This is a genomic window from Comamonas sp. MYb21 (genome assembly GCF_037479395.1).
Classification (GTDB): domain Bacteria; phylum Pseudomonadota; class Gammaproteobacteria; order Burkholderiales; family Burkholderiaceae_C; genus Comamonas.
Map to the genome: position 1 here is coordinate 1 of NZ_JBBGZC010000004.1, position 57671 is coordinate 57671.

The following is a 57671-nucleotide window of genomic DNA, read 5'->3' on the forward strand; positions in this document are numbered from 1 at the left end:
CAGGGCTATCGCCCATCGAGTTTGAACAGCGCCATTCCCAACGGCTCAAGAGTGTCTAGCCAAGTCGGGGCGATTCACTGACAAGTGGTGCACCTAACTTTTTCCGGCTCGTCCCACGCTATCGTTGAGCCATCCCAACGTAGCTTTGCAACATCACTGAAGGAAAAAGCATGAACAAGAACCAAGTCGCAGGTGCCGTCAAAGATGCGGCTGGCAAGGTCCAGCAGAAAGTCGGCGAGGCGGTCAACAGCCCCGAGCAGCAGGCCAAGGGCATTGCCAAGCAGGTGGAAGGCAAGACCCAGAAGGCAGCAGGCAATGTGCAAGAAGCCGCCAAAGACGCTGCGAAGAAGTAAGGAGATGACAATGAAATCCAAGTCTATTTTGATGCTGGGCGCTTTTGCCGTGACGGTGGCTGCGGGCTCCGCCTTTGCGCAGACGCAAGTGCCCGTCGCCGGTGGCGTTAGGCTGGGTGTGGAGCAGACCGAAATCCAGGCCGTTGCCACGGGTTGGAGCATCAAGAAGTCGGTTCTCGGCAAGAGCGTCTACAACGAAGAGGGCAAGTCCGTGGGCAAGATCGACGACGTGATCGTTGCGCCCGACAAGGCCGTCTCTTATGCCATCATCGGTGCAGGTGGCTTCCTGGGCGTTGGCACGCATGATGTGGCGATCCCTGTGGGCCAGTTCCGCGTGCAAAATGACAAGATCACATTGCCGGGTGCGACCAAGGATGCGCTCAAGGCATTGCCTAAGTTTGAGTACAACAAGAAATAATTGCTGCGTCGATGATCAGACATGAAAAGCCCCGAAAGGGGCTTTTTTGCATTGCATGACTCTTGCCATCTGACAGCTGCCATTGCCTGACCCATCGCTCCAGCCTTATCAGCGTTTGGGGATGCGATTTTTGGGATTGCGACTGCAGCCTGCCATAGGAGAATATGGCCTGCCCGACTGGGATCGAACCAGTGACCCACAGCTTAGAAGGCTGTTGCTCTATCCAACTGAGCTACGGGCAGATGCTTGATTGATGGAGGTGCCTGCCTTGATGGGCTTTACCTCAACCGAAGATTTGCGGAGCGGTCCGCACTGGTCATCTTTGCTTTTATGACTGGGCGTCATTATGCACTGAATCAACCTCTCCAGACTCGCCACAGAGGCGGTCAAGCCAAAAGAGGGAGAGGGCTTGGATGACTATGCTTGTTGCAGCCAGCGGCCAGCTCGCCAACTGGAAAAGCAATGCCCGCAGTTCCAAAATACTGCGGGCATTTTCTATTCTGGAGGCAGCCATGCACCGGTCAATGCATAGCGCCCAGGGTCGAGTAGCGCTTATTCGGTCTCTTCGTAGACCAGCGAGGGGTTGTTCATCGACCGGGCCACATCGTTGAGGCTGGAGATGATGTGGTTGGCAAAAAAGCTGCTTTGCGTGTCGGGCTCCAGCGCCGCAATCGCCACATTGGCCAGCGACTGGTTCAGCGGCACGTAGTAGCTGCCTTCGGGCACATCGATGGCGACGCGCTCCAGGCCGACCTTGACGCGCTCCACGCTTTGCTGCCCTGGGCCCAATACATCGCTCTTGGCGCTGCTGCTGCGTTCTTGCTCCTGGTAGGTGTCGGCCAGCAGATTGCCGGGCTCGGCCACGCGCAGCACCTGCAGGCCCAGCGCGCGCAGTTTGTCGACAGCGTCGGTGGCATTGCCCGCCAGCCAGTAACCGCAAGGGCGTGCGCGCTTGGGGCCGGGGTTGAGCTTGACGGAGGAGTGCCAGTCCACTTCCTGCTGCATCTCCTCACCCGTTTGCGGGTCGAGGAAGACCACGCGGCGCTTCTCCGTGGTTTGTTGCGACTCCAGCGTGAACTCGCCCCGGCAGGCCTGGGAGGCGATGTCGCGGTTCGCGTAGTTGCGTACCTGTTCGAGCTCCTTGGTGCGCTGGGCGGTGGTCTGCAGTGCAGAGGCGAGCGCCACATACTGGCTGTGTACGCGGCGCTGGATATGCGCGCGGCCAATGCCGACACCCCGGGTCTCGACCAGCATCGTCGCGGCGTTCTTGAGCGCGTTCACATTGCGGCCCGTATCGGGGCGCACTCCGCCCATGGACAGCGACAGGTCTTGCGGGTCGCGGGTGGTGGTGTAGTACCAGTTGGTGCTCTGTCCTTGCTCGGTCAGCGCCTTTTGCATGGGCAGCAAATACCATTCGGTCGACGCCTTGGCGATGAACTCATGCACATTGGCGGTGGTCGGCGTTTGCAGCAGCGCGTCATAGCGCTGCACGCCCTTGAATTTCTCCAGATAGCGGCCGGCCACGGTGAACTCATGGGCATCAAATACCGCAATGGGGCGGTAGATGCGGCTGAGCTTGGCCAGCGCCTGGGCTTCGGGCGTCTGCAGCAGCAGGTGGTCGCGGTTCATGTCCAGGCCGTTGGCGGTGCTGCGCCGGCCAGCCGCCGCGCCATCGGGGTTGGCGCGGGGCACCAGCAGCACATTGATCTTGTCGAGCACCGATGCCAGCGGGCCCTGCTTGAGGTCCTGGGCCAGGGCCAGCAGCGCTTCGCTGCCGGCGGGCTCATCACCATGCTGCTGGCCAACCAGCAGCACGGTAGGGCGCTGGCTTTGGTCCAGGTCATGCAAGCTGGTGCTGGCAGCGCGGGTCAGCAGCAGCGCCAAAATGGGCTGGCCATCCTGCGAGGTGCCGGCCGTGACCAGCTCGGCCTTGGTGCCGGACTGGCCTGGCGTGGCCAGTTGGCGCAGCCACTGGCCCAGCTCGGCATTGCTGGTGTAGGTGGTGCGGCCTGCGCTCAGTCCTGGCGTGGCGTAGCTGCGCTCGGGATCGGGAAATCGGGCAGCGACTTCGTCGCTCTCCTTCCATCCGCCCAGAGGGCTGCCTTGCAGCGGAACCGTCTCGACCGGGGTGGAGACCACGCCGGCGCTGCCGATGCCCGGGATCTGCACGGGGCTGGGGCCGCTGGCCGGTTTGGTGGTCACCGTCCCGGGCGCTGGCTGGCCGCCCGCGATGGGCGTGCTGTTCCAGGCTGGCAGCGGCGTGCTTGAGCAGGCCGACAGCGCGAGCGCTGCGGCGATGACAGTCAGGCTGGTCCAGCCTGGTATCGCGCGCTGGGTGGATGGGGATACTGCGTCGGGTTTCATCATCGTTGTTGTGCGTGACGAATCACGCCCCTCCTGAAAAATACGTTGCCATTATGCAAAGCCGCGTGGGGCTTTCACGTAGGATGGGTGCGAAACAATAAGTTTCCGTGCGTATCTTGAAACACACTGTGTCGGCGGCATTATCAGCCGCTGCGGTGCCGCCTGGCGGGCGGGTTCCTCGGAGGCCCCCAAGGGTTCAGCTCCGCGTTGCAGCGAGCTAGGCGCCGTCGTTCGACCGCTCGAATGTACCAGCCGAATCCAGGTCGGGCGATAAATCCCCGGCACTTGCGCCGGGTGTCGGTGCCCGCATTCGCAGCAGCGCGCGCACAAAACCGTGGTCCGAGCGGCTGCGGTCGCGCCCTTCATGCAGGTGGTCGTTGAAGTAATCCACGCGGCGCACATCGCCCACGGCATGGCGGCTGCGCGGGTCGAATTCCTCGCTGACCAGAATCTGGTCGAGCACTGCGGGCGCCCCTTGGTGGATGTGGGAATAGGCCACATCTTTTTTCAGCGCGGCATCGCCCAGCAGATCAAAGGCGTTGAACAGCGCGCGATCGCGGGCCTTGCGGTCATAGGCCACTTCGGAGCTGGCAGAGATCATCTGCGTGGTGACGCTGTCGGGCGTGTCATTGAAGTCGCCCAGCACCACCAAAGGCATGCGCGTGTGGCGCAGCAGGTCGATCACCAGGCAGCGCAGCGCTGTGGCCTCCACGCCGCGCATCACCAGTGAGCGCAGGGAGGCCAGCGCGGCGATCTTGGGGTTGTCGCGGTCTTCGAGCGGATTGCCGTTGACATCGAGCAGGAACTTGGGGCGCTTGGATTTGAGGTGGCAGGTCAGCACCGTGAGGATCTGGCCGCGCTTCATCTGCAAGGTGGTCACGAGCGGCGGGCGCTCAAAGCGGGTATGGACGCCCAGGCCCGGAATGGGCTGGCCCAGCCCGGCGGGAAAATCGGTGAATGAGCGCGTGGCCAGTACCTTCAGCCGCGTAGCCAGCCCCACGCGCGGGGTGCCGCTGGCGCCAGACCGGCCCTCGCTGTTTTCTGCACCGGGCACGGCCGCATAGTGGTAGTGCAGGCCGCTGGCGGCCAGCGCCTCGCTGAAAGCCGCTTCGTCCCACACCTCCTGTACGGCCAGAATATCGGCGTTCAGCGTCTGAAAGCGGCCGCCCAACCACTGCACTTTGCGCTCGTACTGCGCTCTTGTGTAGGGCGCCTGGTTGGCGTAGAACTCCCGCTCGGGCAGCGCCAGATTGAGCACATTGCAGGTGGCGACCGTCAAGGTATCGGGGGCCAGGGCGGGTGCTGCAGGGTTGGCAGCAGAAGAGGGCATAGAAAAAGGCCGCATGAAACTCGCTTTCGAATGCGGCCTAACCCTAGCGGAATTGGGCGTCCAAATCAACTGCCATCAGCGATGGCGACAGAAATGCGACGACCCAGAACGCTGTTGACGCGATTTATCGCGAGAAGGAGTGGTTGCGGCCACCTCGGCCGCCACCACCGCCGCCGCCATTGCGGTTTCCACCGCCAAAGCCGCCGCGACGGCCGCGCTCGGCCATGCTGTCCACGCTGGTGCGCATGGGATCGGGCTGGGCCGCGCCGCTGCGGCGGTGGTCACGGCCATCGACCGTGCCGCCAAACTGCGTGCCCAGGTGGGCATCAGCGCGTGGCTGGCGTTCGTTGTCCTGGCGCGGGCCGCGACCTGCACCGGCGCCTGCTGGGCGTGGGCCTTGCGATTGGCGTTGTGGGCCGCGTGCCTCAGCCGATGGGTGGCGTGGGCCTTGGCGGCCGTCGCGGCGTGGTGGGCGCTGCTCGCGGCGTGCCTGGTCCATGCCTTCGCCGCCAAACTCTGCACCGCCTTCGGCGCGCTCAGCGCGTGGGCCGGGGCTGCGCTTGGCGTTGCCGCCGCGCTGGCCGCCGCCCGCGTTGCCGCCAGGGCCGCGAGCGACCTTGTTGGTACGCACGCGTTCCATCATTTCCTGGCGCGCAGCCTTGGCTGCTGCCTGCATCACATCACGGCCAGGGGCCTTGCCTGCGCCGCCCCAGATGGTCTGGCGGCCCATGGCGATGGGCTCGGCCTTCTCGCCTTCTTCGGGGCCAAAGCCTTCGAGCACCTGCACAGGAATGTCCTGCTTGGTAAAGCGCTCGATGTCCATCATGAAGCCTTCTTCATCCATGCACACCAGGCTCACGGCATTGCCTTCGCGGCCGGCGCGGCCGGTGCGGCCAATGCGGTGCACATAGTCTTCCGAGACATTGGGGATCTCGTAGTTAACCACGTTGGGCAGCTCGTCGATGTCGATACCGCGCGCGGCAATATCGGTGGCCACCAGTGCGCGCAGGTCGCCGGACTTGAAGCCTTCGAGGGCCTGGGTGCGGGCGCTTTGGCTCTTGTTGCCGTGCAAGGCCATGGCAGAGACGCCATTCTTGCTGAGGTATTCGGCCACATTGTTGGCGCCGAACTTGGTGCGGGTGAAGACCAGCACCTGGCTCCAGTTGTTCTCCTGCACGATGTGCAGCAGCACCTGCTTTTTCTTGCCGCGGCCCACGGGGTGGATCACCTGCTTGATGCGCTGCACCGTGGTGTTGCGCGGCGTCACCTGGATGGACTGGGGGTTCTTCAAGAGGCCATTGGCCAGTTCGCGGATTTCATCGCTGAAGGTGGCCGAGAACAGCAGGCTTTGTTTGTCCTTGGGCACCAGGGCCAGCACCTTCTTGACATCGTGGATGAAGCCCATGTCGAGCATGCGGTCGGCTTCGTCGAGCACCAGGATCTCGACCGTGGACAGGTCCAGAAAGCCTTGCTGCTGCAGGTCGAGCAGGCGGCCAGGAGTGGCCACCAGCACATCGACGCCCTTTTTGATGCGGTCGATCTGCGGGTTCATGCCCACGCCACCAAAGATGACGGTGGACTTGATGTCCAGGTGCGTCGCGTAGAGGCGCACGTTTTCTTCAACCTGGGCCGCCAGCTCGCGGGTGGGGGCCAGAATCAGTGCGCGGATGGCCTTGTTGCCCCATTTGTTGCGGCTGCCCTCGGATTGGGTCAGGCGCTGGAGCATGGGCAGCGTGAAAGCGGCCGTCTTGCCAGTGCCCGTCTGTGCGCCGGCCAGCAAATCGCAGCCTTGTAGCACGAGCGGGATAGCCTGGGCTTGGATAGGGGTAGGCGTGTCGTAGCCTTGTTCGCGCACAGCCTGCACAATGGCAGGTGCCAGATTCAGTTCTTCAAAGTTCATTGGATCAGATGCGTCCAACCTGGACGCTGGGTATCGGCCTCGTCTAAGCAATTTTTTGGAATAATTGCAGCCAGTCAGGTAGGCAGATGGGTTCAAAGAGGGAGCCCGGAACTGTGTCCATCGTCCCCAGCATTAGCGCTGAAGTCCTAGGCAACTGGAGCCTTTGACTGCGGGTATTGTCGCATGCACCGATAATCCCAGGGTGGCCGCGATCAAAAATCGCATATTTTTTTACTGATTTACCAAAAGAACACATGGCTCAATACGTTTTTTCGATGAACAACGTCACCAAGACGGTTCCTCCGAAGCGACAGATTCTGAAGGGTATTTCTCTGAGCTTTTTCCCGGGCGCCAAGATCGGCGTGCTGGGTCTGAACGGTTCGGGAAAGTCCAGCTTGCTCAAGATCATGGCGGGCGTCGACAAGGAGTTCGAAGGCGAAGCCATCCCGATGGCGGGACTGTCGATTGGCTACCTGCCGCAAGAGCCCCAGCTCAATCCCGAGCACACCGTGCGCCAGGCGGTTGAAGAGGCGATGGCCGAAGTTAACAATGCCAAGGCACGCCTCGAAGAGGTCTATGCCGCTTATGCCGAAGAAGACGCCGACTTCGATGCGCTCGCTGCCGAGCAAGGCCAGCTGGAAGCCGTGATTGCCGCTGCTGGCACCGACTCCGAGCACCAGCTCGAAATCGCGGCCGATGCGCTGCGCCTGCCCGCCTGGGATGCCATCGTCGGCCAGCTGTCTGGTGGTGAAAAGCGCCGCGTGGCGCTGTGCAAGCTGCTGTTGTCCAAGCCCGACATGCTGCTGCTCGACGAGCCGACCAACCACTTGGACGCTGAATCGGTGGACTGGCTCGAACAGTTCCTGCACCGCTTTACCGGCACCGTGGTGGCCATCACCCACGATCGCTACTTCCTGGACAACGCGGCCGAATGGATTCTGGAACTGGACCGTGGCCACGGCATTCCGTACAAGGGCAACTACTCCGACTGGCTGCTGCAAAAGGGCAACCGTCTGGAGCAGGAACAAAAGGGCGAGGAAGCCCGCGCCAAGGCCCTGAAGAAGGAGCTGGAGTGGGTGCGCCAGAACGCCAAGGGCCGCCAGGCCAAGTCCAAGGCCCGTATTGCCCGCTTTGAAGAGCTGAGCGATTACGAATACCAGCAACGCAATGAAACCCAGGAAATCTTCATTCCTGTGGCCGAGCGTCTGGGCAGCCGCGTGATCGAGTTCAAGAATGTCTCCAAGGCCTTCGGCGACCGTCTGCTGATCGACAACCTGAGCATGAACATTCCGGCTGGCGCCATCGTCGGCATCATCGGCCCCAACGGCGCGGGCAAGTCCACGCTGTTCAAGCTGATCGCCGGCAAGGAGCAGCCTGATTCGGGTGAGGTCGAAATCGGCCAGACCGTGAAGATGGCCTTTGTGGACCAGCACCGTGATGCGCTGGCCAATGAAAAGACCGTGTGGGAGGACATCTCCGGCGGTCTGGACATCATCAACGTGGGCAAGTTCCAGATGGCCTCGCGTGCCTATGCGGGCCGCTTCAACTTCAACGGCCAGGACCAGCAAAAGAAGGTGGGTAACCTCTCCGGTGGTGAGCGCGGTCGCCTGCACCTGGCCAAGACCCTGATCCAGGGCGGCAATGTGCTGCTGCTGGACGAACCCTCGAACGACCTGGACGTGGAAACCCTGCGTGCACTGGAAGACGCCTTGCTGGAATATGCGGGTACAGTATTGGTCATTTCCCACGACCGCTGGTTCCTGGACCGCATTGCGACCCACATCCTGGCGGCGGAAGGGGATAGCCAATGGGTATTTTTTGATGGAAACTATCAGGAATACGAGGCAGATAAGAAGAAGCGGTTGGGAGAAGAAGGGGCAGCGCCCAAGCGGATGCGCTACAAAGCCCTGAAGTAAACCCACACCGTACGCCCGTCGCTTTCGCCAAGCGCCGGGCGTTTCAACTGGGAGAGGTGAAGCGTGGAGCAACGGGCCGTATCGGTATTTGACACCTGTCTGGAGCAGGCATTGCATGAGGCCGAGCCTTTGATGGCCGCCATGGGCAATGCAGCTTTGGCGTCTCTGGCTGCGCAGTTGTCGTCTTACAGCAACGCACAAGATCAACAATTGTTGCTGTACGCGCAATCCCAGTTGGCCAGCAAGAAGGCGCAGCTGCCGCTCGCCTATGCACTGCGCCTGCGCCAGGCCGTGTTTGCGATTGCGGAGGGCAAGCGCGAGGACTACCACGCGCAGATGAGCGGCCAGAGCCAGGCCGGTGGCTTGCAGGAAGACCGCAATGCGCTGCGTGCCCAGATTGAATGGGGCCGCATGCAGATCAACCTGCTGCAGCAGACCGAGCAGAGCCTGACGGGCCTGGAGCGCGTCTACCGGCCCTTGCGCAAGATCACCCGCTACTGGCGCAATGGCAACCCCTTGCACCACACCGTCTACCTCGACAGCCTGCAGGCCACCCTGAGCGACGTGGAGATTTCTGCCGATGCAACTGCGCTGTTTCTGCCCGACATGGTGGGCGTCATGGCCGACCACCTGCAGACCAGCTACCAGCGCATCATGACCTTGGCGATGAACAGCTATGCCGAGCTGCTGGCCAAGGCTGAGCTCAAGCGCCGCGTCGCCAAAGACAACACCCGCAGCTTTGTGCAGCGGACCAAGACCTTGTTCGACATCCCCGCGCATTGCCCCGTGGGCGCCGTCCGGGCCTACAAAACGCTGATCCCGGTGATGGAGCGCATGGCTGCGCAGGACAGCTCGTTCTGGACTGATGCCGATCATCCCGCCCGCATGCTGGTGCAGACCATTGTCGACAAGGCCACCGTGCTCAAGGAAGAGGGCCGTGCGCTGTCCGATCCGCAGTTCCCGCAGCTGGTGACCGAGACGGTCGAGACGCTGTCGGCCCTGGCCCAGCCCAGTGCGGCAGATTTCGCCCAGGCGCTCAGCCGCTTTGGCGTGCGGCTCAAGCCCCGGCTGTCATCGGCGCTGCAGGATGTCGATGATTCGGGCTACTCCAGCAGCATGCTGCTGGAGAGCCAGTGGGGCGCGTCGGGCCTGATCAGCATCAGCCCTGAATCCGACTGGGCGCAACTGGCCCAGATGCAGGCAGAGCGCGAGGTGCTCGCGCAGCCCGCACCCAAGCCCGGGTATCAACCCGAGCCTGCGCTGCAGCCAGCCCCAGCGCCGCTGGCAGCCAGCGCCGCCACGCCAGGCCCTGGCGCGTCTGCCAACCTGGAGCAGATCGAGGCCGAAGTGATGCTGCGCCTGGCCACCAGCTTGCACAGCTTTGATGTGGACCCGGCGCTGCTGGCGGCCTTGACGGGCGCCTGGCCCAAGGTGCTGCTGCAGGCGGCCGAGCGCTCAGGCCAGGACTCATCACATTACCGCGCCTACCAAGAGGCGGTGGACGACGTGTTGGCGCTGGCAGGGGCCAATGCCAGTGCCAGCATGCACAGCGATGCGGACATGCTGATCCCCTCGCTGCTCACGCGCCTGAAGGCCGGCCTGACCAGCATTGGCTGGATGCCCGAGCGCATTGCGCCGGTGCTCACGGCCGTGGCCCAGATGGCGCCCAGCGCGCTGGTGGAGCTGCAAATGGTGCAGGAAGAGGGCCGCCATGCGGTGCCGGCCGTGGCCGCGCCATTGCCCGCTGCGGCGGCGGCCACGGCCTTGTCGCCTGCGCCAACCCCATCGGCCTGGGCGCAGCTGCCCGAGGCCGTGGACGCCATGGGTGAGGATGAGCCCGCCATCATCGTGACGGGCTCGATGCTCGATGCCCCCAAGCCCGACAGCGTGGGGCTGTGGATTGGCGGCAAGCGCCTGGAGGCCGGTGTCTGGCTCGAGTTCCTGGGCCAAGGCGGTGGCTGGGTGCCCAAGCAGCTGAGTTGGACCAATGCGCGCTCGACGATGTTCCTGTTTGTGGCCAGCGGCGGCGCGAGCCAATCGATCACGCGCCGCATGCTCGAGAAACTGGCCCAGGAGCGGGCGGTACGGCCGGTTTGAGGGCTCGCGGGCAGAGCTCGCAACTGCCCAGTCGCCAACCGCTCATCGCCTAAAGGGTATCTGGGTTTCAGGCCTTTTGGCCGTGGCACAATCTCCGCTTTCGGGGCACCAAGCCCCAGGGGCATGCAGCCGCACCCGGCCGCAGCCACCATAAGCCAATAAGCCAATCGCCTGGATGTGCTCAGCGTCCAGGTGCCAAGGAGACACCATGAGCCCATTCTCGCGCAGCCGCATTGCGGCCGCATGCCTGCCCTCGCGCCGCAACGTTCTGGCCGCCACCTTGCTGGGCGCCGCAGCCCTGCTGCCCCTGGCCTCGCAGGCCGCCGATCCCAAGAAATACCCCGAGCGTGCCGTGCGTGTCGTGGTGGGCTTTTCTGCTGGCGGCACCACCGATGTGGTCGCGCGCATCATGGCCAAGGAGCTGACGGCCGAGCTGGGCCAGTCCTTCGTCGTGGACAACAAGCCGGGCGCCGGCAGCAACATCGCCACCGAGCAGGTGGCCCGCGCCGAGAACGATGGCTACACCCTGCTGTTTGTCGCGGTGACCAGCGCGATCAACCAGACCCTCTACCCCAAGGTGCGCTTTGACCTGGAAAAGGACTTTGCGCCGGTGGCACTGGGCGCCAAGGTGCCCAATGTGCTGGTGGTCAACCCCAGCGTGCCCGCCAACAATGTGCAAGAGCTGATCGCCTTTGCCAAGGCCAACCCCGACAAGGTCTCCTACGCGTCCTCGGGCAGCGGCACCTCGATCCACATGGCAGGGGAGCTGTTCAAGCTGCGCACGGGACTCAAGACCCAGCACATCCCCTACAAGGGCAGCTCGCCGGCGCTCACCGACCTGATGGCCGGCCAGGTGCAGTTCATGTTCGACAACATGCCGTCGGCCTGGCCGCATGTGAAGGCCGGCAAGCTCAAGGCCCTGGCCGTGACCACCACCAAGCGCTCGCCCACCGCGCCCGATCTGCCGACGATGGAAGAAAGCGGCATCAAGCCTTTTGATGTCTCGTCCTGGTTTGGTCTGATCGCCCCGGCCGGCACGCCGCCTGAAGTGGTGGCAAAGCTCAATGCCGCGATGAACCGCGCCTTTGACAAGCCCCAGGTCAAGGAAGCCTATGAAAAGCTCGGCGCCGTGGCCGAGAAGAACACGCCCGAGCAGTTTGGCGCCTTTATCAAGTCCGAAGTGGCGGCCTGGGCGCCGGTAGTCAAGTCCTCGGGCGCGACGGTGGACTGAGGCGGGCCCCACACCACTTCGCACAGGCAGCTTCGGCTGCCTTTTTTCTTGCCCGCGCCGCGCTGGGAGACGCCAGCAGGCGGTGGCCTGCGTTACAGTCCCCAACTGGCACATCCTGACTGATCTTCCTCCTCTGATGCAATCCTCCCCCGTCCATGCGATGACCCCCGGCCTGATGGTGATACACAGCAACCATCCGGAGGCTTTGCGGGACCTGGTCGTGGCCTGGATGCAGCGCTACCCGCTCCGGCCCCTGGAGAGCGAGACGATTCTGGTGCAAAGCAATGGCATTGCGCAGTGGCTCAAGCTGTCGATGGCCCAGCCGGTGGCGGAGGGCGGCTGCGGCATCACCGCAGCGGTCGATGTGCAGCTGCCGGCGCAGTTTCTGTGGCAGGCCTACCGGGCGGTGCTGGGCAAGCACGAGGTGCCCGAGATATCGCCTTTGGACAAGCAGCCGCTCACCTGGCGGCTGATGCGCCTCTTGCCCGATCTGCTGGCCCAGCCCGCGTTTGCCGCGCTGCAACGCTTTTTGGCCGAGGACCATGACCAGCGCCGGCGCTACCAACTGGCCGAGCGCATTGCCGATCTGTTTGACCAGTACCAGGTCTACCGCGCCGACTGGCTGCGCGACTGGGCCGAGGGCCGCGACCAGCTGCGCAGCGCGCGCGGCGATGTCCAGCCGCTCGATGAAGAGCAGCGCTGGCAGGCGCAGCTATGGCGCGCGCTGCTGGACGATGTGGGCGCGGCCGGCATGGAGACCAGCCGCGCCGCCGTGCACCAGCGCTTTGTGCAGTACCTGCAGTCGCCGCAAGCGCCGCAAATGCTGCCTGTGCCTCAGGCGCGCAACCCCGGCCTGCCGCGCCGCGTGGTGGTGTTTGGCATCTCGTCGATGCCGGCGCAGACCTTGCAGGCGCTCGCTGCCATCTCGCGCAGCTGCCAGGTGCTGCTGTGCGTGCACAACCCCTGCCGCCACCACTGGTCGGACATTGTTGCCGACAAGGATTTGCTGCGCCACCAGTACCGGCGGCAGCAGCGCAAGGGCAGCATGCAGGGGCTCATCGATGACGTCGACCTGCACCAGCATGCCCACCCGCTGCTGGCCGCCTGGGGCAAGCAGGGGCGCGACTACATCCACCTGATTGACGAGTTTGACCAGCCGGACCAGTACGCCTCGCTGCTGGGCCCCGTCAATGGCGGGCGCATTGACCTGTTTGGCGAGGCCGAGCCCAGCCACATGCTGGCCCAGTTGCAGGACGACATCCTGGACCTGCGGCCGCTGGCCGAAAGCCGCGCGCTGTGGCCGGCGCTGGACCCGGCGGAGGACGGCTCCATCCGCTTTCAGACCGCGCACAGCCCGCAGCGCGAGGTCGAAGTGCTGCACGACCAGCTGCTCGCCCGCCTGGGGGCCGATGCCAGCCTGCGGCCGCGCGACATCATCGTCATGGTGCCTGATATCCAGATCTATGCACCGCATATCGATGCGGTGTTTGGCCGCATCGCCCGCAGCGATGCGCGTTACATCCCCTATTCGCTGGCCGACCAGAGCCAGCGCGGGCGCGAGCCCATGCTGGTGGCGCTCGAGCATGTGCTGGCGATGCCCGAGAGCCGCTTTGCGGTGAGCGAAGTGCTGGATCTCCTGGCCGTCGATGCCCTGCGCCAACGCTTTGGCATTGACCCGGACGATCTGGCGCTGCTGCACCGCTGGATCGAGGGCGCCGGTGTGCGCTGGGGGCTTGATGCAACCCAGCGCGCCCGCATTGGCCTGGCGCAGGCGGGAGAGACCAACAGCTGGCGCTTTGGCCTGCGCCGCATGATGCTCGGCTTTGCGGTAGGCCGTGGCGAGGCGCTCGGAGATATCCAGCCCTACGACGAGATCGGTGGCCTCGATGCCGCTGCGCTGGGCGGCCTGGCCGCCTTGCTGCGCGCGTTGGAGCAGGCCTGCGATCTGCTGGCCGAGGACCTGCCGCCCAGCACCTGGGTAGAGCGCGCCCGCGAGGTGCTGGCACTGCTGTTTGACCCTCAGCAAGAGCATGAAAAGCTGCTGCAGATGCAGCTGATCCAGGGCCTGGAGCGCTGGCTGGGCCAGTGCGAGGCGGCAGCGTTTGATGAGGCCCTGCCGCTGTCGGTCGCGCGTGAGGCCTGGCTGGCCGGCATGGATGCCAGCAGCCTGAACCAGCGCTTTATGGCGGGATCGGTGAGCTTTTGCAGCCTGATGCCCATGCGCGCGATTCCGTTTCGCATGGTCTGCCTGTTGGGCATGAATGACGGCGCCTACCCGCGCCCGGTGTCGGTGCTGGATTTTGACCTGATGCGCCAGCAGTACCGGCCCGGCGACCGCTCGCGCCGCGATGATGACCGCTACCTGCTGCTGGAGGCCGTGCTGTCCGCCCGCGAGCAGCTCTACATCAGCTGGGTGGGGCGTAGCATCCGCGACAGCACAGCCAGGCCGCCTTCGGTGCTGATCGGCCAGATGCGCGACCATCTGGCCCAGGGCTGGCAACTGGCCAATGCTCCCGCTGGCCTGGCAGGCCCTGCCGCTGGCGAAGCGCTGCTGCGCGCGCTCACGCAGGAGCACCCGCTGCAGCCCTTCAGCCCACGTTACTTCGCGCAGCCGCCCTCACAGGCCGGCAGCGATGGCCTCTACACCTATGCGCAGGAATGGCATGGTGTGCACGGCGATGGCCTGCAGACCGAGTCGGCCGAAGACGCGCTGGAGGCCTTGCCCGAGATGGGGCTGGAGGCCGCGCTGAACCTGCGCCAGCTGCAGGACTTTGCGCAAAAGCCGGTGACTGCCTTCTTCCGCCAGCGCCTGCGTGTGTATTTTGAGGACGAGGACCTGACCGGCCAGGACGAGGAGATGTTTGCGCCCGATGGCCTGCAGGCCTGGGCCTTGCAGGCCAGCTTGCTGAGCGCCTTGGAGCCCTGGGTGCGTGACAACCCCGAAGCGGCGGGCGATGCGCCCCGCCTGCGTGCGCAGCTCGATGCCGCCGCCCAGCGGCTGCGGCTGGAGGGGCGCTTGCCGCTGCGCGCCTTTGCCGATTGCGCATTGGAGCCCGCTTGCGATGCCGCCCAGCGTGCCTTGCAGGTTTATGCGGCAGCGCTGCGCTACTGGCCGCAGGCGAGCAGTGCAGCGCTGGAGCTGCGCTACAGCGATGGCGCAGAGGGCCCAGCCGTGGCCGACTGGTTGCGCGGCCTGCGCTGGGCCGATGCCGGCCAGCAGCATGCCGCCAAGATCAGCCTGTCTGCCGGCCGCTTGCATGCTGGCGAGCAGCTGCGCTATGACCGCCTGGTGCGCGCCTGGGTCGAGCACTTGGCCTGGCACAACGCGGGCCAGGCGCTGACGACGGTGGTTTGTACCGAATCGGGCATTGCGGTGTTTCCCGCGCAGGCCGCTGGCGCTGCGCAAGCGGCCTGGCGCCAGTTGCTGGTACTGTGGCAGCAAGGCATGCGCGCGCCCTTGCCGGCCGCTGTGCGCACCTCCATCGCCAGCCTGGCGCCCACGGCATCGGCCGGCCAGCTCGCGGCGCTCTATGACGACAGCTACCGGGGCACCGGTGAGCTGCAGCGCTCGGCCGAACTGGCCCGGGTGTTTCCGGATTTTGATGCGCTGCTGGCCGCCGGTCTGCTGGATGTCGCCCAGCAGCTCTATGGCGACATGCTGAACCATGTGCAATTGGTCAATGGCCAGCATCCGCAGGCGCTGGCGCGCTTTGCGGAGGGTGATGCGGGCGATGCGGGTGATGGGGAGGGGCCGCAATGAGCGCGATGCCAAGCGATACCACCTTGCCACTCGAGCCGCTGCGCTTTCCGCTCTGGGGCAGCCGCTTGATCGAGGCCAGCGCCGGCACCGGCAAGACCTATACGATCGCCGCGCTCTACCTGCGGTTGGTGCTGCAGCATGGCGGCGAGCAGGCCTTTGGCCGGCCGTTGGCGCCCCCCGATATCCTGGTGGTGACCTTTACCGATGCCGCCACGCAAGAGCTGCGCGACCGCATTCGCCAGCGCCTGTCCGAAGCCGCCCAGCTGTTTGCGCAGAAGCCGGAAGAGACCGGTAGCGAAGCGTCAGCAGACCCCTTGCTGCTGGCGCTGCGCGCCGATTACCCCGCCAGCCGCTGGCCCGCCTGCGCCCGTTTGCTGCACGAGGCAGCGAACTGGATGGACGAGGCGGCGGTGTCGACCATCCACAGCTGGTGCTACCGCATGCTGCGTGAGCATGCATTTGACAGCGGCAGCCTGTTCCAGCAAAGCCTCATCACCGACCAGAGCGAGCTGCTGACCCAGGTGGTGCAGGACTACTGGCGCCGCCAGTTTTATGACCTGCCCGCCACGTCGCTGCGCAGCCTGCTGCAGGTTGTTGCCACGCCGCAGGCCTTGCAAGAGGCCATCCAGCCCATGCTCAGCCGCCAGGATGCCGACTGGCGCTACGATGGCGCGGCGCTGGCGCCTGCCGACCAGGTCGATCTGGCCGCTTTGCTGGCCCAGGCCAGCGAGGCAGCCGCACGCCACACCGCGCTGGAGAACAGCGCACGCCTGCTGTGGCAGCAGCACCGGGCCGAGCTGGAGCAGCTGCTGATCGCGCTGCTGCCGGGTCTCAACGGCGTCACCTATCCGAAGAAGGACGAACCGGGCGTGTTCGAGGCCTGGTTGGCTGCGATGGCGGCCTGGAGCGATGGCGAGCCGGCGCCCGCCAAGATTCGGGCCTTTGGCCAATCGGGTATCAAGGCCAAAAAGGGCGTGACCGTGCCCGCGCATGCGGCCTTTGTCGCCATCGATGCCTGGCTGGAGGCCGTAGCGCAAGACGCAGAGTTAGCCACGCCACTCCAACCGCTGCTGCTGCGCCATGCGATTGCCCATGTGCAGCGCGCACTGGAGGCAGAAAAGCAGCGCCGCGCCGAGCTGGGCTTTGACGACCTGCTGCAGCGCCTCGATAGCGCCTTGCATGCGGCCGGCGGCGAGGCGCTGGCGCAGCGCATCCGCAGCCAGTTCCCGGTGGCGATGATCGACGAGTTCCAGGATACGGACCCGCTGCAGTACCGCATTTTTGAGTGCATCTACCGCATCGCGGACAACGACCCGGCGCAGGGCCTGTTCATGATTGGCGACCCCAAGCAGGCCATTTACGCGTTTCGCGGTGCCGATATCTACACCTACCTGCGGGCCCGTGCTGCCACCCAAGGGCGCCATTACTCGCTGGGCACCAACTACCGCTCCACCCAGGCCGTGGTGCAGGCCATCAACCACTGCTTTGTGCATGCCGAGGGCCATCCCCGCGCGGCCTTCCGCTTCCGCCAGGATGCGCAGCACAATCCCGTGCCCTTCGTCGCAGTCGATGCCAACGGCCGCCGCGACGCACTCTTTTTGCAGGGCCAGGCCACGCCGGCGATGACCTTGTGGACCCTGGATGCCGGCACGCCGACGCAGGCCGATGGCGCCGACGAGCAGGGCGATGCTGCGGTATCCGGCAAGAGCGTGCGCACCGGCGTGGCCGAGTCGGCCTACCGCCAGCGCATGGCGCAGGCGGCGGCCAGCCAGATCACGGCCTGGCTCAATGCCGCCCGGGCGGGCCAAGCCGGTTTTGGCCCAGCGGCGGATGCGCTGGCCCGGCCGCTGCGCCCAGCCGATATCGCCATCCTGGTGCGGGGCCGGGCCGAGGCCGAGCTGGTGCGCAATGCGCTCAAGGAGCGGGGTCTGGCCAGCGTCTACCTGTCGGACCGCGATTCGGTGTTCCAGACTGCCGAGGCGGCCGACATGCTGCGCTGGCTGCGCGCCGTCAATGCGCCCGGCCATGACGGACTGCTGCGCGTGGCGCTGGCCACTGCATCGATGGATTGGTCCTGGCAGGACCTGGAGCGGCTCAACCACGATGAGCAGCATTGGGAGCAGCTGGCGCTGCGCAGCCGCGTGTTGCAGCAGCTGTGGCAGAAAAAGGGCGTGCTGCCGATGCTGCGCCAGTGGCTGCTCGATTTTGACCTGCCCGCGCGCTGGCTGGCCCAGCCGGGCGGCGAGCGGCGCCTGACCAATGTGCTGCACTTGGCCGAATGGCTGCAGCGCGCATCGACCGAGGTGGAGGGCGCGCAGGCGCTGATCCGACGCCTGGCCGAGCAGATGGACAGCCCCGAGGGCGAGGAAGAAATTCTGCGCCTGGAGAGCGATGCCGATCTGATCAAGGTGGTCACCATCCACAAGTCCAAGGGGCTGGAGTACCCGCTGGTGCTGCTGCCCTTCATCAGCAGCTGGCGCGATTTTGACGGCAAGAGCCGGGGCTATGCGCAGTACCACGATGCCGCATCGGGCGACCTGGTGGTGGAGCTGAACAACAAGCACCAGGACGCCGTCAGCGCCCATAACGACGAGCGCCTGAGCGAAGACATGCGCCTGCTCTATGTGGCGCTGACGCGCGCCCAGTACGCGCTGTGGCTGGGCGTGGCACCACTGGCCAAGGGCATGAGCCGCGCGGGCAGCCTGGAGAAAAGCGCCGTCGGCTACCTGCTGGCCGGCGGGCAAAAATTGCCTGACCTAGAACTGCATGCCTATCTGCAGGACTTTGCCAGCAACTGTCCGCAGATGGCCGTGCAGCCGGTGCCCGAAGTCAGCCCGCAGCGCTACCAGCCCGAACGCCCACCCGCTGCCTTTGCGGCGCGCGAGCCGCGCCGGCAGGCCGATGAGCACTGGTGGATCGCCAGCTTCTCGGCGCTGACCGAGCGGCTGGGCTATGCCGTGCCTGCGCAGAGCCTCTGGATCGAAGACGCGCTGACAGCCGCCGAGCCCGAAACCGCGCAGCAGGACCAGTACCTGGAGCCGCAAGAGCCCGCACCCGATACGGCCGCACCGGGCCAGCCGGAGCCCGGCAGCCTGCATGCCTTCCCCAAGGGGCCGGATGCCGGCAACTTTCTGCACGGCCTGCTGGAATGGTGCGCGCAAGAGGGTTTTGCCACAGTGCTCAGCAGGCCTGCGGCATTGGATGGCATCATCGCCTACCGCTGCCAGGTGCGCGGCTGGGCCGATTGGGCCGAGCCGCTGCAAGGCTTTGTGCGGCAATGGCTGCAAACGCCGCTGCGGCTGCAGGGTGCGCCCACCGACAGCCAGGCCGACACGCCGGTCGACAGCCCGGTCGCACTGCAGTCGCTGGGCGACTACCAGGTCGAGATGGAGTTCTGGCTGTCGATCCACCGGGCCTCGACCGGCCAGCTCGATGCGCTGGTGCAGCAGCATGTGCTGCCCGGCCAGCCACGGCCCGCGCTGCTGGCCAACCAGCTGCATGGCATGCTCAAGGGCTATATGGACCTGGTGTTCGAGCAGGGCGGCCGCTACTATGTGATGGACTACAAATCCAACTGGCTGGGCGCGGACAGTGCCGCCTATACGGCAGAAGCCATGGCCGCTGCCGTGCTGCAGCACCGCTATGACCTGCAGTATGTTCTGTACACCTATGCGCTGCACCGCCTGCTGCAGCAGCGCCTGCCCGGTTATGACTACGAGCGCGATGTGGGCGGTGTGCAGTATTGGTTTTTGCGGGGCGTCGGTGCCGACCACCAGGGCCTCTACCATGACAAGCCCCCGCGTGCACTGATGGATGCGCTCGATGCGCTGTTTGCGCAATGATGATGAATGCAATGACGACAGAACCCCAGGACGGCCTGCCAGAGAACGGCCAGGCTCAAGATGGCCTGCCCACCCAGCGATCGGCTGCCCGCACGCTGGCCGTGCCCAACGGCGCCACCGCCAGCCTGCTGCACACGGTAGAGCGCTGGACCGCCCATGGCTGGCTGCGCAGCCTGGACCAGGCGCTGGTGCTTTTTCTGCACGAACTCGATCCTGCCGCATCACCGCTGGTGCTGCTGGCCGCCGCACTGGCCAGCCACCAACTGGGCCGGGGCCATGTCTGCCTGGATCTGCAGGCCACCCTGGACAACAGCCGTTTTGCGCTGTCGCTGCCACCCGATACCGTGGCGCAGGGCAGTGGCGCCACCGAGCCCACGCCCTTGCCGCTGCCCAGCGAGCTGCTGGCCCAGGTCAACCTGCTGCAGTGGCAATCGGCCTTGCAGGCGAGCGCGCTGGTGGCCGCGCCCGGCAAGCCCAGCCAGGGCGGCACGCCGCTGGTGCTGCAAGGCGATCGCCTCTATCTGCGCCGCTACTGGCAGTACGAGCAGGATGTGGCGCAAGCGATTGGCCAGCGCATCACTGCCAGCCAGCATCTGCGCCAGGGCCGCAGCGCCGCGCAAGATGCAATGCTGCGCCAGGCGCTGGACCAGCTGTTTCCACCAGCGGGTGACCAGATTGCCGATTTGCCCGACTGGCAAAAAATGGCCTGCGCCTTGGCGGCCTCCAGCGCCTTTTCCATCATCACCGGCGGCCCCGGCACTGGCAAGACCACCACCGTGGTCAAGCTCTTGGCGCTGCTGCAGAGCATGGCCTTGCAGCAGAACGGCCGGCCGCTGCGCATCTGCCTGGCTGCGCCCACCGGCAAGGCGGCAGCGCGCCTGTCCGAATCGATCGTGCAGGCCTTGCAGCGCCTGGGGGATGCGCAGCTGCCAGCGGTGCCGCCGGCGCCGGGCAGTGGCGAGGCGCGTAGCTTGAAACCGCTGATCCCGTCCGACGCCCAAACCCTGCACCGGCTGCTGGGCAGCCGGCCCGACAGCCGGCATTTTCGCCATGATGCCCAGCACCCGCTGGCGCTCGATGTGCTGGTGGTCGATGAGGCCTCGATGGTCGATCTGGAGATGATGGCGGCCTTGCTGTCGGCCTTGCCTGCGCAGGCCAGGCTGGTGCTGCTGGGCGACAAGGACCAGCTCGCATCGGTGGAGGCCGGCGCGGTGCTGGGGGAGCTCTGCGCCCAGTCCGAGCGCGGCCTGTATTGGCACGAAACGGCGCAGTGGCTGCAGCAGGTGACCGGCCAGCAGGTGCCCGCTGAGCTGCAGGATATGGCGGGCAAGCCGCTGGACCAGGCGGTGGCCATGCTGCGGGTCAGCCACCGCTTCCATGCCGACAGCGGTATCGGCCAGCTGGCCGGTGTCGTCAATGCCGGGCGGCGCAAGGCGATCAAGCCGCTGCTGAAGGCAGGCTACCCCGATCTGGCCGCCTATGCGGTGCCGGATCTGACGCATTCGTCGCTGGCCCAGCTGGTGCTGGATGGCGGTGGCAAGCGCTTTGTCGACAGTGCCGCCAAGCGCGACGCGGGGCCGGTGGGCTATGGCCACTACCTGCACGTGCTGCGCGAGATGCCGGCCAACCCCAGCCCCGAGGCCTTGAACCCATGGGCGCTGCGCCTGTTGAAAGCGCATGGCGAGTTCCAGGTGCTGTGCGCGCTGCGCAGCGGCCCCTGGGGCGTCGAAGGGCTCAATGAGCGCATTGCCCAGCTGCTGGCCCACCGCGAGCTGATTGCGCAAAGCAGCGGCTGGTATGCGGGCCGCCCGGTGCTGGTCACCCGCAATGACTACAGCCTCAAGCTGATGAATGGTGATATCGGCATCACGGTGCAGATGCCGGCGGGCCAGGCGCTTGACGCTGGCGGAGGCAGTGGCGCCGCAGTAGCGCAGGGCGCGCTGCGCGTGGTGTTTGCCACCAGCGAGGGCCTGCGCTGGGTGCTGCCCAGTCGGCTGCAGGCGGTCGAGACGGTGTATGCGATGACCATCCACAAATCGCAGGGCTCGGAGTTCAGCCATGCGGCCGTTGTATTGCCGCCCAGCCTGTCACCGATCATGACCCGCGAGCTGGTCTACACCGGCCTGACCCGGGCCAAGCGTTGGCTCACGGTCGTGGCCGGCGGCAGCAGCAATTTCGCGGTGCTGGAAGAGGCGACAGAGCGCCAGGTCAGGCGCTCGAGCGGATTGCGACAAGGCGAGTTGTAGCCATCGGTGCCAGAAATTTGGGGCGTTGTGGAGGTCGCAGGCCGGTGCAGCAGGGCAGGGCCGTTTTGAGCAAGGATCGTCGCAGCGGTTGCGATGGGGAGTGCCCACCGGCTGCGCGGGTTTCATCGAAAAAATGCGTGGCTGTGCGAAAAGATCGTTGGCTGGCCAAAACGACCCTGGAGCTGAACGGGCCCCAAGAGTCGCCCCACGATGAAACAATCACAGTTGCGAGGGCGCTGGGCATGTGTGCATGCGCAAGGCCCCTGACAGCGGCGATGGACGAATAATAACATTGAATGAGAATAATTATCAATACTGATATTGATAAATCCTGCTGACTTGCTTTATTTGTGTAAGTTTTTGTTTTTGGTTGATTTTTCTTGACCTTTCCCCTGGAAATGGGGATGCAGCGTTTAGGAAAATTTGGTAACTTCGCAGTATCGATAAAAAATATTGCGGGAGTTCCAACCATGTCCGGTTCCAGTTACAGCTTCAAATCCACAGCGCTTGCGATGCTGGCGCTCACGGCCTCGGCCTGGGCGCAGGCTGCCTGCTACACGGTCTATGACAGCAAGAACGAGGTGGTGTATCGCAGTGCTGAGCCCCCAGTGGACATGTCCAAGCCGCTGCACCAGACGGCAGGCGAGCTGCCCAGCGGCAGTCGCGTTGTCTTCACGCCCAACAATGCCGTATGCGTCACCGAGGTGCATGCACTGCCCGGCGGCAAGAAGCTGACGTCCAGCAGCGCCAACATGGTCACCGACCAGCTGAGCCTGGGCAGCATGATCACGGCGCAGTAAGCGCATCACCAAATACCGAAGGGCAGCGTGGCTGCCCTTCGTGTTTTTGAAGCAGGCATGTACCATGCTGGCCTGCATAGCACTGTTAGCCCCAGAAGGCGTCTTCTGCGTCCTGGTCCTCGGAGAACAGCCAGACCTCCCGGATGAGTCCGTTCTCAACCCGCAGCACATCAATGCCCGACATGGCGATGGCTGAACCTGGCTTTTCAGCGCAGAAGTGCAAGGAGGTGCTGACCAGATCGCCCTGGGCCATCAGCGGGCCGACCTTGTCGATGCGAAAGCTCCCTTGGCTGCGCTGCATGAACTGGCCCAGCAACGCGAAGACCGCAGCCTTGCCTCGGTGCAACCCGGAGAGGGCGCCCTTGCCGGGCTGGTGCCATTCAATATCGGCACTGAAAGCGGCGCCAACGCCGCCGAGATCGCCTCGTGCGACTGCCTCAAAGTAGCGGCGTACGACATCCATGTTCTGTGCTGTGTTCATAGTCATTCCTCGTTGAATAAACGCAAGCTGCATTGGGCAGATGCATGAAAAATGATGAGCTTAAAGGTGGCGATAAATAGTTGCAATAAGACACTGAAAAGTGACATAGGAACCAAAAAGTGACCATCGACCCCTGCCGCCCCGCCTGGAACCCCTATCTCGCCACCTGCCCCACCAGGCAGGTGCTGGACTGCGTAGCCGACAAATGGACGGTGCTGGTGCTGGGCCTGCTGCGCTCAGGGCCGTGGCGGTTTGGGCAGTTGCGCAAGGGCATTGAGGGCCTGTCTCAAAAGATGCTGACGCAAACGCTGCGGGCGTTGGAGCGTGATGGCATCGTGCGGCGCGAAGTCTTTGCCTGTTCGCCGCCCAAAGTGGAATACAGCCTGACCCCGCTGGGCCAGTCGCTGGCTGCCACGCTGGATGCGCTGCGCCTGTGGGCCGAGCGGCACATGGATGAGGTGATGCGCCACCGGGACCTGTATGACGAGGTGGCAGCACAGCAAGACCCGGCATTGCCAAAGCTGATCTGGGCTCCACCGTGATTTTTTGCGCTCCCGCACGCCAAATTGCCAGAGGTTGGCCGCAGGCCATTGCCCAGCCTGCGAAAATACCGGGATGAGCCAAGCGCAGACCCCACAGAATATTCCCGAATCCCCCGATGCCGCCGAAGCGGCGCAGTTCCCCGCAGATGCTTTGAAGATCGTGTCGATGGACATGGACGCCCAGGGCGTGGCGCGCCGTGCCGATGGAAAGGTCGTCTTTGTCGATGGCGCGCTGCCGACAGAATGGGTGAGTGCCAAGACCCGTCGCAAGAAAAACAACTGGGAGCAGGCCGATCTGTTGCAGATCCACCGCGAGTCATCGCAGCGCGTGCGGCCCGGCTGCCCCAACTTTGGCCTGCATGCCGGCGCCTGCGGCGGCTGCAAGATGCAGCATCTGCATGTGGGCGCGCAAATTGCCACCAAGCAGCGCGTGCTCGAAGACAACCTCTGGCACCTGGGCAAGGTGGTGGCCGAGACGGTGATGCGCCCCATCGAGGGCCCCAGCTGGGGTTACCGCTTCCGCTCGCGCCTGTCGGTGCGCTATGTCGCCAAGAAGGGCAAGGTGCTGGTGGGCTTCCATGAGCGCAAGAGCCGCTACATCGCCGACATGGAAACCTGCAAGATCTTGCCGCCCCATGTTGACGCCTTGCTGATGCCGATGCGCGCGCTGATCGGCAGCCTCGATGCCCGCGAGACTTGCCCGCAGATCGAGGTGGCCTGCGGCGACCAGGTCACCGCCTTGGTGCTGCGCCACCTGGAGCCTTTGAGCGACGCCGATCTGCAGCGCCTGCGCGATTTTGCCGCAGCCCACAAGGTGCAATGGTGGCTGCAGCCCAAGGGGCCGGACACCGTGCACCTGATGGATGGCGTGGGCGAGCAGCTGTCCTATGCGCTGCCCGATTTCGGCATCACGATGCCGTTCAAGCCCACCGACTTCACCCAGGTCAACCCGCACATCAACCAGGTGCTGGTGACGCGCTCGCTGCGCCTGCTGGATGCCAAAAAGACCGAGCGTGTGATCGACTGGTTCTGCGGCCTGGGCAACTTCACCTTGCCGATTGGCACGATGGCCGGCGAGGTGCTGGGCATCGAGGGCTCGGAGACCCTGGTGCAGCGCTCGCACGAGAACTATGCCGCCAACAATGCGACCCGCCCCGCAGGCAGCGCGCTGGCGCCCACGCGCTTTGTGGCCCGCAATCTGTTCGAGATGACGCCCGAGATGCTGATCGCCGATGGCCAAGCCGACAAGTGGCTGGTCGATCCACCGCGTGAAGGCGCGTTTGCGCTGTCCAAGGCGCTGGCCGACATCCACAAGGCGCGCCACCAGGTGCCCGATACCGCGCCGCTGCCTGACAGCGCCAAGGACTGGACACCGCCCAAGCGCATCGTCTATGTGAGCTGCAACCCCGCAACGCTGGCGCGCGATGCCGGACTGCTGGTGCACCAGGCCGGCTACCGCTGTGTGGCTGCTGGCGTGGTCAACATGTTCCCGCATACCGCCCACGTCGAGAGCATGGCCGTGTTTGAATGGGATGGCCATGCGCCTTCGGTCAAGACCGAGGGGGATGATGCGGCCGACGTGGAGACGGCCACCGTGGACAAGGCCGATGCTGCCGAGCAGAGCGCTGCAGCAGAAAACGCAGCAGCCTGATGCCGCCGGGGGATTACCCCCGTTTTAGGCACAAATGCTGTGATGCATGTGATTGATTAGCGTGCTGGAATGCCGTTAAGCTGGCAGGCTGAACAACCGGGTTTCCCGAATTTTTTCCAAGGAGTCACCATGAAAACCAAAGCAGTGCTGGAGTTGGCCGACGTCAAGGCGGTGTTGAATGCGGCCGAGGCCGAAGCGGTCAAGAACCAATGGATCGTCAGCATTGCGGTGGTGGACGACGGCGGCAACCTGCTGGGCATGATCCGCCGCGACGGCGCAGCCCCCGTGTCGGCCCACATCTGCGTGGCCAAGGCCCGCACCTCGGCGCTGGGCCGCCGCGAGAGCAAGGGTTTTGAGGACATGATCAATGGTGGCCGCACCGCTTTCCTGAGCGCTCCGCTGATCGACGGCATGCTCGAAGGCGGCGTGCCGATCATCAAGGACGGTGAATGCCTGGGCGCCGTGGGCGTCAGCGGTGTCAAGGCACCGGAAGATGCACAGATCGCCAAGGCGGGTATTGCGGCCCTGGGACTGTAAGGCATAGCCCTTGCGCCTTGCCAAGGTGCAGAGGGCTCCGGCCCATCAACGACGAAGCGGCCATTGGCCGCTTTTTCGCGTCTGAATGTGTAGCTGGGGCGTCAAACCAGCGCCGGTGCGGGCGCCTGCAGAAAGTGCGTGGTGGGCGCCGCGCTGCCATCGTCGAGCATCAGCACCCGCTCGGGCCAGCGCAGCGCTGCGAGCTTGAAATCCTGCTCAGGCGGCTGGCCGGCGAGCCGGGCCGTCCAGCGCGCGCCCACGGAGAAGTCCACGCAAAACACATTGCCGCGCAGGCCATGCCAGGCATGCGGGTTGATATCGGCGAACAAATCCTGGTCACCCTTGCCCAGCACCGAGCGGTCAAGCTCATGGATGCGGCGCCAGTAGTGGCCGACGATGACGGGTGTGTTGTCGGTATAGGCATCCCACCACGCCACACGCTCGACAAAGCGCCATTTGCCGCCGGCATAGAAGGGCTCGCTGCCGCGGCGCTCCACACCGCAGCTGAGCACCTTCAAGGGGTTGTACTGGGATTTGTTCAGCTCGCTGTCCGCATGCGCGGGCATGAACGGCGGGCAATGGGCGCCGTCTTCCAGGTGGTAGGGCCAGGCCTGGTTTTCGGCCTTCAGCCGGGCCGGAATGCCCAAGGTCTTGGCGTGCAGGTAGGCTTCTTGCTCCAGGCGGTCATAGTCCTGGGCGACATGGCCGGGCCGCAGCGCGCGGGCCTGGTTGATCTTGTCGTCGATCCAGGCGGCATGGACGATGCGCAGGTCGGGCCGCTCCAGCGCGAGCGGCAGCTGGCGCAAAAAGGGCAGCATTTCGTCGTCAAAGGCCTGGTCCGCGCGCACATAGGGCGCGTATTTGCGGTTGTCGGCCTCGATGCGCTCGTCAAAGTACCAGCCCGAGCCGTCCTTGGCATCTTCGCGCAGCAGGTTGATTTCATGGTTGCCGAGCACCGCGCAGGCATGGCCGTTTTCTACCCAGCGGCGCACCAGCGCCAGCACGCCGGGGCTGTCCGGGCCCCGGTCGCAGAAATCGCCAACAAACACCAGCGTGCGGCCTGCCGGGTGGCCGCCATGGTCGTCATAGCCCAGATGCCGAACCAGCGACTCCAGTGCCTGGCGCTCGCCGTGCACATCGCCGATCACATCCAACGGGCCGGCGGGCAACGCTTGTACCAGGCTCATCGTCACAGTGTTCCGTCTTGTTGCAGCGCCCGGTGCTTGGGGCCCGGTGCGCCACAGATTGCTATTCGATGAAATCCATTTTGCATGAATTTGCTGCGCCGCACCAGCGTGGTGCCATCGGTGAGCGGCGCGCTCAGGCGGGCTGGCGCTGGTAGCAGACAAACGCAAAGGGCAGGCCGTTGCTGCTGGTGTGGCGCTCACGCGAGACCTCTTGCCACTGGCTGCCGAGCACCGGCGCATGGGCATCGCCGTCAAAATCCTGGTCGATCTCGGTCACCCAGACTTCGTCGGCCAGGGCCAGCGACTGGGCATAGATCTGCGCCCCGCCAATCACCCAGACGGGCTGGCCCAGCGCCTGGGCCGTGCTGAGTGCCTGCTCCAGATCAGCGGCGACATGGACGCGTTCGCTGGCGGGGCTGGGCTGCCAGCCGCTTTGGCGCGTGACGACCACGTTATCGCGGCCTGGCAGCGGGCGAAAGCGCGGCGGCAGCGAATCCCAGGTCTTGCGGCCCATGACGACAGTGCCTCCCGCCGTCTTTTGCTTGAAAAAGGCCATGTCCTCGGGCAGGTGCCAGGGCAGTTGGTTGTCGCGGCCGATGACGCCATTGCGGGCGCGGGCAAAGATCAGATGGATACGGGCTGGGGTCATGGCGTGCGGGCCGCCCAGCGCGCAATGGCGTGCCGGCAGGCCTGGTAAATGGGGTGTTCGATCGCGTGGTAGTACAGGGCCGACAGCGCGACCAAGGCCGCCAGCACCAGCAGCAGGCTGAGCGAGCGGTGGGGAATGTCGAGCGCCATCGATGTGATGGCGCGTTGCACGAGCTGGAACACCAGCAGATGCAGCAAATAGATTGCAAAGGAATAGTCGCCGAGCTTGGCGAGCAGCTGCCATGCCCGGTGCTGGGGCGTTGGCAGCAGCAAGGCTGCCGCCACCAGGGCGGTGGTGGCGCTGCCCACCAGCAGCGCGCGGTCCGCCCAGTGGTAAAAACCGACGATGCCAGGCGCATACAAAGTGGCGGTGTGGCTGTAGTACACCGCTGTGGCGCCTAGCAGTGCACTGGCCAGCAGCCAGGCGTACCAGCGCTGCTGCGGGTAGCGCTGCAAAAAGCGGTACATGAAATAGCCGGCAAAGAATTCCAGCACCAGGGGCGCGGCATAGAACCAGATGAGTGGTGTGGTCTGCGCAAACATGTCCGGCCGGTAGCGGCCGGTGGCCGCGTAGTACAGCACCAGCACCACCATGGTCAGGCCCCAGGCAGAGAGGGCCCGGTCGCGCCAGGGCTTGGGCAAGAGCAGGCTGGCGCCAATGAGCAGGTAGAAATACAGCTCAAAGACCAGGGTCCAGGTCACCGCATTGATGTGCAGGCTGAAATTGGCTGGGTAGAGCAGCGCCGACGACAGCAGGTTCACATCCGGCGGCATGGCGCCCAGCGCCTGCAAACCGACGACGTACAGCAGCATCGCCGGCCACCAGCCGGTGTAGATGCGGGAAAAACGGGTGGCCACAAACTGGGCGGAAGGACGCAGGCCGGTGGGTGTGTTGCTGGTGGCCAGCGCCATGATGACGCCGCTGATCACAAAGAAGATATCGACACCGACAAAGCCGCCTTCGGCAATGGCGCGCAGCCAGCCAGGAAGCTCGGGGAAGAAGCTATAGGTCCGCGCATGGTAGAGCGCCACCCACAGGGCGGCAGCAAAACGCAGAATCTGGATGGACTGGATCATGGCACGGTGGTGGGCGCAGGCGGTCAATGCCGGGCAAGCGCTGCAGCGGGCGCTGGGGTGCGCATCCGCAGGCAGTGCTTGTCACTTGCGTGCCGGCAGGGGCGGTGTCCGCTCAGCGGAACAGCACGCCCGCTTCGTCCGGGTGCCAGGCAGGGTATTTTTCCATCACCTGCTCGAACAGTGCTGAATCGGTCAGACGCAGCAGCCAGGCTTGCAGATGGGGCCAGGGGTGATTCTGCCATGCAGCCTCATCGATGCCGGCAAACTGGCGCACAAAGGGGCGGATGGCCATGTCGGCCAGGCTCGGGTCGCGGCCAAACAGGTAGCCGGTCGCAGCCAGCTGCTGGTTCAGTGCACCCAAAAAGGCCTGGGCAGTGGCCGCTGCGGCAGCGGCGTCTGCTTGCGGGTAGCGGCTGGGGTATTTGCAGCGGTCCAGCGCCGGTTTGAATTCGCTGTCATGGCGGGCGATCAGCGCCTGCATCTCGCCCAGGCTGCCGGCGGTGGGGCTGAGCCACTGATCGGGGTCGTTCTGGCGCAGCGCCCAGAGCATGATCTCCAGGCTCTCTTCGAGCACCGTGCCATCGGCCAGCACCAGCACCGGCACGGTGGCCTTGGGCGATGCATCCAGTAGCGCCTGGGGCTTGTCCTTGAGGACGACCTCGCGCAGCTGGCAGGCAATGCCTGCATAGGCCAGCGCCAGGCGGGCCCGCATCGCATAGGGGCAGCGGCGAAACGAGTACAGCACCGGCAGGCCTTGCAAGGCCTGCTGCTGCGCGGCGATCTTTTGCTGGCGCGATTGCTGTGAGCTGGCCTGGGTGTGGCCCAGATGGGTGTCACCGCGCTCCTGCGCCAGGTCCATCTGCCGCTGGCGCTCGGCCAGCGACTGCAGTTGCTCAGGCGTGCGGCTGCCATGGCAGTAGGGGCAGCTGACGCCGCGCACATAGTGGGCGTGGGCCAGCTCGGCCGCGCCCAGCGGCATGCGGCAGCTGCGGCACAGCTGGTGCGGGCCGCGCACCAGGCCGTGGCCGACCGAGACGCGCTCGTCAAACACAAAGCAGTCGCCCCACCACATCGACTCGTCCTCGGCCACCGTCTCCAGGTACTTGAGGATGCCGCCTTCGAGGTGGTAGACCTGGTCAAAGCCCTGGGTCTTCATGTAGGCGGTGGATTTTTCGCAGCGGATGCCTCCGGTGCAGAACATCGCCACCTTTTGCTTGCCATGCAGCGCGCCGCCGGGCTGGGACTGCTCGGCCACCCATTGTGGAAACTCGGTAAAGCTCTTGGTGTGCGGGTTGATTGCGCCCTCAAAGCTGCCAATGCCCACCTCGTAGTCATTGCGCGTGTCGACCAGCACCACATCGGGCTGGCTGATCAGCGCATTCCAGTCCTCGGGCTTGACATACTGGCCGGCATTGCGCGCCGGGTTCAACTCGGGCACGCCCAAGGTCACAATCTCCTGCTTGAGGCGCACGCGCATGCGGTAGAAGGGGTTGCTGTCGGCATGCGCCTCCTTGTGCACCAGATGGGTCAGGCGCGGGTCGCGCTTGAGCCAGTCCAGCACCGCATGCACATCGCCGGGCAGGCCAGCAATCGTGCCGTTGATACCTTCATGGGCGAGCAGCAGCAGGCCCTTGACCTGGTGCTGGTCACACAGCGCCTGCAAGGGCTGCTGCCACTGGGCAAACTCCGGCAGATCGATGAACTGGTAAAGCGCGGCGGTAAGGTATTGCTGGGACATGGAGAAAATCTGCGAAAAATGCGCGCCCGCAGGCCGTATCTTTCGGGGTAGTGCATAGGAAAAGCCAGGTGGACTGGAGGAGAGCCCTTCGATCCACCAACTTGGGGTGGCCCCATGGGGCTAGTGCCGGCAGGGTGGCCTGCGCAGGCATCCCCATGGCGGGCGGGCTGCAGTCCAACGGCTGAACATCGTACTGTATCTGAATCGCCCATTTCTAGACCTGGATCAGCAAAATGGCCCAGCGTGCAGGCGTAAAAAAGCCCGGCAGGGCCGGGCGGTGTTTACGGTGCTTGCACGCTTACCGCTGCCTGATCACTTGGGGCTCAGGCCCGTGATGTCGTAGAAGTTGATCTTGCCGCCGCCTTCAAAGACGCGGTCACCGGGGTTGATGCCGGCGGGGCAGGCGCCCAGATACTCGCCCTTGATATTGCGGGTGGTCTCTACCGTGCTGCCATCGGGCATCTGCTGCTTGGTGACCGACAGCACATGGAAGTTGTGCTGGAAGTCGCCGGTGATCTTGCGGCTGCTCTCGATGCGCTGCTCGGTCTGGCCGACCTTGCAGTTGGAGGTGAATTGCCAGCCATTGCTGTCCTTCAGGCTCGCGGTCTTGCATTGCTGCACATCGTACTTGGCCTTTTGCAGCTCACGGGTCTTGTAGAAGGTGTCCTTGTCCATGCAGTCCTGGAACTGGACGGTCTGGCCTTCCTGGTCCGTGGAGCTGATCTGCCAGTGGCCCGACTTGGGGCGGGGCAGGTCTTCGATGTCGCCGGTGGTGGCGCAACCGGCGGCCAGCAAGGCGACGGCCACGGCGGACAGGGAGGCGAGGTAACGGGTAGAAAGCATGGATGTCCTCTCGGTGGTTGTCATGCCGCATCGCTGCAGCGTGTTTTTGTACAAGAACGCGTCGTTACTTTATATCCTAGGCGGCGCGCTGCCCACGCATTGTCTGACAAGGGCCGGGCCGCGTGTAGGAGAGCACCCGGCGGCGTGCTAGGGCAGCGCTGCAGCGCGCGTATCGGGGGGCTGCTCCTGCCCGCATTGCGCGAGCAGCCAGCGCTCGAAGGTCTGCATCGCCAACGTGGGGCTGCGCGATTTCAGCTGCGTGAGCCAGTAGCTGCCGGTGTCCAAGGTCTGCGCGAGCGGCGCGACCAGGCGGCCTGCCTGCAGGTCCCGGGAAAACAGGCGCAAGGGCAGCAGCGCGACGCCCAGGCCCTGCGCTGCCGCTTCGGCCAGCGTGAGCGATGAATCGAACACGGTGCCGCGCAGGCTGGGGCAGGCGAGCTTGTTCTGGGCGAACCAATGCTCCCACTCGCCCGCGCGGTAGGTGCGCAGCAAGGTCTCGCGCGCCAGGTCGGCCGGCTGCTGCAGGCGTGCGGCAATCGCTGGGGCGCACATAGGTGTGAGCGGCGCCTGCAGCAGCTGCCGGGCCGCCGTGCCATGCCAGGCGCCATCGCCAAAGCGGATCGCGCAGTCCCAGCCTTCACCCGCCAGGTCCACCCGGTTGTTGTGGGTGAACAGGCGCAGGTCGACAAAGGCATGGGCCTCCTGAAAGGCGCGCAGCCGGGGCAGCAGCCAGCCCACCGCAAACGTGCCCACGACGCCGACCGACAGCACCTCGTGCGGCCGCCTGTCCTGCACCTGGGCCAAGGCGCGCGACAGGCTGCCAAAGGCCTGGGCCACCGCCGGCACCAGGGCCATGCCTTCATCGGTCAACGCCAGGCCGCGCGGCAGGCGGCGAAACAGCGGTTTGCCCAGCTGGTCTTCGAGCTGGCGAATGTGCTGGCTGATGGCGGCCTGGGTCACATGCAGCTCCAGCGCCGCCCGCGTCAGGTTGAGGTGGCGTGCTGCGGCATCGAAGGCGCGCAGGGCATTCAAAGGCAGGTGCATAAGCTATAAGTTTTTCTTGTGGGTTTTCTTGGTTTTCATCGTTGGTCAAGCGTGCGAGATCTCGGTAAATTTACGCCTGTCCACCGGATAACAACGAATTTTAAGGATTGAAAGCCATGTACAGAAGAAAGTTTTTCTTGACTATGGGTGCTGCCAGCCTGGTCGCCACCTCCGCACGCGCCTGGGCCGCTGCGCCATCGGCAGACAAGGCGGCAGAGCGCCAGTTTGCCCAGGCCATGCAGGCCCTCGAGCGCGCAGTGGGCGGGCGCCTGGGCGTGTCGGCGCTGAACACCGTGACCGGCGCGGCGCTGGGCTGGCGCCAGAATGAGCGCTTTGCGATGTGCAGCACGTTCAAGATGTTGCTGGCCGCCCAGGTGCTCTCGCGTGTGGACGCCGGCCAGGACCGGCTGGATGCGATGCTGACGTTTGACCGCTCGGTGCTGGTTGAGCATTCGCCGGTGACCGAGAAATTTGCCGGCAAGGCCCCGATGACGGTTGAGGCGCTGTGCGACGCCATCATGACGATCAGCGACAACGGCGCTGCGAACCTGCTGCTGGAGCGCGTGGGTGGCCCGGCCAGTTTTACCGCCTATATGCGCAGCTTGGGTGACCCGACCACGCGGCTGGACCGCATCGAGCCGGCGATGAGCGAATCCAAACCCGGCGATGTGCGCGATACGACCAGCCCGCTGGCGATGCTGAGCAGCATGCGCGCGCTGACCCTGGGCAAGGCCTTGAGCGCCGCCAACCGCGAAATACTCGTCGGCTGGATGCAAGCCAATACGACGGGCGACCACTGCCTGCGTGCAGGTGCCCCGGGCTGGAAGGTGGCGGACAAGACCGGCTCGGGACCGGGCACCCGCAACGACATTGGCCTGCTGTGGGCGCCCGGTGCTGCGACGCCGATTCTGGTGACCAGCTACTTGACCGAGTGCAAGGCCGAGCCCAAGGCGCGCGATGCGGCACTGGCCCGGGTGGCCGCCGAGCTGGTGAAGCTTTGGGGCTAACTGGGGATTGAATGGGGGATGGATCGGGCGCTGATCGCCCCGCTTCAAACAGAACTGCCCCTTGTCAGGGGCAGTTTGGGTCAAGGGCGCTGCCGGCGCGGGCAGGGCCCCTTGGCGCGTTAGCGCCGGGCGATCACAGGTACTTGACCAGCACCTGGCTCTTGCGGCTCCAGTTGTACTTGGCCTTGCGCTGCTCGGGCAGCCAGTCCGGGTCCACCGGCTGGAAGCCGCGCTTGAGGAACCAGTGCATCGTGCGGGTGGTGAGCACAAAAATGCTCTTGAGGCCCGTGGCGCGGGCGCGTTGCTCGATGCGCTTGAGCAGCTTTTCGCCGTCGCCCGTGCCCTGGCTTTGCGGCGATACGGTGACGGCAGCCATCTCGGCGGTGCCCGCTTCCGGGTAGGGGTAGAGGGCCGCGCAGCCAAAGATCACGCCATCGTGCTCGATGATGGTGTAGGCGGAGATATCACGCTCGATCTCGGTGCGGCTGCGCTTGACCAGGGTGCCGTCCTTCTCGAAAGGCTCGATCAGCTGCAAAATGCCGCCGACATCATCGGGCTTGGCCTCGCGCAGCTCTTCGAGGCGCTCATCAATCACCATGGTGCCGATGCCATCGTGCACATAGACTTCCAGCAGCAGCGCGCCGTCGGTCGCAAAGGGCAGGATGTGGCTGCGCTCCACGCCTTCCTTGCAGGCCTTGACGCAATGCTGCAGATAAAAACCGACATCGGTGGGCAAGGTGGCGGGCGGCAACTGGGCAAGCAGCTTTTGCGCCACATCCAGCGGCAGCTCGGTGTCGACCGGGTTGTCTTCTCCTTCGGGCTCCAGCGGGTTCAGGCGGATGCCGGCCACTTCGGTGAGAAACATCAGCTTGTCGGCTTTGAGCTCAATGGCCACGCGCGTGGCCACTTCTTCCATGCTGAGGTTGAAGGCCTCGCCCGTGGGCGAGAAGCCAAACGGCGAGACCAGTACCATCGCGCCCATGTCCAGGGTGCGGTGGATGCCGCCAACATCGACCTTGCGCACCAGGCCCGAATGCATGAAATCGACGCCATCGACAATGCCGACCGGGCGCGCGGTGACGAAGTTGCCCGAGATCACGCGCACCGTGGCGCCGGCCATCGGGGTATTGGGCAGGCCCTGGCTGAAGGCCGCTTCAATCTCGAAGCGCAGCTGGCCCGCGGCCTCCTGGGCGCAGTCGAGCGCCACCGAATCGGTCACCCGGATGCCATGCGAGTAACGCGGCGCATGGCCCTTGGCCGCCAGCTGCTCATTGACCTGGGGCCTAAAACCATGGACCAGCACGATCTTGACACCCAGCGCCTGGATCAAGGCCAGATCCTGGGCAATCGACTGCAGCTTGCCCGCTGCAATCGCCTCACCTGTCACGCCCACTACAAAAGTCTGGTTGCGAAACTTATGGATATAAGGCGCCACCGAGCGGAACCAGGGCACAAAGGTGAAATTGAATACAGCGGACATGGGGGTGGGGTGTGGGGGTATTTCCTAGAAGCACGCCAGATCGGCGGTTTGCGGCTGCCGCTATTGTTATACAAACATCGCGCGCCTGCATGCAGTTGGCTGCAGATTTGACTTCAGCGCCATGGGAAAAATCCATCAGTGCTGCGCTGTCCATTTTGGCTGGCGCGAAGTGGAGGTTTCGCAATCACAAACGGCGCAGGTGTGGGCAAACCGGCGCGCCGGGCCGATGATGGCGGTTTTGCAAAAAATAGCCTGGAGACAAGCATGACCACCACCATCAACCGCCGCCAGCTGCTGGCGCTGGGCGCAGCGCCCCTGGCCGCCGGCCTGCCTTTGCTGCATACGGGGGCTGCGCATGCGGCCGACTATCCCAGCAAGCAGGTGAAATTCATTGTTCCCTTTCCACCCGGCGGCCCGGTTGATACGACGGCACGGGCTTTTGTGCCGCCGCTGGGCCAGCTCTGGGGCCAGGGCACGTTTATCGACAACCGTGCGGGCGGCGGCGGCATCATTGGCGCGGAGACGGCGTCGCGCCAACCGGCCGACGGCTACAGCCTGTTTGTCGGCGCAATCCACCATTCGGTCAACCCCTCGCTGCATCCCAAGCTGAGCTATGACATCCAGAAGGACTTTGTGCCGGTGAGCTTTGCGGCCATGTTCCCGGTGTTCCTGGTGGTCAACCCCAGCGTGCCTGCCAAGAATGTGCAGGAGCTGATCGCGCTGGCCAAAAAGCCGGGCAGCAACCTGGCCTTTGCCTCGTCGGGCAATGGCGGTGGCACACACCTGGCCGGGGAGCTGTTCAACATGCATGCCGGCACCAAGCTCTTGCACATTCCCTACAAGGGCAGCGCCCCGGCGATGACCGATGTGCTGGGCGGCCAGGTGGCCATGATGTTCAGCGACGCGCCCACCGCCATCGGCCATATCAAGAGCGGCAAGGTCCGCGTGCTGGGCGTTGCCAGCCCCAAGCGCTCGGCGCTGATGCCCGAGGTGCCCACCATTGCCGAGCAGGGCTTGCCTGGCTATGAGGCCTATTCCTGGGCGGCGCTGTTTGCGCCGGCGGGCACGCCCAAGGAGATCGTTGCCAAGGTCAATGCCGATTTCAACCAGGTGATGCGCGCCCAGGAAGTGCGCCAGCGCCTCTATGTGGCGGGCGCCGAGGCCGACCCCGGCACGCCCGAGGAGATGGCGCAGCGCCTGCAGTCGGAGATCGACAAATGGGCGCGGGTGGTCAAGGCCGCGCAGATCCGCATCGATTGAGCGGGAGGCTGCGCGGCTTGATGCGCTCGGTGGTGCAGGCATGCACAATGGAGGGATCTTGTACTTGCAGACCCCCTCTATGGACCTGATCTCTGGCAGCGCCGACCCCCATTTCCAACCGGTGGCGCTGGAAAAAGCCTACCGCCTGCTCAACCACGGCCCCACGGTGCTCGTGTCCGCCGCCCATGGCGGCGAGCGCAATGTGATGGCCGCCGCCTGGGCCTGCGCGCTGGACTTCACACCGCCCAAGGTGACCGTGGTGCTGGACAAGGCCGCGCGCACCCGCGCGCTGGTCGAGGCCAGCGGCCGCTTTGCGCTGCAGCTGCCCACCGTGCCCATCGCCGCCTTGACGGTGGAGCTGGGCACGGTCAGCGCGCTGCAGCAGCCGGGCAAGCTCGCCCAATCGGGTGTGCAGCTGTTTGATGCCCCCGGTCAGCAGACGCCCTTGGTCGCTGGCTGCGCCGCCTGGCTGGAATGCCGCCTGCTGCCCGAGCCGCACAACCAGCACAGCTATGACCTGTTCATTGGCGAGGTCACCGGCGCCTGGGCCGATGACCGGGTGTTCCGGGAGGGCCACTGGCATTTCGAGACTGCGCCGCAAGACCTGCGCACTTTGCACTATGTGGCGGGTGGCCATTTCTATGCGATTGGGGAGGCGATTGATGTGCCCGCGCCCAAGGCTTGATCGCGCGCCTGGCTGCATCCGCACCGGCTTTGGCGCTGGGTCGGCCTGATGTTTCCGATCTTCCTGGCCATCCTGGCGGTCGGCCTGGCCCTGCTGGGTTGGCGCACCCTGCGCAAACGCCGCCAGCTGCGCTTTTTGCAGCAATACCGCTTGGATGCCGCCTACCGCAAGGCGCTCTGGCGTGACTACCCGCATCTGAATGACGCGAGCCTGGCGCAGGCCGAAGAGGCGCTGCGCCAGTTTTTTATCATGCACTGGCTCGCTCCCCGCGCGCAGCTGCAGATGCCCTCACGCCTGGCCGATATGCTCTGGCATGCCTTTATTCTGGATACGCGGCGCTACCAGCAGTTTTGCCAGCAGGCCTTTGGCCATATGTTTCACCACCTGCCCGCGCAGGCCGCCAGCGCTGGGCCATCACAGAGCCAGGCAGCAGCGATGCAGCCGAGCTGGAATGCGGCGATGCATACCCGGCGCTATATGGTGGGCGCACTGCTGGGCGGCATACCGCTGCTGTTTGCGCTCGATGCCGCTGCCGCGATTGACGATGGCTGGCTGTACCCGCCGCAGTTGCTGGGCCAATGGGCCAGCGCGTTCGCTGCAGGGCTTGGTGCCGGGGCTGCCGGCAGCAGTACTGATAACAGTACTAGCGCCAGCAGCGACAGCGGCAGCCACCGTGGCGACAGCAGCGCAGGCGATAGCTCCGATATGGTGAGCAGCAGCACCAGTGCGGACAGCGAGGGCGGCGCGTCCAGCTGCAGCGGCAGCAGTTGTGGCGGAAGCAGCTGCGGGGGCGGCAGCAGCGATTGAGCGGCAAAGCCTGCGTGGGCCCAAGGCGTTGTTGCGGCTTCGCAACCTGTGGGGGCTTGCTGCGGGGATAATGCTGCCCCTATGTCGCTCAAGATTACGTTTCCCGAATCCCTGCCAGTTTCCGCCCGCCGTGATGAAATCATGGAGGCCATGGACCGCCACCAGGTCATCATCGTCTGCGGCGAGACCGGATCGGGCAAAACCACCCAGCTGCCCAAGATTGCACTGGCCCTGGGCCGCGGCAAGGTCAATGCCACCCCCAATGACAAGGGCGAGGTGCGCGGCCATTTGATCGGCCACACCCAGCCCCGCCGTATTGCGGCCAGCAGCGTGGCCAAGCGCATTGCCGAAGAGCTGCAGACCCCGCTGGGCGATGTGGTGGGCTACAAGGTCCGTTTCCAGGACCGTTTGTCCAAGGACGCCTCGGTCAAGCTGATGACTGACGGTATCTTGCTGGCCGAGACCCAGACCGATCCGCTGCTCAAGCAATACGACACCTTGATCATCGACGAGGCCCATGAGCGCAGCCTCAATATCGACTTTTTGCTGGGCTATCTGCGCCAGCTCCTGCCCAAGCGCCCGGATCTGAAAGTGGTGGTGACCTCGGCCACCATCGATGCCGACCGCTTTGCCAAGCACTTTGCCGGCCCGCAAGGCCCGGCGCCGGTGATCATGGTCTCGGGCCGCACCTTCCCGGTGGAGATGCGCTACCGGCCCTTTGAAGATGCCAAGGACTACGACCTCAACGATGCGATTGCCGATGGCGTCGATGAGCTGTGGACCGGCGGGGCTGGCGGCGACATTCTGATATTTCTGCCTGGCGAGCGCGAGATTCGCGAGGCGGCCGACCATCTGCGCAAGCACCTGCAGCACTCACCGGTGCTGCGCAATGCCGAGGTGCTGCCGCTCTTCTCGCGCCTGTCGCAGGCCGAGCAGGACCGCATCTTTGAAGGCCATACCGGCCGGCGCATCGTGCTGGCCACCAATGTGGCCGAGACCTCGCTCACCGTGCCCGGCATCCGCTATGTGATCGATGCCGGCACGGCCCGGGTCAAGCGCTATTCCTTCCGCAGCAAGGTCGAGCAGCTGCTGGTCGAGCCCGTCAGCCAGGCGGCGGCCAACCAGCGTGCTGGCCGGTGCGGGCGCGTGGCCAACGGTATCTGCATACGTCTCTATGACGAGGCCGATTTCCAGTCGCGTAGCCCCTTTACCGATCCGGAAATCCTGCGCTCGTCCTTGGCCGGCGTCATCCTGCGCATGAAGGCCTTGCGCCTGGGCGATGTGGTGAATTTTCCGTTTCTCGAAGCACCGTCGGGCCGCGCCATTGCCGACGGCTACCAACTGCTCGCCGAGCTGGGCGCGGTCGATGAACAAGGCGAGCTGCTGCCGATGGGCCAGGCCTTGTCGCGCCTGCCGCTGGACCCGCGCGTGGCGCGCATGATTGTCGAAGCGCGCGAGCGCGGCGCGCTGGCCGAGGTGCTGGTGATTGCCTCGGCGCTGAGCGTGCAGGATGTGCGCGACCGCCCATTGGAAGCGCAGCAGCAGGCCGACCAGCAGCATGCCAAGTTTGACGACGAAAAAAGCGAGTTCAGCGGCTACCTGCGCCTGTGGAAATGGCTGCAGGATGCGCGTGGCGGCAAGGTGGTGGCCAAGAGCCGCAAGGACATGGCGCAGCAAGCAGCCCCGGCCAAGGGCCAGGCGATAGGGCGCAATGCCGCCTTTTTGCCGGTGGCCCAGCGCAGCACCGGTGCGACTGCATCGGTGGAGTCCGCCGCGCCGCTGGCTGCTTTCACACCGCAGGACAGCGTGTTGGTGGATGAGGCCAGCCACAAGCTCAGCAACCGCCAGTGGGAGCAGCTGCTGCGCCAGAACTTCATCAATATCCGCCGCGTGCGCGAGTGGCGTGACATCCATTCGCAGTTGCTGACGGTGGTCAAGGAGCAGCGCTGGCCGATGAATGAGGAGGCCGCTGGCTATGAGGCCGTGCATCTGTCGATGCTCTCGGGCCTCTTGGGCAATATCGGCTTCAAGACCGAGGAGGGCGATGGCTACCTGGGCGCGCGGGGCATCCGCTTCCACCCGCACCCCGGTGCGCACCTGTCCAAAAAACCCGGCCGCTGGATTGTGGCGGCCGAGCTGGTCGAGACCTCGCGCCTCTACGGGCGCGGCATTGCCGCCATCGAGCCCCAGTGGCTCGAGCAGGTGGGCGCGCATCTGCTGCGCAAGCAGTTGCTGGATCCGCACTGGGAGAAAAAGCAGGGCGAAGTGGCTGCCTATGAGCGCGCTACCCTGTATGGCCTCGTGGTCTACAGCCAGCGCCGCATCAGCTACGGCAAGATCGACCCGCAAGGCGCGCGCGATATCTTTATCCGCCAGGCGCTGGTTGAGGGCGACTGGGAGACGCGCCTGCCGTTCTTGCAGGCCAACCAGAAGCTGATTGCCAAGGTCGAGGAGCTGGAGCACAAGAGCCGCCGCCAGGATGTGCTGGTGGACGATGCGCTGATCTATGCGTTCTACGACCAGCAGATTCCGCAGGATATCTGCACCGGCCGGGCGCTCGAGCGCTGGGTCAAGGACGAGAGCGCGCGCAACCCCGATCTGCTGCGCCTCTCGCGTGATGAGCTGATGCGCCATGAGGCCGCCGGCATCACGACGGCGGCCTTTCCCAAGACCATCAAGATGGGCGGGGTCGATTGCACGGCCAGCTACCTGCACCAGCCCGGGGACCCGCGTGACGGCGTGACCGTGACGGTGCCGCTCTTTGTGCTCAACCAGGTGAGCGAGGAACGCGCTGAATGGCTGGTGCCGGGCATGCTCAAGGACAAGATCCAGGCCTTGCTCAAAAGCCTGCCCCAGCGCCCGCGCAGCCGCTTTGTGCCACTGGCTGAAAACGCCCAGCGCCTGGCCGAGCTGCTGGGCAGTGCCGAGCGCTTTGGTGCGGGCAGCCTGGTTGAGGTGCTGCTCAAGCAGGCACGCGACGAGACCTCGCTGGACATCAAGCGGGCGGACTTCAAGCTTGACATGCTCAGCCCCCATCTGTTCATGAACTTCCGCATCAGCGACGAGCATGGCCGCCAGCTGGGCCAGGGCCGCAACCTGGGCGCCCTGAAGGCCCAGTGGGGCGCCAAGGCCCGTGGCGCCTTCCAGGCGCTGGCCGAGCTCAAGATCGCGCCGCAGGCTGATGGTGCTGCAGCCCCAGCGCCGGCGCAAGCGCCTGCCGCCCCTGCCAAGCAAGGTGGCAAGGCGGCGCCTGCAGCCAGCGCTGCGGCGCACAGCAAGGCCCAGGGGCCCGTGCATGCGGCCGACAAGCTCTGGACCGATTGGGGCTTTGGCGCCTTGCCCGAGCTCATGGAGATCAAGAAGGGCAACCAGACGCTGATTGGTTTCCCGGCGCTGATCGACCACGGCAACGGCGTCGGCATCGAGGTGTTTGACGAGCCCGAGGTGGCAGCCAACCGCCATGCGCTGGGCCTGCGGCGCCTCTTTGCGCTGCAGATCCGCGATGCGCTCAAGTACCTGGAAAAGAACATTCCCGATCTGCAGAAGATGGCGGTGGTCTATATGCCGCTGGGCACGCAGGAAGAGCTGCGCGAGCAGATCATCAATGTGGCGATTGACCGCGCCTTTTTGCAAGAGCCGCTGCCGGCGGACGCTGAGCAGTTCAAGCAGCGGGTGCAGGAGGGGCGCGGGCGCCTGACCTTGATCGCCAACGAGGTCGCGCGCATGGCCGCTGGCGTTTTGCAGGAGTACATGGCGGCGGTGCGCAAGATCAAGGACACCAAGAACGCGCCTGAGGCCACGGCCGATGCCCAGCAGCAGCTGCAAAAGCTGGTGCCCAAGAACTTTATCGCGATTGCGCCCTGGGCCCAGCTGGGACACTATGCCCGTTACCTGAAGGCGATCACCGCGCGCCTCGATAAGTACCGGGCCGACCCTGCCCGCGATGCCGCCAAGTTGAAGGAACTGCAGCCATTGGAGCAGCGCTATTGGCGCCTGGTGGCAGAGCGCAAGGGCCAGGTGGATGCGCGTATGCAGGAGTACCGCTGGATGCTCGAAGAGCTGCGGGTGAGCTTTTTTGCCCAGGAGCTGCGCACGCCATACCCGGTCAGCAGCAAGCGGCTGGACAAGGTCTGGCAGCAGTTGCAGCAGTAAGGACTTAGGGATAACCGGCCATGCTGCCTTGCGCAACATGGCCGGTTTTTCTTTGTCAAACCAGGCGTTCCACCACCTCGTCCACCGTCAGCACATCGCCAAAGAACAGCATCCAGTTGTTGAGGCTGTGGACATGCTCATAGGGCGTGACGGCGGCCAGCGCATCGTCGACCATGATGGTGGCGTAGTCCAGCATCATCGCGTCGCGCGCGGTGGATTCGCAGCAGACGTTGGTGACGGTGCCGCCAATCAAGACAGTGCGCACGCCCTGCGCCTTGAGGACGGCGTCGAGATCGGAGGCGCCGGGAGCCAGCGCGCTGTAGCAGCGCTTGACCACCGTGAGGTCGCCCGGCTGTACATCGAGCGTGGGCGGCATCGCAAAGCCGGCGTGGCCGCTGCCCAACTCCAGCAGCCGGCGCGCGCTGCGCTCGGGCGTGAGCATATGGCGGTGGTGGTGTGACCAGAACTGGTCGGCGCCATCGGCGCTGGTCTTGATCCACACCACGGTGCCGCCCTTGGCGCGCAGCGCGGCTGCCAGCTGGTTGACCTTGGCAAAGATCGCGCGCGCTGGCGCGCATTCGCCCTGGTAGCCGGGCTGGGTGTAGTAGTTTTGCAAGTCCACGACGACAAAGGCGGTGGCCGCGGCGTCCAACTGGTCATAGGGGTGGAGCACCCCCTGGCGGGCCAGCACGCGCTCTTCAATCCAGGGCTCAAACTGCATGGGGCTATCTTTTCTGGTGTGGGTTTCTAAGAAATCAGGCGTAGCGGTGCTGCACGCTTTTTTCCAGGCGGGTGACGGCCATGTACATCACGGCCGACAGCAAGGCCAGCACGACGATGGACGCCATCACCACATTGAGCTTGAACACCTGGCTGCCGTTGACGATCAAAAAGCCCAGGCCGGCGCTCGAGGACTGGAACTCGCCGACGATGACGCCGATCAAGGACAGGCCAATGTTCATCTTGATCGCGGCAATCACCGCGGGCACGCTGCCGGGGAAGACCACATACTTCATCACCTGGGCCTTGCTGGCGCCCAAGGTGGTGGCCAGCTTGATCTTGTTGGGGTCGATGGCCTGAAAGCCTTCGTAGACCACCATGATGGTGATGAACAGCGAGATGGCCACCGCCATGCCGTAGACCGAGTATTCCGAGCCCAGCCAGATGTAGAAGATCGGCACAAAGGCAATCTTGGGCATGGCATTGGCGATCACGAGGAAAGGATCGAGCACCTTTTTCAAAAAGCTGCTCCACCACAGCATGGCAGCCATGCCGATGCCCAGCAGCATGCTGACGACAAAGCCGATCACCGTGGCCTTGAAGGTGATCCAGGTGTGGCCCAGCAGGTCGCCGTTGCGGGCCAGATCGACCAGGGTGGGCAGCACGGCAGACGGGTAGCTGGTGAGCATGGGGTTGAGGATGTGGCTGCGCGCGAGCAGTTCCCAAATCAACAGGAATGCCAGCAAGAGCCCTGCGCGGCTCAGTGCCACCAGGCGCTTGCGGCGCTGGATCTGGGCCAGCCACTGGCGGTATTCGGGGCTGCGGGTGTCGGCTTGGGCCGGGGCCGCCGTGTTGGTGGTGTTCATGACGGTGCTCATGCTTAGCCTTCCACGTGGGCGTCGATCTCGTCCCACAGCACATTGAAGTAATCGTTGAATTCCGGGCAGCCTCGGGCCTCAAAAGGCGTGGGCCGTTTGCCGCCCTGCGAGGGGAAGTCCATGTGGTGCACCGATTTGATGCGGCCGGGCCGGCGCGAGAGCACGATGACGCGGTCGGTCATTGCAATGGCCTCGCCGATGTCGTGCGTGACCAGGATCACCGACTTGCCTTCGTCGCGCAGCACATCGACCACCTCATCGGCAATCGACAGGCGGGTTTGCGAGTCGAGCGCCGAGAAGGGCTCGTCGAGCAGCACCACATCCGGGTTGGTGACCAGGGTGCGGGCCAAGGCTACGCGCTGGCGCATGCCGCCCGAGAGCTGGCGCGGGTAGTGGTGCAGGTAGTCGCCCATGCCGCATTTGTGCAGCAGCTGCGTGGCGCGCTTTTCGGCGGCCGCCAGGTCCTTGTTCTGGATCTGGGCGCCCAGCAGGGTGTTTTCCAAAATGGTGCGCCACTCGAACAGGTAGTCCTGCTGCAGCATGTAGCCGATGCGCGGGTTGGGGCCGACGATGGTCTGGCCATCGACCAGCACCGTGCCGCTGGACGGCGGCAAAATGCCCGCCAGGATCGACAGCAAGGTGCTCTTGCCGCAGCCCGACTGGCCAATCAGGCTGATGAATTCGCCTGCCTTGACCGAGAGGTTGATGTTCTGCAGCGCCTGGGTCTCGCCCTGGGGTGTGAAATAGCGCAAGGAGACGTTGTCGACATGGACGCGGTAGGGGTGGGTCATCGCAGCTCCTTATTTTTGCGCCAGGCTCTGCACCAGGCCCATGTCGACAAAGCGGGCGTAGTCGACCTTTTTGCCGGCCTCCAGCACACCGCCTTGCACCAGCATGTCCTGCAGCTGGTCCATGGCTTGCTTCTCGACCATCGGCGTCTTCTTCCACAGCTGCAGCTGCTGGTAGCGCTCAATGGCACTGACCAGCTCGGCCTTGCTCAGGCCCGTGAAATAGCTGCCCACCAGATCGGCCAGCTCGCCCGCCGGCGCAGCAGCGGTGTACTGCTGGGCTTTCGCCACCGCCTGGGTCCAGGCTTGCACGGCGGCCCGGTTTTTCTTCAGGTAGGCATCGGTGGTGGTGAACACGGTGTAGTCGACCATGCCCACTTCCTTGCCCACCGCGCCCAGCGGGAAGGCCTTGCCTTGTTTTTCCAAGCTGCTGGCCTCGGGCTCCAGAAAGGTGGCGTAGTCGTTTTGCCCGGCCAGCCAGGCGCCGGTGCGCGCGGCCGGGCCGATATTGCTGACCAGCGTGAGGTCTTTTTTCGGATCGAGCCCCTTTTTGCGCAAGGCCGCCTCCAGAAAGATATCGGGGTTGGAGCCCGGGCGGAAGGACATGATCTTGCTGCCCTTGAGCTTGCTCCAGTCAAAATTGGCATCGGGTTTGCGGCCCATCAGCAAGAAGCCGTCGGTGGCAGTCAGTCCGGCAAACACTATGGGTTTGACTGGCGACTCGCTGTTGGCGACATAGATCGAGGCCTCGGGGCCAATCAGCACGATATCGGCGCTGCCCGAGAGCAGGGCGGCCATGCCCTTGTCGGTGCCCTGCGAGGTTTTCATGCTCATCTCGATGCCCGCGTCATTGAACATCCCCTTTTGGATGCCCACATACATGGGAACATAGAGCACCGAGCGCACCACCTCCTCGTAACGGATCTTGTGCGCTGTCTGCGCCTGGGCATGGGACAGCGGCAGCAGCGCCGCCAGCAGGGAGGCAATAAGGGCCGCACGGCGGCGAAACATGTTCTTCATACCCACTCCTTGTATACAGAAAATAGCGACAGATGAATAAAAACAGCTTCATGCAAGAACAATGCCGAAATAAATGCTGAAATTTCCGGATCCATGTCTTGTTATGTATTCAGTATCCAATTTATCGTGCATGCCGAGGATCGGTGTTAACCATCAGGACTGGAGCCCGGGATTGGGTGTAGGGCGAGGTGCGGTGAGGGCCGATGGCGGCGGCTTTGGGAGCCGGCCTTGATGCCGCGGCGCATGGCAGCGCGCTGGCCCCCTAGGTTGCGGCGCGCACTGTTTTGGTCCCGGCCGCTGACGGCCGACGAATGGGTGCTGCTGGCGCGCTATTTTGGCCAGCCGCAGCACCCGGGCTGGTCGCGCATGCGCCTCTACCTGCGCCGGCTGGGCGATACGCGCAGGGCGCTGTCGTTCAACGGCGGCTTTGTGTCGATGCCGGCGCACTGTTTTGCAGCGTCAGACCCGCGCCAGTGCCTGCGGCTGGCTGAGCCGCTGATTGCAGGATGGCTGGCCCACGAGGCCTTCCACCACTGGCAGCGGCTGCAGGGCAGGGCGGTAACCCGGCAGGCATTGGGCCTGCAATGGCGCTTTTGGCGCCATGGCATCAACCCCTATGCCTATACGCCCAGTGCATCGCCGGCAGAGTTGCTGGCCCAGTTCCAGCAGGCCCAGGTCGAGCAGCAGGCACAGATGTGGCAAGACGCGGTGATGGCCGATATCGCCTGGCGCCAGGCCGGGCCCGGTGCGGCGCGGGAGCGGCTGGCAGCCGCTGCCCAGCGCTGGCATGCGGTGCTGCACTGGGTGCAACAACAGGGCGCGCCACACCGGGGCTCGCCGGTCCCCTAAGCGACGGGCTGGTGCCTGGGCGGCTGGGCATACTGGACCGAAACTCGCTTTGAAAGTTCGGGACCCGCCATGACCGCTGCTGCAGACCTGCCTGCCTCCACTTCCACCTCTGCCCCGGTATCTGCCCCGATATCCGCCCATTGGCCCGGGCGTGTGCCCCGGCGCCTGACCTTGCCGGCCACCTCGGTCTGGGACAACCTGGCCGTCAATGCCCGGCGCTATCCGGACCATACCGCACTGGTGTTTTTTGACCAGGCCATCAGCTATGGCCAGATGTGCGAACAGACCGAGCGCCTGGCCGCCCACCTGCACCAGCAAGGCGTGCGCAAGGGTGACCGGGTCATCCTGCTGATGCAAAACTGCCCGCAGCTGGTGCTGGCGCATTACGCGATCCTGCGCGCCAATGCGGTGGTGGTGCCGGTCAACCCGATGAACACCGCCGCCGAGCTGGCCCACTACATCAGCGATGCCGATGCGCGCGTAGCGATCACCACCGCCGATCTGGCCCCTGCGCTGTGCCAGGCCAGCAGCAGCCTGCCGCCCGAGCAGCAGCTGGCGCACCTGGTCATCAGCCATCTGTCGGACACCATGCCGGCCGATGCCGCTACGCAGCCGGATTTTCCGCCTGCCTGGCAGCCTTGGTTGCTGGGCGCGCAGCCTTTGCCGGGTGCCGATCTGCTGGGTGCCACCACGGTCAGCCGCTGGCTCGATGCCGTCGAGTGCCGTGCCGAGCCCCCCGCCGCCGAGGTAGCGGCCAGCGATATGGCGATCCTGCCCTACACCAGCGGCACCACCGGCCTGCCCAAGGGCTGCATCCATGCGCACAGCCATGTGCAGCATGCGGCGATGGCGGGCGTGCTTTGGGGCCGGCAAAGCACAGAGAGCGTGAACCTGGTGGTGGCGCCGATGTTCCATATCACCGGCATGGTGTCGATCATGCATGTGCTGATCTGCGCCGGGGCCACCTTGGTGATCATGCCGCGCTGGGACCGGCAGCTGGCGGCCGCGCTGATGGCGCGCTACCGGGTGACGCACTGGGCCAATATCCCGACGATGGTGGTCGATCTGCTGGCCAGCCCGAACCTGGCGCAGATGGACACCCGCAGCCTCGTCTACATGGGTGGCGGGGGCGCGGCGATGCCGCAGTCGGTAGCGCAAAGGGTCAAGGAGGTCTGGGGCCTGGACTATATCGAGGGCTATGGCATGACCGAGACCTGCGGCGCCTCGCATGCCAATCCCTACGAGCACCCCAAGCAGCAGTGCCTGGGGCTGCCGCATATCGGCATGCAGTCGCTGGTGATCGACCCCGAAACCTTGCAGCCCCTGGCCGACGGTGAGGTGGGGGAGATTGTGGTGCAGGGTCCGCAGGTGCTGCAGGGCTACTGGAAGCAGCCCGCCGCCACGGCCGCCAGTTTTGTCGAGGTGGGCGGGCAGCGCTTTTTCCGCACCGGTGACCTGGGTTACCGCGATGCCGATGGCTACTTCTTTCTGACCGATCGCTTGAAACGCATGATCAATGCCAGCGGCTACAAGGTCTGGCCCGCCGAGGTCGAGAGCCTGATGTACCGCCACCCTGCCATCCTGGAGGCCTGTGTGATCGCGGCCAAGGATGACTACCGGGGCGAGACCGTCAAGGCGGTGGTGGTGTTGCGCCAAGGCCAGCAGGGCCTTGTCAGCGCGCAGGACATTCTCGACTGGTGCCGCGAACACATGGCGGTGTACAAGGCGCCGCGCCTGGTGCAGCTGGTAGACCAGTTGCCCAAGAGTGGCAGCGGCAAGGTGATGTGGCGCTTGCTGCAGGAAAAGGAGTAAAGGTGCCGTGGGATGCCTGCAGGCGCATAGGCAGGGAGGGATGCACTACCACCAGCGCATGAGGCGCAGCATCTTGAACCAAAACCCGTCGCCATACTGTACCGCTAGCCAGCCACAAACCACCGGGCAGACAACGCAGAGGATGGCCCAAGTCGTCCAGCTTGGGTAGGTTTTAAAGCCGATGACGCCCGCGACAAACAGGCCCAGCAAGATTCCAAAAAAGAGGCGAATATTGCGCTCGGCGCTGTCGCGGGGTGGGTCTTCATGCATGGCGTTCTGAGGCTCGTGGTGAGCCAGCCAGTGTAGGTGGGCGCAGCGGTCTCTGCCCAGCCTGATGTAGGGTGCAGGCTACACGCTTCCAGACTTTTCAATCACCAGGATCCTGGCCTCACCCTTCGGGTGGGCCACATGCTCGCAGCCCACGCCGGCGTGGAAGATATCCCCGGCCTGCAGCAGGGCTTGCTTTTCTTCGCCCGCCTCGCGCCAGTGCATCACCACCAGGCCCTGCATCACCGCAAAAACTTCCTCGCCGTCGTTGACATGCCAGATATAGGGCTGGTCCGTCCAGTGCAAACGGACGCTGGTGCCGTTCATCTGGGCAATGTCCTGGGCGCCCCAGGGGCGCTCGGCGGTGAATTCCTGGCTGCGGATGATGCGTTGCATAGTGTCTCAGTGCAAAGGCACGTTAAGCGGTCGCGTTCAACTCCTGGCTGATGGCCTCGATCTGCTCGGACAGCTCCAGCCAGCGCTCTTCGAGCTGCTCAATCTCGCCATTGACGGCGCTCAGCTGCTTGCCGGCTTCGACGATATCGGCACCCGACAGACCCGGGGTCGCGAGCTTGGTCTCCAGCGCATCGCGCTGCGCGTTGAGCTGGGGCAGCTTCTTGTCGATCTGTTCCAGCTCTTTCTTGAAGGGCTTGGTCTTGTCGGCCAGCTGCTGGCGGGCCAGCGCTGCCAGGCGGCGGGCTTCCTTGGGGTCGCCCACGGGCTCGGCCTTGGCGGGCGCAGGCGCAGGGGCTGGCGCGGGTGCCGCAACCGGTGCCGCGACGGGCGCGGCCACAGGGGCAGGCGCTGCATCCTTGCTGCGCGATTGCATATCGGCCTGGCGCGCTTCTTCGCGCAGGCGCTTGGATTCGTCCAGCAGGTAGCGCTGGTAGTCGTCCAGATCGCCATCGAAGGGGCCGACCTGGCCACGGCCGACCATCCAGAAGTCTTCGCAGACGGCGCGCAGCAGATGGCGGTCATGGCTGACCAGCATGACGGTGCCGTCAAAGTCGTTCAGTGCCATCGCCAGCGCTTCGCGGGTTGCCAGGTCCAGGTGGTTGGTGGGCTCATCGAGCAGCAGCAGGTTGGGGCGCTGCCAGACGATCATTGCCAGCACCAGGCGGGCCTTTTCGCCACCGCTCATGCTGCCCACGGCCTGCTTGACCATATCGCCGCTGAAGTTGAAGGTGCCCAGGAAGTTGCGCAGGTCCTGCTCGCGCGCGCTGTTGCCTTCACTGCCGATCTCCTTGGCCAGGCGGATCATGTGCTCGAGCGGGTTTTCGCTCGGGCGCAAAACATCCAGCTCCTGCTGGGCAAAGTAGCCGATATTGAGGCCCTTGCCCTCGGTCACGGTGCCGGCCAGGGCCTTCATCTCGCGGGCAATGGTCTTGACCAGGGTCGATTTACCCTGGCCGTTGGCGCCCAGAATACCAATGCGCTGGCCTGCCAGCACCGAGCGGTTGACGCCTTGCAAGATCGTGGTCTGCTTGCCGTCTTCGTCCTCATAGCCAAAGGCCGCGTCGGTGATCGCCAGCATCGGGTTGGGCAGGTTGGCCGGTTCCTTGAATTCGAAGGTGAACTCGGCCTCGGCCAGCACGGGCGCGATCTTCTCCATGCGGTCGAGCTGCTTGACCCGGCTTTGCGCCTGTTTGGCTTTGCTGGCCTTGGCCTTGAAGCGGTCAATGAACTTCTGCAGATGCGCCATCTTCTCTTGCTGCTTGGCAAAGCTGGCTTGCTGCAGCTCCAGCTGCTGGGCACGCAGCTCTTCGAAGCGGCTGTAGTTGCCGCCGTAGCGGGTCAGCTGCCCACCCTGGATCTGCAGGGTCACATTGGTGATCGCGTCGAGAAATTCGCGGTCATGGCTGATGGTGATCAGGGTGCCGGGGTAACGTTTGAGCCAGGCTTCGAGCCAGACCAGCGCGTCCAGATCCAAGTGGTTGGTCGGTTCGTCGAGCAGCAGCAGATCGCTGGGGCACATCAGCGCGCGGGCCAGCTGCAGGCGCATGCGCCAACCGCCCGAGAAGCTGTTGACCGGGTGTTCCAGCTCCTGCACCTTGAAGCCCAGGCCCAGGATCAGCGCCTGCGCGCGGGGAACGGCATCGTGGGCGCCGGCGTCGGCCAGGTCCGCATAGGCCTGGGCCAGGGCCATGCCGTCGCCGGATGCCTCGGCCGCCTCCAGCTGCGCCTGTACTTCGACCAGGCGGGTGTCGCCCTCGAGCACAAACTGGGTGGCCGATTCGTCGGTTTCGGGCATGTGCTGGGCCACCTGGCCCATGCGCCACTGGGCGGGGATGTGGAAATCGCCACCGTCTTCCGTCAACGAGCCGTTGAGCAGCGCAAACAGCGTGGACTTGCCAGCGCCATTGCGGCCGACCAGGCCCACCGATTCGCCCGGGTTGATGGTGGTGGTGACGCCGTCAAGCAGCACTTTGGTGCCGCGGCGCAGGGTGATATTTTTCAGCGTAATCATGAATGGCCTCGATTATCGCCGCCCTGGGCTTGGCCCAGGGCCATGCAGGGCATAGCGGGCAGTGGTTGGCCGCACGGCTTGCGCCATTGGCGTTCGCCCAGGCGCCTGCTGCAAGCCCAGGTAGGCCAATGCCGCATGCCCTTGTAGGAGGCGGCAGGTGTTGGGCGCTGACACCGGCCTGGGCCTACCCAAGCCCCGGCCACAGGGCCATACTGCAGTGTGCAAACGCCATATTTCAGTGATGGCAATCACAAGGACAGTGCTATGACAACAGCCTCTGAAATGCATGGACGGACTGCCGGTGACCGCCAGCCAGCACACAGCCTGGGCGCGGCTGCAGCGGCGCGGTCCCACTGGCAGCTGGCCGACATTCCCTATGCGCAGATCGACCATGGCGCGGTGGCGAACGACGAAGACATGTTCTACTTGCTGATGAGCGCCTCCTTTGTCGAGACCGGCTCGGACACCTATGCCGCCAACCTGGGCGCGCACTATGCCCGCTACCCGGACATCCAGCATTGGCTGCAAGAGCGCTGGGAGCATGAGGAGCTGCAGCACGGCGAATCGCTGCGGCGCTATGTGGAGGCGGTCTGGCCCAGTTTTGACTGGCAAAAGGCCTATGACAGCTTTTTTGCCGAGTATTCGCTGCTGTGCACGCAAGAGGCGCTATTGGAAGACCCGCGCCTGGAGATGGTGGCGCGCTGCGTGGTGGAGACGGGCACCACGGCCTACTACCACACTTTGCGCGCGCTCAGCCAGGAGCCGGTGCTGACCGGGCTGCTGGGCCATATCCGCAATGACGAGGTCGGCCACTTCAAGCATTTCTTGAGCTACTTCAAAAGCCTGCAGGCCCAGGAGCCCGTTGGCCGGCTGCGCATTGCGAAGGCGCTGTACAGCCGCTTGAAAGAACTGCGCGAGAGTGATTCCGATGTGGCGCTGCGCCATGTGTTTGCCCACAAGGGCGCGCTGTTTGCCGACCGGCAGCGCAGCTTTGACGATGTCGCCCAGCGCATCTACCACCTGATCAGCAGCGGCCTGCCGGCCCAGCTGGCGGTGCAGATGCTGCTCAAGCCGATGCTGCTGCCGCCCAGGCTTGAATCCTGCCTGCACCGGCCCATCAGTCGGCTGGCCTGCAAAATGCTGGCCTACTGAATCAACGCTGAACCAGACTCAAAGCTGCGTGGGTTGTTCCTGCGCCCAGTGCATCAGCGCTTCGCGGGTCAGCAGCAGCACCTGGTCGTCGCCGGCGCTGGTGTCCATCCAGAACACCGGCAGCCCAGGGAAGGCGGCTTCAAAGTAGGCGCGCTCGTTGCCAATCTCCAGCACCAGCACACCGTCTTCGCTCAGGCGCAGGGGCAGCTCCAGAATCAGGCGACGCACAAAGTCCATGCCGTCCTGGCCACCGGCCAGTGCCAGCACCGGCTCGGCCTGGTATTCCAGCGGCAGGCTGGCCATGCTCTGGGCGTTGACATAGGGAGGATTGCAGAGGATCAGGTCCCAGGGGCCGCGGGCGTTCGCCATACCGTCTGATTGAACCAGCTGCACGCGCTCTTGCAGGCCATGCTGGTCCACATTGATGCGGGCCACGGCCAGCGCATCGGCCGACAGATCGGCGCCGGTGACCTGCACATCGGGGTAGGCCATGGCGGCCAGGCAGGCGAGGCTGCCGTTGCCGGTACACAGGTCCAGCACCTGGCGGGTCTTGTCGCTCAGCCAGTCGTCAATGCTGCCATCGGCCAGCAGCTCGGCAATCAGGCTGCGCGGCACGATGGAGCGCTCGTCGATGTAGAAGGGCACGCCTTGCAGCCAGGCCTGCTGGGTCAGGTAGGCGGCGGGCTTGCGACTGCGGATGCGCTCGGCCACAAGCGCTTCGAGCTTTTGGCGCTGTTCATCGCCGACGGTTTGGTTCGCCACCGATTCAGCGCCATCCGGGCTGGTGTCGCTGTCCACCGGCAGGCCCAGTGACCACAGCACCAGCCAGCTCGCTTCGTCCTGCGCATTGGTCGTTCCATGGCCAAAATGCACACCGGCAGCGCTGAGCGCTGCTGCGCTGTCATCAATCAGGGTGCGGATGGTGGTCATGGCTCAACTCAGGCAAAAATCAAAGACCGCCATTGTAGGCTTGATGACAGCCGCACGGCGCCAGGCAAGGCTGGCGCCAGGCCTATCTGGCTACTGGCTTAGCGCGCCAGGTTTTCCAGAATGCGGCGGTAGATGTTTTTCAGCGGCTCGATATCGGCCACGGCCACGCACTCGTCGATCTTGTGGATGGTGGCGTTCGATGGCCCGATCTCGATGACTTCCGGGCAGATATCGGCGACAAAACGGCCGTCGCTGGTGCCGCCGGTGGTCGACAAGGTGGTCTCGAGCCCCACTTCGTCGCGGATCGCCTGCTGCACGGCGGTGACCAGCACGCCGGGTGTGGTCAGGAAGGGTTTGCCGCCCAGGGTCCACTTCAGGTCGTACTCGAGCGCATGGCGCTCCAGGGTGGACTTGACGCGGGCCTTGAGGTTTTCGGCCGTCGATTCGGTGCTGAAGCGGAAGTTGAAGTCCACCACCATCTGGCCCGGGATCACATTGCCCGCGCCCGTGCCCGCATGGATATTGCTCATCTGGAAGCTGGTGGGCGGGAAGAAGGCATTGCCTTCGTCCCACACGGTGCTGGCCAGCTCGCCCAGCGCGCCCAGGCCCTGGTGGATGGGGTTGCGGGCCAGCTGCGGGTAGGCGATATGGCCTTGCACGCCATGGATGGTAAGCTTGCCCGTCAGGCTGCCGCGCCGGCCGTTCTTGACCATGTCGCCGAGCTTTTGCACGGCGGTGGGTTCGCCCACCAGGCAGTAGTCCAGCACCTGGCCGCGCTGGCGCAGCTGCTCGACGACGACGGCGGTGCCGTCCACGCTCGGGCCCTCTTCGTCACTGGTCAGCAAAAGCGCGATATCCAGCGGCGCTGCAGCGTTCTGGGCGACAAACTCCTCGGCGGCCACGACAAAGGCGGCGATCGAGGTCTTCATGTCGCTGGCACCACGGCCATACAGCTTGCCATCGCGGTGCGAGGGGGTGAAGGGGTGTGAGTTCCACTGCTCCAGCGGACCGGTGGGCACCACATCGGTGTGGCCGACAAAGACCACGGTCTTGGCACCGGCCACGCCGCTGCGGCGCAGCGCCCAGAGGTTGCTCACCCGAAAGCTGCCGGGGCCGCTGTCCATGCGCTCGCAGGCAAAACCCAGCGGCTGGAGCAGGTCGGAAACCATGTCCAGACAGCCTTCGTCATGGGGCGTCACGGAAGGACGGGCGATCAGTTGCTCGGTCAGTTGCAGGGTGCGGGACATGGCGTCAAAGAAAGTGGGCGGGGAGGTCAACAACAATGCGGCCCGCAGGCCGCATTCAGGGCATATGGCCACGGCGTCGTGGCGCGCTGCCCTAGGGACCTCTGCAAAACTCCCTGCCGTGGTCTGAACGCGGGCTCGGGCGATCCGCTGCGTTGTCTTCCTTGTCAATAGCTACGGCTATTGACTGCAAAAGACGCCTTGCGGCTCATCCCGATCCACGTCCATCCCGCTTGGCGAGGGTTTTGCAGAGCATCCCTAGGGGCAACGGCCGCTATCTTACTCTTGGTTCACGTCGAGCACGATTTCGGTGAACGAGGCCGCGTCGTCCAGCTCGGGCTTGGCCGCGACCTGGGCCTTGGCGGCATTGGCTGCCATCTGGAAGTCGTTTTGCAGCCGCCACATCAGGTTGGTTGGCGAGTCGGAGTTGGCCAGGCCTTCTTCGCGGCTGATCTTGCCGCTGTGGATGAGTGCGGCCAGCGCCCCTTCAAAGGTGACCGAGCCTTCGGCCATCGATTTTTCCATCGCCTCGCGCACCGCAGAGAAGTTGCCTTGCTCGATCATCTCGCCCACCAGCTTGGTGTTGAGCATCACCTCGATGGCAGCGGTGCGTTTGCCCGAGACCGTCTTGACCAGGCGCTGCGAGACCACGGCGCGCAGCGCTGATGACAGGTCGCCCAGCATCGTGGGGCGCACCTCGACCGGGTAGAAGCTCAGGATCCGGTTGAGCGCGTGGTAGCTGTTGTTGCCGTGCAAGGTGGCCAGGCACAGGTGGCCGGATTGCGCGTAGGCAATGGCCGCCGACATGGTCTCGCGGTCGCGGATTTCGCCAATCATGATCACATCGGGCGCCTGGCGCAGCGCGTTCTTCAGCGCGGTCTGCAGCGAGGCGGTGTCGCTGCCGACCTCGCGCTGGTTGATGATGGAGCGGCGGTTGGAGAACTGGTACTCGATCGGGTCTTCCACCGTCAGGATATGGCCGCTTTGCTGGCCGTTGCGGTGGTCGATCATTGCGGCGAGCGAGGTGCTCTTGCCCGAGCCGGTGGCGCCGACAAACAGCACCAGGCCGCGCCGGGCCATGATGAGGTCCTGGAAGATCTCGGGCAGCTCCAGCTGCTCCAGGCTGGGGATGTCCTGAGGCACATAGCGGATGACCACGGCGCAGCTGCCGCGCTGGTGCATGGCGCTGACGCGGAAACGGCCCACGCCTTCGAGCGGCACGCCGATGTTGAGCTCACCGGTCTCGTCCAGCTCTTCGATGCGCTCGGGCGGCACGATCTCGGCGAGCAGGGTGCGCGGCGCATCCGGCGTCAAGGTCTGGTTGTTGAGGGGGATGCATTCGCCCTGGATCTTGACCAGCGCGGGCGCATTGGCTGACAGATAGACATCCGAGGCTTTGTTGTCCGCCATCAGGCGCAAGATTCGCTCCATGGTTCCCATGTCAGTTCCCTCTGTTAATTTGTGCAGAGATTGTAGGCTTAGCTACGCAGTCAATAAACGATGTTGCGTCCTCGCAGCAGCCCAACGTGGCGCAAGCGGCCAGAAAAAAGCCCTGCAGCGCAAGGCTTGCAGGGCTTGTGGATGGCTTGGGATTCTCTGCACAACTCCCTGCCGTGGTTTGAATGCAGGCTCGGGCGATCTGCTGCGTTGTCTTTCTTGTCAATAGCCTGCTATTGACTGCAAAAGACGCCTTGCATCTCATCCCGATCTGCGTCCATCCCGCTGGGCGAGGGTTATACAGAGAGTCCCTGGGCGGCAGATCAGTCGCGCAGCAGGTCGTTGATGCTGGTCTTGGCGCGGGTCTCGGGCGTCACTTGCTTGACGATCACCGCGCAGTACAGGCTGTGGCTGCCGTCCTTGGCAGGCATGGAGCCGCTGACCACCACCGAGCCCGAAGGCACGCGGCCGTAAGTGACTTCGCCGGTCATGCGGTTGTAGATCTTCGTGGACTGGCTGATGTAGACGCCCATCGAGATGACCGAGTTTTCTTCGACGATCACGCCTTCGACGATTTCGGAGCGGGCGCCGATAAAGCAGTTGTCTTCAATGATCGTGGGGTTGGCTTGCAGCGGTTCGAGCACGCCGCCCAGGCCTACGCCGCCCGAGAGGTGGACGTTCTTGCCCACTTGTGCGCAGGAGCCCACGGTCGCCCAGGTGTCGACCATGGTGCCTTCGCCCACATAGGCGCCGATGTTCACGTAGGAAGGCATCAGGATGGCGCCCTTGGCCACAAAGCTGCCGCGGCGGGCCACAGCGGGCGGCACCACGCGCACGCCGGTGGCAGCGATATCGGCCTCGGACATGCCGGCGTACTTGGTGGGCACCTTGTCGTAGAAGTTCAGGTCGCCGGCTTGCACCAGCGCGTTGTCCTTCAAGCGGAACGACAGCAGCACGGCCTTCTTGATCCACTGGTGCACGGTCCACTGGCCCACGCCTTCACGGGTGGCCACGCGCAGCTCGCCCTGGTCCAGGGCGTTGATCACATGGTCGACCGCATCGACGATTTCTTTGGGAGCCGAGGCAGGCGAGAGCGTCGTGCGGGCTTCCCAGGCGGATTCGATGATGGTTTGCAGTTGTTGCGTCATGGTTTAGGCTTTTTTCCAGGATTGAATGAATTGGGCAATGCGCTGTGCGGCTTCCAGGCATTCGGCGGTCTGGGCCACCAGGGCCATGCGGATGCGGCCGGCGCCTGGGTTGCTGCCGTTGAAGTCACGGGCCAGATAGCTGCCTGGCAGAACCGTGACATTGTATTGGGCATAGAGTTCGCGCGCGAACTCGGTGTCGGACAAGCCCATCTCTGGGGGCACGCCGGCCCAGAGGTAGAAGCTGGCGTCTGGCAGCTGCACATCCATCACGGCCGACAGCACGGGCGTGACTTCGGCAAACTTGCGGCGGTATTGCTCGCGGTTGTCTTCGACATGGCGCTCATCGCCCCAGGCCGCAATGCTGGCCGCCTGCACCGGCGGACTCATCGCGCCGCCCTGGTAGGTGCGGTAGAGCGTGAAGGCCTTGATCAGCTCGGCGTCGCCCGCGACAAAACCGCTGCGCAGGCCCGGCACATTGCTGCGCTTGGACAGGCTGGTGAACGAGACCAGGCGGCGAAAATCGCTGCGGCCCAGTTGCGCCGCTGCCTGCATGCCGCCCAGCGGCGGCTCGTCGCGGAAGTAGATTTCGCTGTAGCACTCGTCAGACGCAATGACAAAGCCATAGCGGTCGGACAGCTCAAACAGCTTCTTCCACTCGTCAAGCGGCATCACGGCGCCGGTGGGGTTGCCCGGCGAGCAGACAAAGATCAGCTGGGTGCGCTGCCAGATGTCCTCGGGCACGCTGGCCCAGTCGACGGCAAAGTTCTTGCTGGCGATGCTGGGCACGTAGTAGGGCGTGGCGCCTGCAAGCAGGGCCGCGCCTTCGTAAATTTGGTAGAACGGGTTGGGGCAGAGCACGACCGGGCCTGGCTTGCTGCTGTCAACCACCGTCTGCGTGAACGCAAACAGTGCTTCGCGGCTGCCATTGACCGGCAAGGTGTGCTTTTGCCCATCCACCTGCAGGCCGTAGCGCGTGGACAGCCAGGCGGCAAAAGCCTCGCGCAGGGCGGGTGTGCCGGCGGTGGCGGGGTAGACCGAGAGGCCGGCCAGGTTGTCCGAGAGCGCTTGCTCGATAAAGGCGGGCGTGGGGTGGCGGGGCTCACCGATACCCAGGCTGATGGGCGACTTGTCTGCGGGTGGCGTGACACCGGCAAACAACTGGCGCAGGCGCTCAAACGGGTAGGGCTGCAGTTTCTGGAGCAAGGGGTTCATAAGCCAGCCATTATGGTGCAGCAGCACCGGTTTTTTGCGCCGTTCTGTCATGCCCGGTAGGGGTTTGGCGGCCTTTTGGCGGTCTTTTAGCGGCCCCCAGGCGCTGTGCAGCCATTAAGACGACGGCTTGCCGCCTTGTTGCTGCTTGGCTTTGGCCAAAATGGCGGCCAGGATTGCCTTTTTGTCGGCAGCGGCCGGCGCCGCCAATGTGGCCTTGCTGGCCGCGTTATTTTGCGCTGCCGCTGCACTGACGGCGGCAGCCTGGGCCGCTTGGGCGCTGAGCCCTGCGGGGGCTGCGCGAGGCGCACTGGTTGCGCTTGCTGCCGGGGCGGATGCCTGCGGGCGGTGGGC

44 protein-coding genes, 1 tRNA gene and 1 pseudogene (1 of these 46 running past the window's edge) are annotated in these 57671 nt (G+C 64.8%); 20 read left to right on the forward strand and 26 right to left on the reverse strand.

Going from position 1 to position 57671, the window contains the following annotated elements:
* Nucleotides 1-170 precede the first annotated feature (170 nt).
* Nucleotides 171-353, forward strand: coding sequence for a CsbD family protein (locus tag WH367_RS06685; protein ID WP_021028228.1), 183 nt, complete (start codon nt 171-173; stop codon nt 351-353).
* 31 nt (nt 354-384) lie between these two features.
* The gene (locus tag WH367_RS06690; RefSeq protein WP_445228089.1) at nt 385-771 is read left to right on the forward strand and encodes a PRC-barrel domain-containing protein; all 387 of its coding nucleotides are present in this window, start codon (nt 385-387) and stop codon (nt 769-771) included.
* 165 nt (nt 772-936) lie between these two features.
* Here WH367_RS06690 and WH367_RS06695 read toward each other — a convergent pair.
* The 4 genes from WH367_RS06695 to WH367_RS06710 all read right to left on the reverse strand — a co-directional run bounded on the left by WH367_RS06695 (nt 937) and on the right by WH367_RS06710 (nt 6365).
* A tRNA-Arg gene (locus WH367_RS06695) sits at nt 937-1013 on the reverse strand.
* Between the two features lie 310 nt (nt 1014-1323).
* Nucleotides 1324-3138: a M14 family metallopeptidase gene (locus tag WH367_RS06700; RefSeq protein ID WP_445228082.1), complete on the reverse strand. Its 1815-nt coding sequence runs from the start codon at nt 3136-3138 to the stop codon at nt 1324-1326.
* Nucleotides 3139-3352: 214 nt separating this feature from the next.
* Nucleotides 3353-4465, reverse strand: coding sequence for an endonuclease/exonuclease/phosphatase family protein (locus WH367_RS06705; protein ID WP_339535008.1), 1113 nt, complete (start codon nt 4463-4465; stop codon nt 3353-3355).
* Nucleotides 4466-4589: 124 nt separating this feature from the next.
* Entirely contained in the window at nt 4590-6365 is a 1776-nt protein-coding gene (locus WH367_RS06710) for a DEAD/DEAH box helicase (protein ID WP_339535010.1), read from the reverse strand.
* A gap of 254 nt (nt 6366-6619) precedes the next feature.
* Between WH367_RS06710 and ettA the strand changes: the two genes are divergently transcribed.
* From ettA to WH367_RS06745, 7 genes are all read left to right on the forward strand, one after another.
* The gene (gene ettA / locus WH367_RS06715) at nt 6620-8281 is read left to right on the forward strand and encodes an energy-dependent translational throttle protein EttA (protein ID WP_027010548.1); all 1662 of its coding nucleotides are present in this window, start codon (nt 6620-6622) and stop codon (nt 8279-8281) included.
* A 63-nt stretch (nt 8282-8344) separates the two neighbouring features.
* Nucleotides 8345-10378, forward strand: coding sequence for a DUF1631 family protein (locus WH367_RS06720; protein ID WP_339535011.1), 2034 nt, complete (start codon nt 8345-8347; stop codon nt 10376-10378).
* Nucleotides 10379-10586: 208 nt separating this feature from the next.
* Nucleotides 10587-11609, forward strand: coding sequence for a tripartite tricarboxylate transporter substrate binding protein (locus WH367_RS06725; protein ID WP_021025452.1), 1023 nt, complete (start codon nt 10587-10589; stop codon nt 11607-11609).
* Nucleotides 11610-11745: 136 nt separating this feature from the next.
* Nucleotides 11746-15369, forward strand: coding sequence for an exodeoxyribonuclease V subunit gamma (gene recC, locus WH367_RS06730; protein WP_339535013.1), 3624 nt, complete (start codon nt 11746-11748; stop codon nt 15367-15369).
* A 5-nt stretch (nt 15370-15374) separates the two neighbouring features.
* Entirely contained in the window at nt 15375-19211 is a 3837-nt protein-coding gene (gene recB, locus WH367_RS06735) for an exodeoxyribonuclease V subunit beta (RefSeq protein ID WP_339535014.1), read from the forward strand.
* Nucleotides 19212-19222: 11 nt separating this feature from the next.
* Nucleotides 19223-21457, forward strand: coding sequence for an exodeoxyribonuclease V subunit alpha (gene recD / locus WH367_RS06740; RefSeq protein WP_339535016.1), 2235 nt, complete (start codon nt 19223-19225; stop codon nt 21455-21457).
* A gap of 470 nt (nt 21458-21927) precedes the next feature.
* Entirely contained in the window at nt 21928-22257 is a 330-nt protein-coding gene (locus WH367_RS06745; RefSeq protein WP_339535017.1) for a hypothetical protein, read from the forward strand.
* 85 nt (nt 22258-22342) lie between these two features.
* Here the strand turns inward: WH367_RS06745 and WH367_RS06750 are convergent, their stop codons facing one another.
* A complete protein-coding gene (locus WH367_RS06750) occupies nt 22343-22738 on the reverse strand; it encodes a nuclear transport factor 2 family protein (protein WP_339535018.1) in 396 nt (131 codons plus the stop codon).
* Between the two features lie 119 nt (nt 22739-22857).
* Between WH367_RS06750 and WH367_RS06755 the strand changes: the two genes are divergently transcribed.
* The 3 genes from WH367_RS06755 to WH367_RS06765 all read left to right on the forward strand — a co-directional run bounded on the left by WH367_RS06755 (nt 22858) and on the right by WH367_RS06765 (nt 25468).
* Nucleotides 22858-23280: a winged helix-turn-helix transcriptional regulator gene (locus WH367_RS06755; RefSeq protein WP_339535020.1), complete on the forward strand. Its 423-nt coding sequence runs from the start codon at nt 22858-22860 to the stop codon at nt 23278-23280.
* 73 nt (nt 23281-23353) lie between these two features.
* Nucleotides 23354-24931 (forward strand): 23S rRNA (uracil(1939)-C(5))-methyltransferase RlmD, encoded by a 1578-nt coding sequence (gene rlmD, locus WH367_RS06760; protein ID WP_339535022.1) that lies wholly within the window; start codon nt 23354-23356, stop codon nt 24929-24931.
* 129 nt (nt 24932-25060) lie between these two features.
* Entirely contained in the window at nt 25061-25468 is a 408-nt protein-coding gene (locus WH367_RS06765; RefSeq protein WP_116925544.1) for a GlcG/HbpS family heme-binding protein, read from the forward strand.
* 101 nt (nt 25469-25569) lie between these two features.
* Here the strand turns inward: WH367_RS06765 and WH367_RS06770 are convergent, their stop codons facing one another.
* From WH367_RS06770 to WH367_RS06800, 7 genes and pseudogenes are all read right to left on the reverse strand, one after another.
* Nucleotides 25570-26655 carry a metallophosphoesterase gene (locus WH367_RS06770; protein WP_339517996.1) on the reverse strand — a complete coding sequence of 362 codons (1086 nt, stop codon included), beginning with the start codon at nt 26653-26655 and terminating at the stop codon, nt 25570-25572.
* A 133-nt stretch (nt 26656-26788) separates the two neighbouring features.
* Nucleotides 26789-27304, reverse strand: coding sequence for a dihydrofolate reductase (locus tag WH367_RS06775; protein WP_339535023.1), 516 nt, complete (start codon nt 27302-27304; stop codon nt 26789-26791).
* Nucleotides 27301-28380, reverse strand: coding sequence for an acyltransferase family protein (locus WH367_RS06780; RefSeq protein ID WP_339535025.1), 1080 nt, complete (start codon nt 28378-28380; stop codon nt 27301-27303). The genes WH367_RS06775 and WH367_RS06780 overlap by 4 nt, the downstream gene beginning before the upstream one ends.
* Nucleotides 28381-28492: 112 nt before the next feature.
* The gene (locus WH367_RS06785; RefSeq protein WP_255343168.1) at nt 28493-29140 is read right to left on the reverse strand and encodes a glutathione S-transferase; all 648 of its coding nucleotides are present in this window, start codon (nt 29138-29140) and stop codon (nt 28493-28495) included.
* 321 nt (nt 29141-29461) lie between these two features.
* Nucleotides 29462-30118: pseudogene (gene trhO, locus WH367_RS06790) on the reverse strand (oxygen-dependent tRNA uridine(34) hydroxylase TrhO); the annotation flags it as partial.
* 312 nt (nt 30119-30430) lie between these two features.
* Entirely contained in the window at nt 30431-30961 is a 531-nt protein-coding gene (locus tag WH367_RS06795; RefSeq protein ID WP_339535027.1) for a DUF3617 domain-containing protein, read from the reverse strand.
* A 147-nt stretch (nt 30962-31108) separates the two neighbouring features.
* Nucleotides 31109-32005: a LysR substrate-binding domain-containing protein gene (locus WH367_RS06800; protein ID WP_339535029.1), complete on the reverse strand. Its 897-nt coding sequence runs from the start codon at nt 32003-32005 to the stop codon at nt 31109-31111.
* Nucleotides 32006-32121: 116 nt separating this feature from the next.
* Between WH367_RS06800 and bla the strand changes: the two genes are divergently transcribed.
* Nucleotides 32122-33012, forward strand: coding sequence for a class A beta-lactamase (gene bla, locus WH367_RS06805; RefSeq protein WP_445228083.1), 891 nt, complete (start codon nt 32122-32124; stop codon nt 33010-33012).
* Between the two features lie 133 nt (nt 33013-33145).
* On the opposite strand, the gene argA is transcribed toward bla, so the two are convergent.
* On the reverse strand, nt 33146-34492 hold the full coding sequence (argA, locus tag WH367_RS06810) for an amino-acid N-acetyltransferase (RefSeq protein ID WP_021026037.1): 1347 nt from the start codon (nt 34490-34492) through the stop codon (nt 33146-33148).
* A gap of 264 nt (nt 34493-34756) precedes the next feature.
* Here argA and WH367_RS06815 point away from each other — a divergent pair, with 264 nt between their 5' ends.
* The 4 genes from WH367_RS06815 (at nt 34757) to hrpA (ending at nt 41396) form a co-directional block, all read left to right on the forward strand.
* Nucleotides 34757-35752: a tripartite tricarboxylate transporter substrate binding protein gene (locus tag WH367_RS06815; RefSeq protein WP_339535030.1), complete on the forward strand. Its 996-nt coding sequence runs from the start codon at nt 34757-34759 to the stop codon at nt 35750-35752.
* Nucleotides 35753-35831: 79 nt separating this feature from the next.
* Nucleotides 35832-36437: a flavin reductase family protein gene (locus WH367_RS06820; protein ID WP_339535032.1), complete on the forward strand. Its 606-nt coding sequence runs from the start codon at nt 35832-35834 to the stop codon at nt 36435-36437.
* Between the two features lie 48 nt (nt 36438-36485).
* Entirely contained in the window at nt 36486-37244 is a 759-nt protein-coding gene (locus WH367_RS06825) for a glycine-rich domain-containing protein (RefSeq protein ID WP_339535033.1), read from the forward strand.
* Between the two features lie 81 nt (nt 37245-37325).
* On the forward strand, nt 37326-41396 hold the full coding sequence (hrpA, locus tag WH367_RS06830; protein ID WP_339535035.1) for an ATP-dependent RNA helicase HrpA: 4071 nt from the start codon (nt 37326-37328) through the stop codon (nt 41394-41396).
* A 55-nt stretch (nt 41397-41451) separates the two neighbouring features.
* On the opposite strand, the gene WH367_RS06835 is transcribed toward hrpA, so the two are convergent.
* The 4 genes from WH367_RS06835 to WH367_RS06850 are packed head-to-tail and all read right to left on the reverse strand — an operon-like array spanning nt 41452 to nt 44802.
* Nucleotides 41452-42117, reverse strand: coding sequence for an isochorismatase family cysteine hydrolase (locus WH367_RS06835; protein WP_339535037.1), 666 nt, complete (start codon nt 42115-42117; stop codon nt 41452-41454).
* A 34-nt stretch (nt 42118-42151) separates the two neighbouring features.
* A complete protein-coding gene (locus WH367_RS06840) occupies nt 42152-42994 on the reverse strand; it encodes an ABC transporter permease (RefSeq protein WP_021024936.1) in 843 nt (280 codons plus the stop codon).
* 2 nt (nt 42995-42996) lie between these two features.
* A complete protein-coding gene (locus tag WH367_RS06845; RefSeq protein ID WP_021024935.1) occupies nt 42997-43785 on the reverse strand; it encodes an ABC transporter ATP-binding protein in 789 nt (262 codons plus the stop codon).
* 9 nt (nt 43786-43794) lie between these two features.
* On the reverse strand, nt 43795-44802 hold the full coding sequence (locus WH367_RS06850) for an ABC transporter substrate-binding protein (protein WP_339535039.1): 1008 nt from the start codon (nt 44800-44802) through the stop codon (nt 43795-43797).
* A gap of 243 nt (nt 44803-45045) precedes the next feature.
* Here WH367_RS06850 and WH367_RS06855 point away from each other — a divergent pair, with 243 nt between their 5' ends.
* Together WH367_RS06855 and WH367_RS06860 are read left to right on the forward strand one after the other, a co-directional pair.
* Complete coding sequence (locus WH367_RS06855; protein WP_339535041.1) at nt 45046-45651, forward strand: hypothetical protein; 606 nt, start codon at nt 45046-45048, stop codon at nt 45649-45651.
* A 69-nt stretch (nt 45652-45720) separates the two neighbouring features.
* On the forward strand, nt 45721-47463 hold the full coding sequence (locus WH367_RS06860; protein ID WP_339535043.1) for a long-chain-fatty-acid--CoA ligase: 1743 nt from the start codon (nt 45721-45723) through the stop codon (nt 47461-47463).
* 45 nt (nt 47464-47508) lie between these two features.
* Here the strand turns inward: WH367_RS06860 and WH367_RS06865 are convergent, their stop codons facing one another.
* From WH367_RS06865 to WH367_RS06875, 3 genes are all read right to left on the reverse strand, one after another.
* Nucleotides 47509-47733, reverse strand: a complete 225-nt coding sequence (locus WH367_RS06865) for a hypothetical protein (protein WP_339535044.1) — start codon at nt 47731-47733, stop codon at nt 47509-47511.
* Nucleotides 47734-47811: 78 nt separating this feature from the next.
* Complete coding sequence (locus tag WH367_RS06870; RefSeq protein WP_339535045.1) at nt 47812-48126, reverse strand: cupin; 315 nt, start codon at nt 48124-48126, stop codon at nt 47812-47814.
* Between the two features lie 22 nt (nt 48127-48148).
* Complete coding sequence (locus WH367_RS06875) at nt 48149-50197, reverse strand: ABC-F family ATP-binding cassette domain-containing protein (protein ID WP_339518016.1); 2049 nt, start codon at nt 50195-50197, stop codon at nt 48149-48151.
* Between the two features lie 264 nt (nt 50198-50461).
* Here WH367_RS06875 and WH367_RS06880 point away from each other — a divergent pair, with 264 nt between their 5' ends.
* The gene (locus WH367_RS06880) at nt 50462-51349 is read left to right on the forward strand and encodes a ferritin-like domain-containing protein (protein WP_339535047.1); all 888 of its coding nucleotides are present in this window, start codon (nt 50462-50464) and stop codon (nt 51347-51349) included.
* 18 nt (nt 51350-51367) lie between these two features.
* Here WH367_RS06880 and prmB read toward each other — a convergent pair whose 3' ends face one another.
* From prmB to WH367_RS06910, 6 genes are all read right to left on the reverse strand, one after another.
* Nucleotides 51368-52279 (reverse strand): 50S ribosomal protein L3 N(5)-glutamine methyltransferase, encoded by a 912-nt coding sequence (prmB, locus tag WH367_RS06885; RefSeq protein ID WP_339535049.1) that lies wholly within the window; start codon nt 52277-52279, stop codon nt 51368-51370.
* Nucleotides 52280-52377: 98 nt separating this feature from the next.
* Nucleotides 52378-53526, reverse strand: a complete 1149-nt coding sequence (gene dapE, locus WH367_RS06890; RefSeq protein WP_339535051.1) for a succinyl-diaminopimelate desuccinylase — start codon at nt 53524-53526, stop codon at nt 52378-52380.
* 276 nt (nt 53527-53802) lie between these two features.
* Complete coding sequence (locus tag WH367_RS06895) at nt 53803-54963, reverse strand: PilT/PilU family type 4a pilus ATPase (RefSeq protein WP_021028493.1); 1161 nt, start codon at nt 54961-54963, stop codon at nt 53803-53805.
* A gap of 320 nt (nt 54964-55283) precedes the next feature.
* Nucleotides 55284-56108: a 2,3,4,5-tetrahydropyridine-2,6-dicarboxylate N-succinyltransferase gene (dapD, locus tag WH367_RS06900; RefSeq protein ID WP_339535053.1), complete on the reverse strand. Its 825-nt coding sequence runs from the start codon at nt 56106-56108 to the stop codon at nt 55284-55286.
* A 3-nt stretch (nt 56109-56111) separates the two neighbouring features.
* Nucleotides 56112-57320 carry a succinyldiaminopimelate transaminase gene (gene dapC, locus WH367_RS06905; protein ID WP_021028491.1) on the reverse strand — a complete coding sequence of 403 codons (1209 nt, stop codon included), beginning with the start codon at nt 57318-57320 and terminating at the stop codon, nt 56112-56114.
* A gap of 114 nt (nt 57321-57434) precedes the next feature.
* Nucleotides 57435-57671, reverse strand: partial view of an RnfABCDGE type electron transport complex subunit B gene (locus WH367_RS06910; protein WP_339535410.1) — the final stretch only. 522 nt of this gene lie beyond the right edge of the window; 237 of the gene's 759 nt are visible here — the last part of the coding sequence; its start codon lies off the right edge, out of view; the stop codon is at nt 57435-57437.

Coding starts and splice junctions, on each gene's coding strand:
- WH367_RS06750 (WP_339535018.1), bottom strand. CDS start 22,738: ATGAACACAGCACAGAACATGGATGTCGTACGCCGCTACTTTGAGGCA.
- WH367_RS06780 (WP_339535025.1), bottom strand. CDS start 28,380: ATGATCCAGTCCATCCAGATTCTGCGTTTTGCTGCCGCCCTGTGGGTG.
- rlmD (WP_339535022.1), top strand. CDS start 23,354: ATGAGCCAAGCGCAGACCCCACAGAATATTCCCGAATCCCCCGATGCC.
- WH367_RS06820 (WP_339535032.1), top strand. CDS start 35,832: ATGGACCTGATCTCTGGCAGCGCCGACCCCCATTTCCAACCGGTGGCG.
- WH367_RS06880 (WP_339535047.1), top strand. CDS start 50,462: ATGACAACAGCCTCTGAAATGCATGGACGGACTGCCGGTGACCGCCAG.
- WH367_RS06875 (WP_339518016.1), bottom strand. CDS start 50,197: ATGATTACGCTGAAAAATATCACCCTGCGCCGCGGCACCAAAGTGCTG.
- WH367_RS06725 (WP_021025452.1), top strand. CDS start 10,587: ATGAGCCCATTCTCGCGCAGCCGCATTGCGGCCGCATGCCTGCCCTCG.
- WH367_RS06860 (WP_339535043.1), top strand. CDS start 45,721: ATGACCGCTGCTGCAGACCTGCCTGCCTCCACTTCCACCTCTGCCCCG.
- WH367_RS06870 (WP_339535045.1), bottom strand. CDS start 48,126: ATGCAACGCATCATCCGCAGCCAGGAATTCACCGCCGAGCGCCCCTGG.
- WH367_RS06795 (WP_339535027.1), bottom strand. CDS start 30,961: ATGCTTTCTACCCGTTACCTCGCCTCCCTGTCCGCCGTGGCCGTCGCC.
- dapE (WP_339535051.1), bottom strand. CDS start 53,526: ATGTCCCGCACCCTGCAACTGACCGAGCAACTGATCGCCCGTCCTTCC.
- WH367_RS06775 (WP_339535023.1), bottom strand. CDS start 27,304: ATGACCCCAGCCCGTATCCATCTGATCTTTGCCCGCGCCCGCAATGGC.
- WH367_RS06700 (WP_445228082.1), bottom strand. CDS start 3,138: ATGATGAAACCCGACGCAGTATCCCCATCCACCCAGCGCGCGATACCA.
- recC (WP_339535013.1), top strand. CDS start 11,746: ATGCAATCCTCCCCCGTCCATGCGATGACCCCCGGCCTGATGGTGATA.
- WH367_RS06690 (WP_445228089.1), top strand. CDS start 385: ATGCTGGGCGCTTTTGCCGTGACGGTGGCTGCGGGCTCCGCCTTTGCG.
- dapC (WP_021028491.1), bottom strand. CDS start 57,320: ATGAACCCCTTGCTCCAGAAACTGCAGCCCTACCCGTTTGAGCGCCTG.
- WH367_RS06800 (WP_339535029.1), bottom strand. CDS start 32,005: ATGCACCTGCCTTTGAATGCCCTGCGCGCCTTCGATGCCGCAGCACGC.
- WH367_RS06855 (WP_339535041.1), top strand. CDS start 45,046: ATGGCAGCGCGCTGGCCCCCTAGGTTGCGGCGCGCACTGTTTTGGTCC.
- argA (WP_021026037.1), bottom strand. CDS start 34,492: ATGTCCGCTGTATTCAATTTCACCTTTGTGCCCTGGTTCCGCTCGGTG.
- ettA (WP_027010548.1), top strand. CDS start 6,620: ATGGCTCAATACGTTTTTTCGATGAACAACGTCACCAAGACGGTTCCT.
- WH367_RS06825 (WP_339535033.1), top strand. CDS start 36,486: ATGTTTCCGATCTTCCTGGCCATCCTGGCGGTCGGCCTGGCCCTGCTG.
- WH367_RS06765 (WP_116925544.1), top strand. CDS start 25,061: ATGAAAACCAAAGCAGTGCTGGAGTTGGCCGACGTCAAGGCGGTGTTG.
- WH367_RS06850 (WP_339535039.1), bottom strand. CDS start 44,802: ATGAAGAACATGTTTCGCCGCCGTGCGGCCCTTATTGCCTCCCTGCTG.
- WH367_RS06840 (WP_021024936.1), bottom strand. CDS start 42,994: ATGAGCACCGTCATGAACACCACCAACACGGCGGCCCCGGCCCAAGCC.
- WH367_RS06895 (WP_021028493.1), bottom strand. CDS start 54,963: ATGGGAACCATGGAGCGAATCTTGCGCCTGATGGCGGACAACAAAGCC.
- WH367_RS06705 (WP_339535008.1), bottom strand. CDS start 4,465: ATGCCCTCTTCTGCTGCCAACCCTGCAGCACCCGCCCTGGCCCCCGAT.
- WH367_RS06710 (WP_339535010.1), bottom strand. CDS start 6,365: ATGAACTTTGAAGAACTGAATCTGGCACCTGCCATTGTGCAGGCTGTG.
- recD (WP_339535016.1), top strand. CDS start 19,223: ATGACGACAGAACCCCAGGACGGCCTGCCAGAGAACGGCCAGGCTCAA.
- bla (WP_445228083.1), top strand. CDS start 32,122: ATGTACAGAAGAAAGTTTTTCTTGACTATGGGTGCTGCCAGCCTGGTC.
- hrpA (WP_339535035.1), top strand. CDS start 37,326: ATGTCGCTCAAGATTACGTTTCCCGAATCCCTGCCAGTTTCCGCCCGC.
- WH367_RS06770 (WP_339517996.1), bottom strand. CDS start 26,655: ATGAGCCTGGTACAAGCGTTGCCCGCCGGCCCGTTGGATGTGATCGGC.
- WH367_RS06685 (WP_021028228.1), top strand. CDS start 171: ATGAACAAGAACCAAGTCGCAGGTGCCGTCAAAGATGCGGCTGGCAAG.
- WH367_RS06835 (WP_339535037.1), bottom strand. CDS start 42,117: ATGCAGTTTGAGCCCTGGATTGAAGAGCGCGTGCTGGCCCGCCAGGGG.
- WH367_RS06815 (WP_339535030.1), top strand. CDS start 34,757: ATGACCACCACCATCAACCGCCGCCAGCTGCTGGCGCTGGGCGCAGCG.
- recB (WP_339535014.1), top strand. CDS start 15,375: ATGCCAAGCGATACCACCTTGCCACTCGAGCCGCTGCGCTTTCCGCTC.
- dapD (WP_339535053.1), bottom strand. CDS start 56,108: ATGACGCAACAACTGCAAACCATCATCGAATCCGCCTGGGAAGCCCGC.
- prmB (WP_339535049.1), bottom strand. CDS start 52,279: ATGACCACCATCCGCACCCTGATTGATGACAGCGCAGCAGCGCTCAGC.
- WH367_RS06865 (WP_339535044.1), bottom strand. CDS start 47,733: ATGCATGAAGACCCACCCCGCGACAGCGCCGAGCGCAATATTCGCCTC.
- WH367_RS06745 (WP_339535017.1), top strand. CDS start 21,928: ATGTCCGGTTCCAGTTACAGCTTCAAATCCACAGCGCTTGCGATGCTG.
- WH367_RS06845 (WP_021024935.1), bottom strand. CDS start 43,785: ATGACCCACCCCTACCGCGTCCATGTCGACAACGTCTCCTTGCGCTAT.